A 57,671-nucleotide genomic window follows, 5' to 3' on the forward strand; every position below is an offset into this window, starting at 1 on the left:
CGCGCCCCAATGTCCGACAAAACACCCTCCACAACCCCCCGAACCGCACGGTCCGCGTCCAACCGCACATCAACCCCAGATCCTCGCTTCAGCCAGTTCGCCATATTCCACTCATCCTTCGCTGCCAGTCCGTGCGGCTCCGCCTGCCGCCAAACCGCCCGCTACGCGACGGCGCGCCCGCCGCATGACCGTGGAGCGGATAAAGCGCGAAAAGCCGTCGGGACGCGTGGGAGGCGACGAATAGATGAACGGAAAGGGCGGTTTTCGGCCCATGAGGAAGGATCGCGCCATGAATGCCGACGATATCTATACCCGCGTGCCGACCGACATGGAGGACTGGCTTGCCCGCCTCGACCTGCGGATGACGATCGGCGGACGGGATGCGCCGGCCGGGGCGACCGGTACCGTCGTCCACGCCTGTACCGAGCGCCCGATCGCCCGCTATCCCGACGCCGATGCGGGCCATGTCGATGCGGCGGTGCGGGTGGCCGCGGCGGCCTTCCCGGCCTGGGCGGCAACGCCGTGGGGCGAGCGCCGGGCCTGTCTCGAGCGCTTTGCCGACGCTCTGCGCACGCAGAGCGACACGCTGGCGCTGATCGTCGCGGCCGAGGCGGGGCGCCCGCTGCGCCGGGCGTGGGGCGAGGTCGCCTTTTCCGCCGACTATGTCCGTATGATCGCGGGCCAGCGCCTGCCGGACAAAGCCTATCGGCGTGCCGGACTCCATGCGGTGCTGAAGCACCGGCCGCTGGGAGTCGTCGGGGCGATCGCGCCTTGGAACGGGCCTGTGATCCTCGCGATCGCGAAGATCGCAAACGCGCTGATCGCGGGCGATACGCTGATCCTGCGGCCGTCGCCCTTCACGCCGCTGTCCGCGCTCTATCTGGGGCGGATGGCGCGCGACATCTTTCCCGCCGGCGTGCTCAACGTGATTACCGGCGATGCATCGGTCGGCGCGGCGATGACGACGCATCCGGGGATCGCCAAGATATCCTTCACCGGCTCGACCGCGACCGGCAAGCGCATCGCGGCCGCCGCTGCCCCGACGCTGAAGCGGCTGACGCTGGAATTGGGGGGCAATGATGCCGCCATCGTCCTGGCCGACGCCGATCCCGCGGCGGTTGCGGAGACCGTCTATCGCATATCGCTGGAGAATGCCGGGCAGTTCTGCGCCGCGATCAAGCGCCTCTATGTCCACGAGAGTCTGTACGACAGCGTGCGCGACGCGATCGTGCGCCGCGCCGGCGCGGCGGTCGCCGGCTCCTGCTTCCGCCCCGAAACGACAATGACGCCCGTGCAGAATCGGGCGCAGTTCGACCGCGTCTGGTCGCTGTTCGACGATGCGGTCGCCGGCGGGGGACGTGTCGCCGTCGGCGGTGAGCGTCACCGGGGCGAGGGACTGTTCATCCCGCCAACGCTGGTCGAAGGCGTCGGCGCGGGCGTGCGGCTGGTCGATGAGGAGCAGTTCGGCCCGGTGCTGCCGATCATCGCCTTTCGCGACGAGGCGGCGGCGATCGCACAGGCGAATTGCGGTCCCTACGGTCTCGGCGGCTCCATCTGGACGCGTGACGTCGATCGCGGGCTGGCGCTGGCCGAGCGGCTCGATGCCGGCACCGGCTGGGTCAACCAGCACGGCGCCTTCACCGCCGCACTGCCCATGCCCTTCGCCGGGGAGTCGGGGATCGGTATGGACTATGCCGAATATGGTGTGGCGGAGCACAGCCAGGCGATGCTGATCAACGCGCTGTTGCCATCCTCCGCAGACCAGCGCTGATCGAAAAAAAGCAGGCGGAGCCGAAGTTCCGCCTGCCGTTTGTCCGGAAAATCCGGATATTCGATCAGAAGGCGTAGTCGAGCCGCATGCCGAAGGTGCGGCGCTCGCCCGGATAGTTGCGCAGATAGGTCACGCCCGACGTGCGGCCGCCATCGCTGGTCGAGGGCGCCATCGTCGCGCGGTCGGCATATTTATAATCGAAGATATTCTTCATCCAGAACGACAGCTCGATCCCCTCGTGGATGAAGCCGATACGGGCGTTGGCGAGCTTGATCGAACCCTGGTCCTGCTGCTCGTTGCCCGACGTATATCTGCCGGACATATAATTATAATCGCCGCGGATATAGGCATCGACGCCCGCGAAGAGGTCGGGGATGTTGTATGCGGCCGACAGCGAATATTGATATTTTGAGGTGCGGGCGATCTGGTTGCCGCCGACCTCGTCGGTGCATCCCACGACGACGACGGTGCTGCCCGGATAATTGCCGCAGGCGGCGCTGAGGTCGCCGTCGATGAAGCCGTCCCGATATTTGGGATCGGAGATGCTGCCCGCCGCCGAGATCGAGAAATCGGGGGTGATGTAATAGGTCAGATCGCCCTCGATCCCCTTCACCCGCGCGTCGCCGAGGTTGGAGACCACCGACAACGGCGTTCCGGTGACGCCGCGCTGACCCTGTATCCCAGTCCAGTCGATGTAATAGACGTCGGCGTTGAAGCGCAGCTTGTTGTCGAGCACACGGCCCTTGAGGCCGACCTCATAGGTCCAGTTGGTTTCGAGGCCATAGGTGAACAGTTCCGGCTGCACCTGGAAGGCGTTCGAGTTGAACCCGCCGGTCTTGGCGCCCTTTGCGATCGACGCATAGGCCACGAGGTCCGGCTGAAGCTCGTAATTGGCGGTGAAGCGCGGCGTCCAGTAACTGAACGACTGATCGCCGACGATCCGCGTGCCGTTGTAGAACTCCGAAGCGCCGACGCCGTTGAACTTCTGCTTCTCGTGCGTCCAGCGCAATTCGGCAGTGACGTTGAACGCCGGGGTGATCTCATAGCCGAGCGATCCATAGATCGCCCGTCCTCGCGACACGATCCGCCCGCCGTTGGTCGAAAAGGCGATGGGTTCGGAATCGGGCTCGCCGACCGGCTGCGCCGACACCGCGGTGACGTTGGTGATATCGGAATTATAGCCGTAAAAGCCCAGCGAATAGGAGAAGGGCGAGCCGTCGTTCGACTGCAGGCGGATGTCGACCGCCTTGTCGGTGCTGTCGGGCGACAGGGCCGACACGAAGGTCTGGCGCGACCGCGTCCCCACCGTCGGCTGGTTGATCGCATCGGGATCCGACGTCGTGTCGACGAGCTGCGAATAGGCCGCCTTGGAATAGCTGGCGGTGGCGGACAGCGTCGCGAAGTCGAGGTCGTAGGCGATCGTGCCATAGGCCATCTTGTTGCTGCCGCGCAGGCCATAGCCGACATTTTCATCGACGTTGACCGACGCCACCGTTTCCAGCGGACCGCAATAGAGGGTGTTGAACGTCGTGCCGTTCCATACCGTTTCCGAACCGCAGTTGTTTTCGGTCGTCGGGCGCTGCCGCAACGGCACGGCGCGATTGCTGACCCGCGAATACATGCCGAACAGGTTGATCTGGAGCCGGTCGACCGGCTCGATGAGGAGGTTGATGCCATAGGCGTAATTGCCGTCATAGCCGCCGATATAGTTGCCGGTGCGATCGTTCTTGATCGTGCCGTCGAACTTGCCCCAGCCGCCGAAGATGCGCGCCGCGGCATGATCGCCGATCGGCACATTCACGCCGCCCTTGTAGATCTGGCGTCCGCGGTTGCCGATTTCGGCCGAAACCTTGCCGGACACTTCGCCCAGTTGGGGCTGGACCGTGATGTAATTGATCGCACCGGCGAAGGTGTTGCGGCCATAGAGCGCGGCCTGCGGCCCCTTGGCGACTTCGAGGCGATTGAGTTCGAGCATCCCGAACTCGAGCCCGGTGCGGTTGTTGAGATAGACGCCGTCGATGAAGACGCCGACATTGCCCTGCAGCGAGGTCTGGTCGATCTGCGAAACGCCGCGGATCGTCGGGGCGGCATAGGCGCCGTTGACGTCCTGAAAGGTCAGGCCCGGCGTCATCGCGGCGATATCGCGAAGGCCGGTGGCACCCGACCGGGTGATTTCTTCCGAACTGAAGGCGGAGATCGCGATCGGGACGTTGATCGGATTCTCTTCGCGTTTGCGCGCCGTGACGACGATGTCGCTGCCCGCCGACGCCCTGGTTTCGTCGCCGGCATCCTGGGCATAGGCGGGGCAGGCGGCCGTCCCCATCAACCCGAGAACGGACAACCCCGATATAAGCTTCGAACGATTTCTAGCCACTAGTCGACTCCCTAGATACTGTCGTTGAACGATGCGGCCTCCTGCGAAATGCGAAGCCAGGCTGCGCCGCTCTATGTCGGCTGCCTCGCGAGAGAGAGGGCAAGGCGGGAGCCGGTTCAATCGAGGAAAGCCATAGTTATCGCTAGGCGAGAAGCGGGTGCCGCCCGCCCCGGAATCCGGGCCTTTCGTCGGGACGCAATGGTCGCCTGCCGATTAAACGCCGGATCGCATTCGCGCCGGACCGGCCTGTCCGCTACGCCTGCCTTTCGTGCATTCCCGACAGAAAGTGGTGACACAGGATGCAGCTTCTTCCCTTCGTCGCACCCCGGACCGACGCCGGGCGCGCCCTTGTCGAGCGGCCCGGCGATTGCCGGCTGTTCATCGACGGCGAATGGCGGTCGCCGCTGGGTGGCGAGTGGATCGAAACGCTCGATCCCGCCACGGGGCGGCCGCTGGCCCGCATCGCGTCGGGATCGGCGGCGGATGTCGATACCGCCGTGGCGGCGGCGCGGCGCGCGCTGTCGGGACCGTGGGCAAGGATGGTGCCCGCCGAACGATCGGCGGTGCTCGCGCGCATCGCCGACCTGATCGAGGCCGAGATCGACGCGCTCGCCGAAATCGAGAGCCTCGACCAGGGCAAGCCGCTGGGGCTGGCGCGCTGGGCGGAGTTGCCCGGGGCGGCGGCCCAGTTCCGCTATTTCGCCGGTCTCGTCCACGGCATCGAGGGGGCGGTCGTCGCGCCGTCGGTCACCTATCAGCCCGAGGGGCGCGAAGTACACGCCTGGACGCTGCGCGAGCCGGTCGGCGTCGTCGGGGCGATCGTGCCGTGGAATTCCCCGCTGATCCTGACCGCGATGAAGGTCGCGCCGGCGCTGGCCGCAGGCTGTTCGATCGTCCTCAAGCCCGCCGAACTGACGTCGCTGTCGGCGCTGCGCCTGGCCGATATCGTCGCGCGCGCCGGTGTACCGAAAGGGGTGTTCAACGTCGTGACCGGTTATGGCGCGACCGCGGGGGCGGCCCTGGCGAGTCATCCGGGCGTCGACAAGATCGCCTTCACCGGATCGACCGCGACCGGCCGCGCCATCGTCCGTGCCTCGGCCGACAATCTGGCGCGCGTCACGCTGGAACTCGGCGGAAAGTCACCGGCCATCGTCCTGCCCGACGCCGAACTCGACCTTGCGATTCCGGGTATCGCGAACGGGATATTCGGAAACGGCGGACAGGTCTGCGTGGCCAATTCGCGCGTCTATGCGCATGAGGACATCTTCGACGCGCTCGTCGACGGTCTCGCCGCGCAGGCGGCCGGACTCGCCCTTGGGCACCAACTCAACCCCGACACCGCCATGAGGCCGCTGGTTTCGGCGGCGCAGGCCGAGCGGGTGGCGGGATTCGTCGACGAGGCGCGCCGCGACGGGGCCAGCATCGTCTGTGGCGGCGATCGCCTGGGCGAAACGGGCGCCTTCTTCGCGCCGACAATCGTGGCGGATATCGGGGGCAGTCACCGCATTTCGCAGGAAGAGGTTTTCGGCCCGGTGCTCGTCGTCCATCGCTATCGCGACCTCGACGCCGTGGTCGGGCAGGCGAACGACAGCCCCTACGGCCTCGCCGCGAGCGTCTGGACCCGATCCTTCTCCGACGCGCACCGCCTGTCGCGGCGGATCGAGGCGGGGACGGTGTGGATCAACACCCATTCGATGTTCGATCCCGCGCTGACCATCGGCGGGTTCAAGCAATCGGGCTATGGCCGCGACAGCGGCCGGCAGGCGCTCGACAATTACCTCGAATGGAAGACGATCTGTGCCGTCGTCTGATCGCACTGCGGGCGCGGCCGACCTGCTTGCGGGCAGGTGGGATTATATCGTCGTCGGGGCGGGGTCGGCGGGCTGCGTCCTCGCCAACCGGCTGAGCGAGGACGGCACGGCGACCGTCCTGCTGATCGAGGCGGGCGGTGCGGAAACCGACCCCGACGTCGCGATCCCGCAACGTTGGCCCTTCCTGGCCGGCGGGCGGCACGACTGGCAATACCGGTCGGTCGATCAGGCGGGACTCGGCGGACGCAGCATCGCGCAGCCGCGGGGCAGGGGACTCGGCGGGTCGAGCCTGATCAACGCCATGGGATTCCAGCGCGGATCGCGCGCGGTCTTCGACGACTGGGGTCGGATCACCGGCGACGCGGGGTGGAGTTGGCAGGGGCTGCTGCCCTTTTTCCGTCGGCTGGAGAATGCGTCTGGCGGCGCCGACGCCTGGCGCGGCAGCGGCGGCCCGCTCGACGTTCTCGCGCTGTCGTCGGCATCCGGTCGCAGCCCTTTCGCCGAAGCTGTGGTGGAAGCCGGCGTCGCGGCGGGACACGCGTATAACCCGGACTGGAACGGGGTGTCGGACGAAGGCACGGTCTGGACCCAACTGGTGATGGCCGAGGGGCGCCGGGTGACCGCGGCCAGCGCCTATCTGGACCCGGTGCGCGGCCGATCCAATCTGGGCGTGCTGACCGACGCGCAGGTCATGCGCGTGTCGATCGAAGCCCGGCGCGCGCGCCATATCCTCCTGCGTCACGGCGACGACGGCCATGTGCTGCGCGCGGAACGCGAGATCATCCTGGCGGCAGGCGCGATCGATTCACCGCGATTGCTGATGCTGTCGGGCATCGGCGATGCGCGCGCGTTGTCGGACATCGGCATCGCCCCGGTCGTCGACCTGCCGGACGTCGGAGACCATCTTGCCGACCATCCGCTGGTGCCCGCGATGCTGTTTGCGGCGCGGCGTCCGCTGCCCGGATCGCGGTTCAACCATTGCGAGAGCATGGTGATCGCCCGGTCGAGCCTGGCGCGGGGCAGGGCCGACCTGCAATTGATGGTCCTGTCGGTCCCGAACGTCGCGCCGCAGTTCGGCGCGCCGCCGCCGGACAGTTTTTCCGTGCTTCCCGGCCTGATCGATCCGCGCAGCCGCGGCTCGGTCAAGCTGACGGCGGCCGATCCCTTCGCTCCCGCCGCCATCGATCCCGGCTATCTGTCCGACCCGGCCGATGCCGCGATCCTGGCCGAGGGGTTCGCCATGGCGCGCCGCATCATGGCGCAGCCGGCGCTGCGCGATTGGGTCGGCGACGAACTGGCGCCGGGACCCCATATCTTCGGCGATGCGCTGATTCCGATCATCCGTCAGGCGGCGTCGCCCTTTTTCCACCCGGTCTCGACCTGCCGCATGGGGCGGGTGGATGCGACCGGCGCCGTGCTCGACCCGCGCTGCCGGGTTCGCGGCGTCGCGGGGCTTCGCGTCGTCGATGCCTCGATATTCCCGACCCTGCCCAATGCGATGACCAATGCCGCGGTCGTCGCCGCCGCCGAGCGGGCGTCCGACCTGATCCGCGAGGACGCGGCCTGACCCGTCCGTTTCAAAGGAGTGCCCGATGATGCGCCGCCTGTCCTTCGCCCTTTCGTTGCTGGCCCTCTCCGCCTGCGCGCTGCCGTCGCCGATGCGCGCCGAGCCGCCGTCGGCCGAACCCGCCCCCGCCGACGGCGCGGATGCGGTGCGCGACGCGCTCTGGCAAAAGGAGGTCGCGATCTACGAAGGGCGGAGCCGCGGCGATCTCAGCTATTATGTCGGCAATGCGTCGCCGGCCTTTCTGGCCTGGACCTCGGGCACGAAGGAACCTTTTCGCAAGGACGCGCTCGAAGCCGGCATGGCGACAATGAAGGGGCGCGGGCAGGAGGCGATCACCACCCGCTTCCTCGATTTCTCGCTCTCGGGCGACACGGCGATCCTCTATTATCGCAACCATCGCACGCGCCTTCCCGACGGGACCGCGGTCGATCAGACCTATGACAACATCCATGTCTGGCAATGGGCCGACGGAGTCTGGAAGGTGCTGGCCAGCATGTCGCGCCATGCCGAGGAATAGGCGGCGGGCACCGCCGGCCGGCATCAGATAGGCTTGATCCGCAGCTTCGTGTTCATCGAGGTGATCGGCTCGCAGCCATCCTTGCGGACGATCATCATGTCCTCGACATGCGTCGTGCCCCAGCCGAACTCATGATAGGGCATGTCGAGGGTGAAGACCATATTCTCCTCGAAGGCGAGGGGGTGTTCGCCCGGCATCTGAGGCCCCACCGAAACCGGGTGATCGGTATGTTCGAGGCCGATCGAATGCGGCGCGGCGATGACGAAGCCCGGAAAGCCCCGATCGTGCACGGCCTTGAGCGTCAGGTCGACGATCTCCTTGAAGCTCTTGCCCGGCCGGATCGCTTCATAGGCGATCTGGAGCGCCCGGCCGACCGCGTCGATCCGGCTCAGCATCTCGTCGGTCGGCTCGCCGAAATAGACCGACCGGCCGACGTCGCCGCGATATTGTTTGTACGATCCCACCGAATCGAGCTTCATCAACTCGTTCGGCTCGACGACGCCGGTTGCGAGGCCGCGGATATTGGCGATGATCCATTCCGACTGGCCGCCCTGCTGCGCCATGGCGACGGCGTGGATGCGGCCGATCTCGTCGAGCGGCATGCCGATCTCGAGCCGGTCGATCACCGTGTCGATTGCCTTTTCGCTCATCCGCCCGGCGATCCTCAGCAGCGCGATCTCGCTTTCGCTCTTCACCATGCGGATCTGCTTGAAGATATTGAGGGCGTCGCAGCCGGCGATGCCCTCCAGACCCAGCGTGTGCAGCCATCCGCAGACGCGCGGGTCGTCGAAGCCGATGCGCGCTTTTTCCAGCCCCGCGGTGCGCAGCGCGCCGGCCAGCGCGCGCGCGGCGGTCGCGTGCTCGGTCCCCGCGTGCATGGCATAGCGACCCAGCAATTGCCGGTCGCGCGGCGCCATTTCGACGCCCTCGCGAGTCGGATAGGGCATGATCGGGCCGGGCGCGGGTTCGTCGACCTCCTCGGTCGTGACCTCGAAATCGCGTTCGGGAATATTCCGGGGATCGATGCGCGTCAGATAGGTCGCGACGTTGGGCATCCAGGTCGGGGCATGCTCCAGATGATAGACCCCGCTGCCCGGCATGACGAGTGCCGCCGGCCGATCCTCGTCGCGGGGCAGCATCGCATAGAGCGTATAGTTGCGCGACATCAGGAACATCGGTCCATAATAGTCGGAGAGATAGTAGATATTTTCCGGAAACGCCGCGACAAGGGCGTCGAGGCCATGAGCGTCCATGATCCGGTTGGCGCGGTCGCGGTTGAGCAGCATCGACATCTCCGTTGGCAATGATCCCGGACGCAGTTGAATCCGTGGCGGGCATCAGATGCCATGCGGCGGCGCCCGGCAATCGCTCCGACCCCATTTTCTCGCAGGTCGATAGGATCGGCTTCGCCGCTTCCCCTTCGCCGGTCCGCCTGCATAACGAAAGGCTCTCGCCAATCGACGCAGGTGCATTCATGGATTCCAAGGCCGACATCGCCGTTCGCCCTCCCGAATTCGGCGAGACGGCCTTGCCCTATCCTCCCGCGCTGCGGGCGTGGGGCGTGCTGGCGCTCTTCTGTCTCGCCTCGATCATCTCGGTCATCGATCGCGGCATCCTGACTCTGGTGGTCGAGCCGGTGCGCGCCGACCTTGCGATCTCGGATCTGCAGATCAGCCTGTTGCAGGGGCTGTCCTTCGGACTTTTCTATGCCGTGATGGGCATCCCGCTCGGCCTGATGGCCGATCGGGTCTCGCGCAAGCGGCTGTTGATCTTCGGCATCGTCGTATGGAGCCTCGCCACCATGTATGGCGCGGAGGCTGCGTCGTTCGGCGAACTCTTCGCGGCGCGCCTGCTCGTGGGGCTGGGCGAGGCGGCGCTCGCCCCGTGCGCGGTGTCGACCATCGCCGACATGTTCCCGCCGGAACGGCGCGGGCGGCCGATCAGCGTCTATTTGCTGGGGCAGGCGATCGCACCGGGTATCGGCCTGTTCATCACCTCGCTCGTCCTCAGCGCTGCGCCGACCGGTGCGTTCGACGGCATCCCGATCCTGTCGAGCCTTGCCCCCTGGCGGATCGTCTTCTTCCTCTGCGGCGCGATCGGGCTTGTCGTCGCCGCGCTGCTGCTCCTCTATCGCGAGCCGCCGCGCCGGGATGTACGCCCCGCGCAGGGGGCGGGCAGCATTGGCGAGGCCTTCGTCTATCTTCGGCGCAACTGGGTGCTGTTCCTGCCCTTCTACGTCGGCTTCGCGGTCTTCACGATGCACACCTATGGGCTGGCTGGCTGGAACGCCACCTATCTGATCCGGACCTTCGGCGCGAGCGAGGTCGAGGTCGGGCGGTGGCTGGGCACCGGCGCAATGATCGCGGGCGGGGGCGGGGCGCTGCTCGCCGGCTGGGTCAACGACCGGATCGCCCGCCGCAGCGGCCCCGCGGGCAAATTGCGCCTGCTGATGGCGATCTGTCTCGTCGCGCTGCCCAGCACGCTGCTGGTGCTTGCCCCGACCTTCGGCGTCGGCCTGGCGATGGTCATCCTGTCGATCGCCGTCATGCCGATGGTTGGGACGACGATGGTGTCGACGATTACCGAACTGGTCCCGGGGACCATGCGCGGCGTGGCGGTTTCGTTGTTCGGGATGACGAACACCTTGCTCGGGGCGACGATGGGGCCGCTGCTGATCGCGGTGGCGACCCAGGAAATCTATCGCGACCCCGATTTGATCGGAGCCTCGATGACGACGGTTGGCTTACCCGTCATTGCCGGAGGTTTCCTGCTCTATTTTCTCGCGTCGCGGGGACTGCGACTGTGTTTGAAGCGCGACGCTGCCTTTGCAGCGGTCGCGCAGGGAGCCGCCGATTAGAGCGGCGAGCCTTAAATCCGACCCGTTCGCCCCCGCCTCCGCGGGGGCAGGCTCTGAGCTTGTCGAAGGGCCGTTCTTTCTTTCCGCGCCGCAAGAAGACGGACGGTGCTTCGACAAGCTCAGCACGAACGGAATGGCAGAATAGTGTCTGCCGCTTCTCTTCAGATCTCACCGCTTGCGAGGTGCGCGGCCGCCGAAGGTGACGAGGCTTTCCGTTCCGTTCGCACCGAGCGCCGCGACGCCCACGAAATTGTCATCGACGACCACGCCCTTGAGCAAGCCTTCCTGGGCCGATCCGCCGGCGACGTCGATGTGATCGGTCCATTGCTGCTCGTCGGCGCGGCGCCAATAGATGCGATAGCTGGCGGCCCCGGAAACGGGAGTCCATGTGACCGTCGTGTCCGATCCCAGCGCCCCGCGCAGCATCACGGCGGCCGGCGCGGCGGGCGCGCTGGCGAGACGGCGGATCGTGGCGGCGTTGATCGCCGCCACCTTGGCGAGATAGGGAAAATCCATCTTGTCGGGTGTGTCGCCGAAACCGGGGCGCAGCGCCTGATGCTGGGCGGGATAGTTTTCGATGGCTACAGAGAAACGCACGGCGGGATAGCCGAGTTCGAGGAAGGGGAAATGGTCGCCGCCGCGCCCGAAGCGGTCGGGGCGGCGCACCATCAGCACATCGAGACCGTTCGGCACCGTCTTCGCGATATTGCGAATAGCCTTGGCCAGGGCGCGTGAAGGGCCGTCGTCCTCTCCGCCGTTGTTGCGGCGCGCCATTTGTTCGGCGAGCGGTTCGGATTGCGCGATCCCTTCCGAAAACACGCGAACGCGATCCGCAACGCGCGTGCCGTCGGTGCCGACCGTGTTGCCGACGATGTCGTTGTTGAGGACCGCGGTCACCTGCCAGCCGCGCTCCTTGGCGGTTTCGGCCAGCAGCGTGCCGCCGAACAAGCCCTGTTCCTCGCCCGACAACGCCGCATAGACGATCGAAGCGGCGAATTTCTCCTTGGACAAGATGCGCGCCACTTCCAGCACCAGGGCGGTGCCCGACCCGTCGTCGTTGGCACCGGGCGCGTCCGCCGTCGCGTCCATCACGTCGTTGACGCGGGTATCGATGTGCCCCATCACGATCACCACGCGATTGGGATCGCTGCCCGGCTGGATACCCAGGACATCGACCACATTGACGCCGTTTGGCGCCCGATCGTTGGTGAAGACGCGCTCCACCGTGGACACCTGGATACAGCCGCCGCACCCGGCGCTTGTCTTGTTCAGTTCACTGGCGAACCAGCGCCGTGCGGCACCGATGCCGCGCGTCGGATGATCGGGGTCGGAAAGCGTGTGCCGCGTTCCGAAGCTGACGAGCTTTTCGACATCGGCCTGAAGGCGCGCCGGATCGGGGGTCTGCTGCGCGAAAACGGTCGCGGGCAAGGCTAGAGCGGCAAGAGCGAGAGATGAATAGCGCATGGGTTTCAGCCTGTCCTATCGATGATGGTGATGAAATGGAAAAAGGCGGTGTCCGGCGACGTTTGCGGACGCCCCCCCGGCGTCGATCGGTCTATGGACCATCTCCTCTTTGTCCGACGGCGCGTCCCGCGTCGGGGGAAATATGTATCCCGCCCTGTGTATCCGTCCGCACGGCCACCGGAAGCGTCATTTCCAGCGCTTCCAGGAATCCGGCCCGATTGTCGGTGCGGAACATGCCGTTGATCCTGAGGTCGGCCACCGCCGGATCGACGGTGATCTTGCGCGAGGAATAGTGGTTCATGTCCTCGATGGCGCTTGCCAGCCGCTCGTTGTCGAAGAAAACCCGCCCGTCGGCCCACCCCAATATCTTGTCGGTGTCGACGATCCGCAGTTTCGGCGAGGCGGCGCCGGCTGCCGCCACCAACTGCTGGCGCGGTTTCAATATCTGCTGCGCCGGCCCGGCTCCGGAGCGGACGGGCCGCACGGCCACCACCCCTTCGGCCAGCGTAACGCGCAATTCGGTCGGGGATACGTCAACGTCGAACAGCGTCCCCAGCGCGGTAATGGTCCGGTCGCCGGCCTTGACGACGAAGGGCCGCTGCGGGTCTTTCGCGACGTCGAACAGGGCGCGCCCCGCGAGCAGGGTGATGTCCCGTCGCTCGCCGCCGATCCGCGCCAGCATCCGGGTGTCCGAATCGAGCGTGACCACGGACCCGTCGGCCAACGTCACCTTGGCGCGCTCGTCCGGCGAGGTGACATAAACCTTGCCGCCCTGCAAAAGCGCGGCAACCTCGATGCTGCGTTCTGGCCGCAGTCCGGCCAGCATCAGCAAGAGGCAGGCGGCGAGTCCGGCGGAAACGGCCAGGATCAGGCGTCGTCGCCGGCTTGCGCGGATGCTGCCGCGTGCTTCGTCCCGCAGCGCGCTCAGCTCGGGCAACCGGGCATTCGCCCGCAACAACGACAAGGCCGCCTGCAGGCGATCATGGGCCGCCTCATGCTCGGCATCCTGCTTCAGCCAGGCCTGAAACGCCGCACGGTCGCGCGAACTCGCCCGCGCGCCGCGGAGGCGTGCATCCCATGCCGCCGCCGCCTCGTCCGCTTTCCGACGTTCGCTCATCGCTCTTTCCGAAGGCGCTGGAGGAGGTGGGTGTTGGCGCGGGCCATATGCTTCTCGACTGTGCTGAGCGATACGCCCATGCGACGGGCGATCTCGACCTGTGCGACGCCGTCGAAATGATAGTGGCTGAAGACAATGCGCACCATTTCGGGCAGTTCGTAAAGGGCCGCGATCAGAATCTGGAGCATTTCCCGGCTTTGCAGGATGCGCTCGGGTGAAAAACTCGCCTCGTCCACGATATCGAAGCCGTCGGGAACGGCCGTCATGATACTGCGAACGCTGGCGCGTCGCGCCCTGTCCCGCAGGACATTGGCCGCGACCTGGAAAACATAACCCTGGATATGGGCGATCGCGGCCAAATCCTGTCCGGCCAGGCGGCTGAACACATCCTGCACCAGATCGTCCGCATCCTCGCCGGGTTCCAGCCGACGCCGGAAGAATCGCAGCAGCGGGGCGCGGTATCGCGCGGCGACGTCTTCGAGTCCCGGATGCCGTGCGGCAACTGGCATGCGTGTTTCCTCCCTTCCACCCGATAGGACGCAGCGGTACGGCGATCCCGTAAAAGATTCCCTGCAGCCCCGGCCGCCCCGATTTCGAGCCTTATGGGCATAGCGGGATCTCGCAGCCCGATGTCCGCCAATTTTCCATGAGTTGGGAAGACATGTTTCGCCCCCGACAGATTAACTTTTCGGCATTTGTGACATTTTTTTTCCGGGATCGGGTCCGACGTGCGTCTCAACAGGCATAAGAAACGCGCAGCAAGGTCAGGGGAAATCATGCGTAACAGGGGACGGCTTTCGCTTTATGGTTGTGGCTCGGCGGCTTTGGCGCTCTGGCTGGCGGCGGCGCCGGTGGCGGCCGCCCAGTCGGTCCGAAGTTTCGATATTCCCGCGGGCGACCTCGGTCGTGCGTTGAACAGCTTCGCTCGCCAGGCGAACCAGGAACTCATCTTCTCCAGCGCACTGGTGGCGGGGAAACGGACGAAGGGCGTGCGGGGCGGTTTGGAGCCGCGCGCGGCACTGGATATCCTGCTGGAGGGAAGCGGCCTGCGCGTCGAGGGCGGCTCGGTCCTGACGTTGCGGCCGAGCGGCGGAGCGGAAGCCTCGGCCGTCCGACGCCAGACCGCGAGCGCCGTGCGTCCGGTGGCGCGCGCGGCCTATGTCCAGGACTCCGCGCCCGAGCCGGTTGTCGCCGCCGCGCCGGAAGAGCGCGCGCCGCAGCCCGCGTCCGAAATCATCGTCACCGGTTCGCGCATCACCCGCGACGGTTATGAAGCGCCGACGCCGACGACCGTCCTGTCGATGGAGGATATCCAGGATCGGGCGCCGACGAACATAGCCGATTATGTCAATCAATTGCCGTCGATGGGGATCGGCAATTCGCCGCGCACGACATTGATGTTCGCCAATGCCACCGGCGGCGCGAACCAGATGAGCGCGCGCGGCCTGGGCGTGACCCGCACGCTGACGCTGCTGGATGGCCGCCGCGTCGTCGGGTCCGGCATGTCCCCCGCCGTCGACGTCAACCTGCTGCCGCAGAATCTGGTGCAGCGGGTCGATGTGGTGACCGGCGGGGCTTCGGCCGCCTATGGCTCCGATGCCGTCGCCGGTGTCGTCAACTTCATTCTCGACACCAAGTTCACCGGTGTGAAGGGCTCGCTGAACTTCAGTCAGACCGACCGGTCCGACGGCCGGGTCGTTTCGGGCGATCTCGCCTATGGTACTCCCTTTGCCGACGGCCGCGGCCATATCCTGCTCAGCGGTTCCTATTTCAAGGGGCGGGGAATCGATTCGCCGCTCAGCCGCGACTGGTATCGTCCGGGCTATCGCCTGATGACGAACCCGGACTGGACCGCGACGAACGGCGAGCCAGGACAGATCGTGCGCTATGACGCCGGCTATAACAGCACGCCGGGCGGCGTGATCGCGTCGGGGCCGCTCAAGGGCATGCAGTTCCTGCCGGACGGCCAGGTCGGCCAGTTCGTCTTTGGCCCGATCCAGCAGGGTCAGATGCAGGCAGGCGGCTCGGTCGAGGATACCGCCTATCGCTGGCCGCTGTTGCCCGACGACAAGCATTGGAGCACCTATGGTCGGCTGAGCTATGATCTGACCGACAATGTCACCGCCATCGTCGAGGCGGGCTATGCGGGGTCGGACACGCACAACTGGTCGGCGGCCTATAACCGTCAGGGCGCTTCGGCGATCATCGTGTCGCGCGAAAATCCGTATCTGCCGCTGGCTACGCAACAAGCGATGGACGATGCCGGGGTCACCGAATTCGCCATGAACCGGCTCTTCTACGACATGGTCAACAACCCCGGCGGCCACGCCGGCGAAGCCGGCTACCATAGGCGCCAGGACCGGTTCCTGGTGGCGCTCGAAGGACGCTTTCTCGACAGCGGACAATGGCGTGCCTATTATCAGCGCGGCCATAGCGACGTCTGGTATACGCGCGACAACAATCTGATTCCCGCGCGCTTCAATCAGGCCATCGACGTGATCGCCAATCCCGCGACCGGCGGCGTATCGGGAGTCGCGGCGGGGGCGCCGATCTGTCGCTCGACGCTTGCCGATCCGGGCAATGGCTGCGTGCCGATGAACATCTTTGGCGAGGGCGCGCTCGGCGCCGCATCCATCGCATGGGTCACGGGTCTCAGCGATGGATATCGCACGCGTCAGGATCTCGACTTTCGGCAGGATGTCTGGTCGATCGACGCCCAATATGAACCCTTCTCGACCTGGGCGGGCCCGGTCTCGATCGCGGCGGGCTTCGAATATCGCAAGGAATCCTTCTCGTCGACCGCGGACGAACTGTCGCTGGCGTCGCGGTGGAACGTGGGCAATTTCAAGGGCGGCACCGGCAAATATAATGTGAAGGAGTTCTTTGGCGAGGTCCTGGTGCCGTTGCTCCGGGATTCGGCGCTGGGCCGGAGCCTGGACCTCAACGCGGCGGTGCGGCGGACCGATTATTCCACGAGCGGGCCCGTGACGACGTGGAAGGCGGGCCTGACCTGGGATATCACCGACGACCTGCGCCTGCGCGGGACCCGTTCGCGCGACATCCGCGCGCCCAATCTCAACGATCTGTATGCGCCCGGAAGCCAGTTCGTGAACGCCTATTTCGACCGGACCCAGCCCGGCAGTCCACAGGTCTCCAATCGCACCATCAGCGGCGGCAATCCGAACCTGACCCCGGAAATCGCCGATACCTGGACAGCCGGGGGCATCTACAGCCCGCATTGGCTCCCTGGTTTCAGCCTGTCGGTGGACTGGTACAAGATCGACATCCGGGATGCGATCGTGGGGGTCGGCGCGCAGACGATCATCGATCAATGCTATGGCTATAATCGGCCGCAGAACCCCGCGGCATGTACCTCGATCGTGCTGGCGCCGGGGGCGACCAACCTGGTCGATGCCACCATCTACACCGGCGGCATCAACGCCCAGGAGGTTGCGGTGGAAGGCATCGACTATGAGGCAAGCTATCGCGCGAAGCTCGATGAGATCAGCGGTTCGCTGCCCGGGGCGATCAACCTCCGGCTGCTGGTCTCGCAGCGGCTGAAGGACGAAACCAATCTGCCGGGCGATACGACGCCGCCCACCCTGGGCACGACGAGCAGCCTGAAGTGGAAGGCCATGCTGACCGGCACCTATGCCGTCGGCCCGAGCCGCACGACGCTGACGGTACGCTATCTGGGGCCGGGCAAGGTCACGAACTATCCGATGACGAGCCAGCAGGGTCTGGCCGACGACGTCAATCATGTGGATTCGACGTGGTATTTCGACCTTTCCGAGAATTACGACCTCAGCATCGCCGGCGCCAAGGTAACGCTGTTCGGCGTCGTGGAAAATCTGTTCGATCGTACTCCCGAGCCGATTCCGGGCGGATATATCGGCTTCGGCACGAACAACCCCTATGATCTGCTGGGGCGCACCTATCGCATGGGGCTACGCTTCAAATTCTGAGATTCGGGCCCGGCCGGCTTTTCAACGCGGCCTGCCGGGCCGTTCGGGAACGCGGAAGCCGTCATCACGGATTCGGTGACCGGTACATCCGCGTGGATTGACAAGGGCGTCCGATCGTTCACGACGCTCCTCAGGAGGATTTCGCCATGCAACGACTGGCTTCGTCGATTTATGCCGTGATTTTTGCGGCCATGGCTGTGTCGCCTGCTGCGGCGCAGGACAGCGCGAAATACAGCACGGAAGCGCTGGAGCAGGGGATTGCCGAGCATGCGGTATCGCGCCTGGCGGTGATGGTGCCGATGCGCGACGGGGTCCGTCTGTCGACCAATATCTTCACGCCGCGCAATGCCAGGGGACCGCTGCCCACCATCCTGTGGAAGACGCCGTACAACGAGCACAAGCTGCGCGGGTCGACGCTGCGCTATGCCTATGAGGCGGTGAAGCGCGGCTATGTGTTCATCGTGCAGAATGAACGCGGCCGCTATTTCTCCGAAGGCCAGTATGAAATTCTCGGCCTGCCGCAGACCGACGGTTACGACACACTGAGCTGGATCGCCCAGCAGAACTGGTCGAACGGCAAGGTCGGCACGCTGGGCTGTTCGTCGTCGGCCGAATGGCAACTGGCGCTCGCGGGCATGAACCATCCCGCCCACGCAGCCATGGTGCCGATGTCGGCGGGTGCCGGCATCGGCAAGGTCGGCCGCTTTCAGGAGCAAGGCAACTGGTACACCGGCGGCGTGCCGCGCAACCTGTTCTTCGTGTGGCTCTATGGCGTCGACAATCCGCTACGCGCCCAGCTTCCGCATGACCTCGATGAAAAGACGCGCGCACGCGTCGCGCAGTATAATGACCTCAACGCCAGCAAGCCCAAGGTCGACTGGAACAGACAGATCAAGCATCTGCCGGTCGATCGGATGCTGTCGAGCCTCGGCGAACCCCCGGCGACTTTCGAGCAGTTCATCCATCGCACGCCGGCCGACCGGGGCTGGTGGCAGGGCGGACTTTATCACGAGGATATGGGCTGGGGGGTGCCGGCGCTATGGTTCAACACATGGTATGACGTGTCGATCGGGCCCAATCTCGAACTGTTCAACCATGCCCGCAAGGTGGGCAACACGGCCGAGGTACGCGACAATCAATATACGATAATCGCGCCCGTCGTGCATTGCGCCTATCAGCGGCTGGGCCCAGACACGGTGGTCGGCGAGCGACCGATGGGCGACACCAGCTTCGACGTCGATGGCGCGGTCTTCGGCTGGTTCGACCGCTGGCTGAAAGGAAATACCGAGGCGTTTCCGGCATCCACGCCCAAGGTGCGCTATTACGCGATGGGCGAGAACAAGTGGAAGGCGAGCGCGTCCTGGCCGCCCGCAAGTGTCAAAATGCAGCGCCTCTATCTACGCAGCGACGGCCGGGCGAACAGCCTGTGGGGCAACGGCCGGCTCGACGCGGCGGCGCCCGGCAAAGAGCCCGTCGACCGCTTCCGCTACGACCCCCTGAACCCGGTGCCCACCGTGGGCGGCGGCGATTGCTGCAACGGCGGCATCGTCGTGCCGGGCGCGTTCGACCAGCGAAGCGTGGAAGCACGCGACGACGTGCTCGTCTACACCAGCGAGCCGCTCGAGAAGGCGATGGAGGTCAGCGGGTTCATCGACACGGTTCTGAAGGTCTCGTCGAGCGCGAGGGATACGGATTTCGCGGTCAAGATCGTCGATGTCGCGCCCGACGGCACGGCCTGGATCATCGGCGATACCATTTTGCGCGCGCGCTATCGCGACGGTTTCGACAAACCGGTCATGATGGCGCCGGACAAGGTCTATACCCTCAAGCCGACGCCGATCGCGACCAGCATCACCTTCGGCGTCGGGCATCGCATCCGGGTCGAGGTCACCTCGTCCAACTTCCCGAAGTTCGTCCGCAATCTCAACACCGGCGGACCGAATGAGAGCGAAAGCAAGGGCCAAGTGGCGGATAATGTCATCCACCACGACCAGGAGAATCTCTCCTATATCGACCTCCCCGTCGTCCCGTGACCTAATCGTCGACGACAAGGCAATGCAACTGCGGGTCTGGCTCCCGAGGCTATAGCAGTTCGAATACGTCGTAGCGCACCGCGCCGCCGATGCTGGCGCCGAGCCCGACGGCGACGATGTCGTTGAGCCAGCGATAGCGTTCGTCGCCGGTCTCGAACATCGGCGCGGTGCGGAAATAGATTTCGGCTTTTTCCGCGTCGGTTTTCGGGCCGCCGTTCCGGGCGTGCTTGTGCGCGACGCTCAGCGGCCGCAGCACGCCGCGATAGGAGACATAGATCAGCGCGCCGTCGTGCGTTTCCATCGTGATCCGCGCGTCGAGGCGGAGCGTGTCGTTGTCGTCGATCGTCGCCCAGTCGCCGCCGCTGGGCATCACGCGCCCGCGCAGGCGCTCGCCCTCGACCTCGCCGCCGGTCAGCGCGGCGATCATGCGGCGCCCGAAATGCGCCTTGCCGATCTGCTGCTGCGGTTCGGTGAACGCCGCGCGATAGGAACAGAGATAGCGGAAACTGGGCTCGATCATCCTGGGTCTCCCGTGAACCGAAAATCAGATCTTGAACGCGATGGTCGCGCCATAGGTGCGCGGCGGCGCATAGGGCGTCAGCGTCTGGCGATAGGGGCCGAAATAGGTGACATAGGTCGGTGTCAGCTCGTCGGTCAGATTCTTGCCCCACAGCGACAGCTCCCAGCGGTCGGCCGGCCCCGAGAGCGACAGGCGCGCGTCGAGGTTTTCGTGGGCGGGCCAGAGCTGCTGGGGGATGTTCGACGCCTCGAAATAGGCGTCGCCGGACCAACTGTAATCGACCCGCAGCTTGGCCGAAAGATCGCCGAGCGGCGCCTCGTACTGGCCGCCGATGTTGAACTTGTTCTTCGGCGAGCGGGGGAGCTGGTTGCCCGTGTAATCCTGACCAGGGATCGCATATTCCGTGAACTTCGTATCGAGATACGCGTAGCTGCCGTCGAGCTGGAAGCCCGCGAACGGGCGCACCACCGCTTCGACCTCGACGCCCTTGATTCGCGCCTTCGCCGCATTGCTGACGACGACGCAGCACAGCGGGACGAGTTGCGAGATCTGGAGGTCCGAATAGTCGGTGCGGAAGGCTGCGATGTTGAGCCGCAGGCGGCGGTCGAACCAGTCGGTCTTCGCGCCGACCTCGTAGCTCCAGGCGAATTCGGGGTCATAGGGCGTCGAGGCGCCCTCCGCGGTGCCCGAGAGCCCCTGGAAGCCGCCGCTCTTGTAACCCCGCGCGATCGAGCCATAGAGCAGCACGTCGTCGGTCGCCTTCCAGTTGAGCGCGAAGCGCGGGGTGAAGGCCTTCCAGCTCTTCTTGCCGGTGACGTCATAGCCGTCGAGCGATCCCAGCGGCGGCGGCAGGCCCGGGCCGTCGTCGGCCTTGTAGCCCGCGAAGCGGCCGCTCTTGCGTTCCCAGGTCATGCGCGCGCCGACCGTTGCGACCAGCGACGGCACGATCTCGACATCGACCTGGCCGAAGACGGCGAAGCTGCGCGCGTTGACCGACTGTGGATAGATTCCGGTTCCCGAGCCCGCCGGGGTGGGGAAATCCTGAATCTGCCCCTCGATGCGGTCGTTGTTCTCCTTGAGGAAATAGACGCCGGTCTGGCCTTTCAGTCGGCCGTCCCAGGCGTCGAAGGCAAGGCGCAGTTCCTGGCTGAACTGGCTGTTGTTCTCCTGGCCGAAGCTCGTCGATTCGATCTGCGCGGGCGGGTCGATCGGGTTGCTGAAGAAGGGGGTGACGAAATTGAACTTCACCTTGCGCAGCGCGGTGAGCGAGGTCAGCGTGCCAAAGGGCAGGTCCAGATTCACCTCGCCCGAATAGGTCTGGATCGTCCGCTTCACCTCGCCGTCGATATAGGCGTTCACGACGCGCGGGTCGGGGTTGATGCCGGCGCAATGGATACCGTCCTGAAAGCTGGTGTCGCAACTATTGTGGCGCGGATTACCCTTTTGATCCTGATGCGAAACGTCGGCGCGCAGGATGATGTCGAGCGTATCGGTCGGCACGAAGCGCAGTGCGACGCGGCCGGTGGTCAGGTTGAGGTCGTTGACGTCGTTGCCCGTCGTCTCATTATATTCGAAACCGTCGCGCTGCTTGTGCGACAGGCCCGCCGACAGATAGATTTTGTCGGTCAGCGCCATATTGCCGCGCGCGATCACGCCGATGCGGTCGTAATTGCCGTAGGTGCCCTCGAAAGTGAAGCTTTCCTCGTCGGTTGGCTTGCGGCTGACGAACTGGACGAGGCCGCCGATCGCATTCTTGCCGAACAGCGTACCCTGCGGCCCGCGCAGCACCTCGACCCGCTCGAGATCGAGAACGTCGAGATCGGGGGTGCCGCCGCGCCCGGCATAGACACCGTCGACGAAGACGACGACCGAGGGGTCGCCGCCGGCATTCTGGCTGATGCCCGGCGCGCTGCCGATGCCGCGCATCGAGAAGTTGGTGTTGACCGGATCGACCGCGCTGATGGCAAGACCGGGGGTGCGGGTCGCGATGTCCTGCACGGTTTCGATATTATTGTCGCGAAGCTGTTCGGCGCCGAAGGCGGTGACCGAGATCGGGACGTCCTGGAGCCGCTGTTCCTGACGCTGTGCAGTGACGATGATGTCGCCGCTCGCGCCGTCGTCGGTCTGCTGCGCCGCGACCGCCGCGGGCATCGCGGCGGCGGCGACGCCGGCCAACAAGAGGACAGACTGCTTCTTTCCGGAATATCTCATCTCGCGTCTCCCATCCATTTGCTTTTCGCGCGTTTCGAACCGGCTTGACTCGGTCGCGAAATTACTTAGTTTTCTAAGTAATTAATTCTATATAACAGGCTGGCGCGCGGTGCAAGAGCGAGCCGCTTTCGGGAGGAGGGAATCGATGGCGACACAGACCGCGAAGGACGCATCTCACGGCGGGCCGGTCCTCGACGCGGACGACCCGTCGGCTGGTTGGCCGCGTCCCGCCTATGGCTGGTACGTCGTCGGCGTCCTGCTGCTCGCCTATACGCTGTCGTTCGTCGATCGTATGATTCTGAGCCTGCTGGTGGCGCCGATCCGTACTGCGCTCGACATTTCGGATACCGAGGTCAGCCTGCTGATCGGGCTGGCCTTCGCGCTCTTCTATACCCTGCTCGGCCTCCCGATCGCCTGGATCGCCGATCGCTGGAACCGGCGAAACCTGATCCTCGCCGGGATCGCATTGTGGAGCGCAATGACCGCCGGGTGCGGCTTTGCCGGAAGCTATGCGACACTGTTCCTTGCCCGCATGGGCGTGGGGGTCGGCGAAGCGGCACTCTCACCCGCCGCCTATTCGATGCTCAGCGACGTCTTTCCGCGGAACCGTCTCGCGCGGGCCATGGCGGTCTATTCGATCGGCGTGCCGCTCGGTGCCGGCATCGCGATGATCCTCGGTTCCTTCGTCGTCCAGGCGGTGCTGGCGGCGCCGGCGATCGACCTGCCGCTGATCGGGCCTGTCGAGGCATGGCGGACGATCTTTCTGTGGGTCGCGGCGCCGGGCCTGATCGTCTGCCTTTTGTTGCTGACGATTCGCGAGCCGCTGCGCCGTGGCGCCCAAAGTGCGGGCGCGGGCGGCGATGCGGCCCGGGCGCCCGGCTTTCTGGCCCATCTGGCCGAGCAACGGGTCGCACTCGGCACCCTGTTCGCGGGCATGTCGCTGATCGGGCTGGTCATGTATGGCGTGATCGCATGGGTGCCGACCTTTTTCGCGCGCACCTATGGCATGGAGGTTTCGCAGGCCGGGCTGTGGTTCGGTGTTATCATGGCGATCGGCGGCGCGGCGGGACTGGTCATGGGCGGAACGCTGGCCGACCGGATGTTCGGCAAGGGCGTCGCCGACGCGCATCTGCGCGTGATGCGCCTGTCGATCCTGCTCGGCGGGCCGCCGCTGCTCGCCGCGATGCTGATGCCGAGCGCGCCGCTCGCCTTCGTCATGCTGGCGCTCGCCTTTCCCATGCTGACGATGCACGGCGTCGGCACGGTGGCGCTGCAACTCATCACGCCGAACGAATATCGCGCCCGCGTCACCGCGCTCTATTTCTTTGTCGTCAACCTGACCGGGCTTGGCTTCGGCCCGATGCTCATGGCCCTGCTCACCGATCATTTCTTTCACGATGATGGCGCGCTGCGCTATTCGATGGCTCTGGTGACGGGGGTGGCGCTGCCGCTCGCGGCGGTCGCCCTGACCGTAGGCCTGTCGGCCTTCGCCCGCGATCTTGCTAAGATGTCGAACGACGGCGCTTGAATGCATCCCGCATCCCTGCAATGCCGGTTCGACGTCCGTCCTTGCCATCGCTCTTGCCATGCGGAAGTCGGGCAGGCGGCAATCGGCCACAGGGGGTTCGTCTTCACGCTGACCGCAGCAAGCGCGTGACGGCTATTATTGGATCACGGGCCGGGTGTGAACGACGTCATCAATGTCTCGGGCCACCGATGGGCGCCTCCGAGGTCGAGAGGGCGCCGGTGCGCCGCGAGATCGGCGCGATCGCCAGGTCATTGGGGTGCACTGCCCGATGCCGGGCAAGGCCGCTTGCGCAAGCAATGGAGCCCGTGGGCTTCCATGGGCGTTGCCGCAGCACCGGTCTGTCCGCTGATACCGTCGTCTGACGGAGGAAATAGCCCGGCGATGGACGACATGGCGTCGCTGCCGGCAAGCGGATTCGCAATCATCGCGAATGCGTCACGCGCCAGGGTGCTGGCGATCGATACCGCCGGCATGGGCTCGACCCGCAGGATCGTCAACACGCCAGGCACGAACCGGAGCGCATAATTGGCCGATGCCGCCAGCGTCCCCTGCACGATCGCATAAGAGCCGGGAATGCTGGATCGGGTTGCACTCGTCGCCGGCGCGCCGGACAGGCTATCGCCGTTGACCAGTCCCAGCCCGCCGATCCTGTACGTCAGCGCCGGATTGGCGTCGCCATAGAGGCGGCTCAGCGTGTCCGCCGTCACCGTCAGCGCGCGCGGTGTGATCGAGAGCGCGGTCGCATTGGCCGCACCCTGCACGAAGCTGAAGCGATAATTGCCGCTATCGCCGGCCAGCCCGCGGCCGGTCACCGCATAGACGCCGATATCGGAGGTTGCATCGGCGGCGCTGGTCCACGACGCCGCGCCGTTGGTCACCGATTCCAGCAAATCGCCGTTCTTCAGCCCGACGGCGTGCACCATGCCGGTCAACAGCGGGGCGTCGCCATAGAGGCTCGACACCGGCGTCGCTCCATAGGTCACGATCAGATCGGCGGGCGTGACGGTCAGGTCCGCGGCCTGATAGGTGAGTGCATAGTTGGACGTCGCCGAGAGGCTGCCCTGCGCGATCGCATAGGCGCCGACGTCGCTGGCGGTCGTTGCGGCGGTCGCCAGCGCGCCGGTCAGCGTGTCGCCGTTGACCAGTCCCAGCCCACCGACGCGGTAGGTCAGCGCAGGATTGGCGTCGCCATAGATGCGGCTCAGCACGTCCGCCGTCACCGTCAGTGCGCGTGGCGTGATCGAGAGCGCGGTCGCATTGGTCGCATCCTGCACGAAGCTGAAGCGGTAATTGCCGCTATCGCCGGCAAGCCCGCTGCCGGCCACCGCATAGCTGCCGATATCGGAGGTCGGGCCGCCAGGGCTGGTCCACGCCGCGGCGCCGTTGGTCACCGCTGCTAGTGTATCGCCGTTCTTCAATCCCACGGCGCGCACCGTCCCGGTCAGCGAGGGCATATTGCCATAGATGCTCGTCGCAGGCGCCGCCGCATAGGTCACCGTCAAGGCAGCGGGATCGATGATGAGGGTCGCGCCCGTGTAGCTGAGGGCATAATTGGCCGTGGCCGCGAGGTTGCCCTGCGTGATTGCATAGGCACCGACATCGCTGGCGGCCGTCGCACTGGTTGCGAGCGCGCCGGTCAGGGTGTCGCCGTTGACCAGCCCCAGTCCGCCGAGATTATACGTCAGCGCCGGGTTGGCGTCGCCATAGATGCGGCTCAGCGCATCGGCGGTCACCGTCAGCGCGCGTGGCGTGATCGAGAGCGCGGTCGCATTGGCCGCACCCTGCACGAAGCTGAAGCGGTAGTTGCCGCTGTCGCCGGCAAGCCCGCTGCCGGTCACCGCATAGACGCCGACATGGGAGGTTGCATCGGCGGCGCTGGTCCACGCCGCCGTGCCGTCGGTCACCGATTCCAGCAAATCGCCGTTCTTCAGCCCGACGGCGTTCACTATGCCGGTCAGCAGCGGGGCGTCGCCATAGAGGCTCGACACCGGCGTTGCCCCATAGGTCACGATCAGATCGGCGGGCGTGACGGTCAGGTTCGCGCCCCGATAAGTCAGCGCATAATTGGATGACGCCGCCAAGCTCCCCTGCGTGATCGCGTAGGCGCCGATATTGCTGGCGGCCGTCGCATTCGTCGCCAGATCGCCCGACAGTGCATCCCCGTTGACGAGCATTCCCTCGGTGATCGCGAAGGTGAGCGCCGGATTCGTGTCGCCATAGATGCGGCTCAGCGCATCGGCTGTTACCGTCAGCGCGCGCGGGGCGATGGTGAGCGCGGTCGCATTGGCCGCATCCTGCGCGAAGCTGAAGCGGTAATTGCCGCTGTCGCCGGCCAGCCCGCTGCCGGCCACCGCATAGGCGCCGACGTCGGAGGTCGCATCGGCGGCGCTGGTCCAGATGGCCGCGCCGCTGGTCACCGACTCCAGACCATCGCCATTCTTCAGCCCTGCCGCGCTTACCGTGCCGGTCAGCGACGGCGTGTCGCCATAGATACTCGACACCGGTGCCGCCGCATAGGTCACGGTCAGGTCGGCAGGCGTGACGGTCAGGTTTGCGCCCTGATAGGTGAGCGCATAATTGTCCGATGCCGTCAGGCTGCCCAACGCGATTGCGTAAGGTCCGACAATGCTGGTGGGCGTGGCGTCGGTCGTCAGCTCGCCGGTCAGCGTATCGCCCTCGATCAGCTCGGCGGCCGTGTAGGTCAGGTCCGGGTTGTCGTCGCCATAGATGCGGGTCTGAGCAACGGCGCTAACCGTCAGCGCGCGCCGGTTGATGGTGAGCGTGCCGTCGATGTAGGCGATGGCGTAATTGCCCGACGTCAATCCGCTCACCGCGATCGTATATTCGCCCGCATTGACGGCGCCCAGCGCGTTTCCGCCGTAGATCGGGCTGCCGCCCAGCACCGATTCATTCTCGCTATTCACGAACCCGTCATAGGTGACGCCATTGCCGGTGAAGGCGGCGCCGTCATAGACGCGGGTCAGGTCGTTCGCTGTGACGGTGAGCGGCGCGGGCGTGACGGTCAGCGTCGCCGGCAGATAGACGAAGCGATAGGCGGGATTGCTGGCCCGCGCGCCGCTCGCGGTCAGCGGATAGTCGTCGGCATCGCCGGCCGCCGAGGCGCCGGCGATGGTCGCGGGCGCGGTCAGAAAATCGCTCGCGCGCAGCCCGTAATATTGCGCGATCGGGGTTTGCGCGGGCGTGCCATAGACGGTGGCGGCGTCGTTGGGCGCGACCGCGACGACGCGGCTCAGCGCGTAAAGCTCGGGATAATAGGCCGCCGCCGATCCGCCATTCTGCCCGGCCTGATTGGGCGGCGACCAGACCGAAGTGAAATTCCAGTCGTCATAGGTGTCGGCGAAATTCGACAGATCCTGCATTTCGGCGGTGGTGAGGCCCTTCGCGCCGAAGGGAACGGCGCCGCCGCCCCGGCCCTGCACTTGCCCGGTCGTCGTCATATCCCAATAGCTCTGGGTGATGCTGCCGAAGTTCTGATACCCCACCAGCCCGCCAACAGACGAGTTGCCGCTGACGCTGCCGACGGCATAGCTCTGGGCGATGCTGCCGTCGCTCTGCCCCCCCCACCAGTCCACCGACAGAACCGTCGCCGCTGACGCTGCCGGCCGCATAGCTCTGGGCGATGCTGCCATGGGACGAAAATCCTATCAGCCCGCCGACAAAACCGCGGCCGCTGACGTTGCTGGTGGAATAACTCTGGTCGATACTGCCGAGTTGCTGATACCCCACCAGCCCGCCGACATCACTGTGGCCGATAACGCTGCCGCCAGTCAGGCCGATCCGGCTGATCGTGCCGCCGCCCTGAAAGCCGAACAGGCCGACATAATAGGCCAAGGGTCGGTTGATGACCAACCCGGCGATGGCATATCCCCGGCCGTCGAACTGGCCGGCGAAGCCTTTGCTGCTGTTGAGCACGCCGTCAAAGCCATCGCGACCGTTGGTCCCCAGCGGCACGAAGCCGGCCTCCGACCACATACCCGGATATTTGCCGCCCGCCGCGGCGAGGTCGGCGGTCAGGTCGATGTCGTTCGCCAGCACATAGTTGCCGTTCAGATCGCCGGCGTTGATCAGTTGCAACTGGTGGGCGTTGCGGATCACCGCCGGTCCGCCACCGGCGGGCGCGGTCGGCACTTCCCAGGCGAGGAACGGCCGCGTGCCGACCCCCGCCCACACCCAGCCAGCCGCTCCGGCGCTCGTCACCGGCCCCGCCGCGAAGGTGAAACCCGCATAAGCGCTCTTGGCAAAGGCGTAGTTGGCAGCGCCGCTCTGCGCCGGATCGCTGGTTACCGCCGACGTGCCGGGGGCATTGGGGAAATTGACGCCCGCCGTTGATTGCCCGGTCGTATAGCTATCCCAATAGCTGTCGGTGATGCTGCCGCCGTGGTGACCCTCAAACCCTACCAGCCCGCCTCCGCTGCCGATAGCGGCGCTGACGCTGCCGGAAGCATAGCTTTGGGTGATATTGCCGGCGAACCGATATCCCACCAGCCCGCCGACGGAGGAGCGGCCGCTGACGCTGCCGGTGGCATAGCTTTGAGTGATGCTGCCGCCGCTCTGCCCCACCAGCCCGCCGATATGGCTCTCGCCGCCGCTGACACTGCCGGTGGCATAGCTCTGGGCGATGCTGCCGCCGCTTTGATATCCCACCAGCCCGCCGACGGAGTTGCGACCGTTGACGCTCCCGCCCACCAGGCCGACGCGCCTGATCGAGCCGCCGCCCTGCCAGCCGAACAGGCCGACAATAGAGGCCGTGGGCCGATCGATGGCGAGCCCGGCAATGACATGTCCCCCGCCATCAAAATTTCCGGTGAAGCCGTAGTTGGCGTCGAGTATGTTGCCATTCCCGTCGGTCCCCAGCGGCACGAAGCCCGCTTCCGACCACATACCCGGATATTTGCCGCCCACCGCGGCGAGGTCGGCGGTCAGGTCGATGTCGTTCGCCAGCACATAATTGCCGCCTAGGTCGCCGGCGTTGATCAGTTGCAACTGGTGGGCGTTGCGGATGACCGCCGGCCCGCCGCCGGTGGGCGCGGTCGGCACTTCCCAGGCGAGGAACGGCCGCGTGTCGGCCCCCGCCCACACCCAGCCATCCGCGCCCGCACTCGTCACCGGCCCCGCCGCGAAGGTGAAACCCGCATAAGCGCTCTTGGCAAAGGCATAGTTGGCGGCGGCGCTTTGCGCTGGATCGCTGGTCACCGCCGATACATTGGTCACGGTGCCTCTTTGACGTCCAAGCCCGGCCAATTGGCCCGTCGTATAGCTGTCCCAATAGCTGTCGGTGATGCTGCTGGTAACAAAGACCGGGGCCCCAGGACCCGTATTCTGATACCCTACCAGCCCGCCGACATCGCTAGTGCCGCTGACGCTGCCGGTCGCATAGCTCTGGGCGATGCTGCCGGATAATTGAGAGCCCACCAGCCCGCCGACATTGTCAGCGCCGCTGACGCTGCCGGTCGCATAGCTCTGGGCGATGCTGCCGCTGAACTGAAACCCCGCGAGCCCGCCGACTTGGAAATCGCCGCTGACGCTGCCGGTCGCATAGCTCTGGGCGATGCTGCCGCTGCCCTGCCGCCCTATCAGCCCACCGACATCGAAATAGCCGCTGACGCTGCCGCCCACCAGGCCGACGCGCCTGATCGAGCCGCTGCTCTGATAGCCGAACAGGCCGACATAATAGGCCGCGGGCCGGTTAATGACCAGCCCGTCAATGACATGCCCCTGACCGTCGAAATTGCCGGTGAAGCCGGTGTTGCCATTGAGCAGGTTGCCATTGAGCAGGTTGCCATCCCCATCGGTCCCCAGCGGCACGAACCCTGCGCCGCCGTTCCAGGTGGCGGTTCCGGCGGCGTCGATGTCGGCGCCCAGCGCGAAGCTGCCGGTCAGGAAGCCGTTGATCCCCTGCACGCCATAGATGTCGGTGAGCAGATAGGGGTCGGCGACGGCGCCCGTGCCGCCGGCGGCGCGCAGGAAGGTCGCGCCGCCATCGGTCGCGATGCTGAAATCGCCCGCGGCGAAGGCGGGGAGCGCCGCGCCGACCTGCGACCAGTCGCCGGCGGCGAGGCGGAAGCGCGCGACCGACAGCGTGGCGCTGTCGGTGATCGCGCCCCCGGCATCGAGCGTCAGCCCACCCGCCGGGGCGTCGATCGCGCCATTCAGCGCAATGTCGCTGGCGGCCTGCAGCGTCAGCGTCGCGCTCGACGTCCAGTGTAGCGGCGTGGCGAGCGCGGCGAGCGTGATGTCGCCCGCCTGCGCGCCCGCCGATCCCGCCGCGCCGGTCGAGACGGTGACGTTGGCGAGCGCGAGCGCGTTCGTCAGCGTCGCGACGTTGATGACGCTGTCGGCGCCGGTTGGGGTGAAGCCATCGGGATTGCTGTCGGCCCCGCTGGAGATGGTGATGTTATAGGGATCGAGCAGCAGCGTGCCGAACGCGCTGCCGGTCAGGTCGGCGGTGCCGCGATAGTCGAGCCGTCCCGCCGACGACACTTCGGCTTCGCCGCCGCGCCCCCCTCCCGCGCCTCTGGCCGAGATCGCGCCCGCGAAGCGCGTCGCGTCGTCCGACCAGATGGTGACGTCGCCGCCGTCGCCGCTGCCGGTCGCGTCGGCGCGGACGGAGCTTGCGCTGTCGATGTCGATCGTCTGCGCGTGGGGGAGCGCACCCCGGCCCTGCCGATCGCCGCCGATGCGGACGTCACCGCCGCCGCCCGCGCCCGACACGTCGATCGTCGCCCCGGCCAGGCGGATGTCATCGCCGGTCAGCGTCACCGCGCCGTCGGTGCCGCCGACCCCACGCGCCTCGATCACACCGGTCAGGTTGACGATGTGCCGCGCGGCGTCGACCGCGCTCGCCGCCGACAGGATCACGCTGCCGCCGTCGGCGCTGATCCGCCCGGACATCGCGATCCCGCCCGCGTCCGCCGCCGGCAGCGCGACCTGCAAGAAGCCGTCGCCCGCGAGGTCGAGCGTCGCGCGCGCGCCTGCGCCGAGCGCCACCCGGCCCAGCGGCGCGTGGATCAGCCCGCTGTTGTCAACCTCGCCGCCGATCAGCGCGGCATAGCCGCCGCGCACGATCGCGATCGTCCCGGCATTGGCGACGCGCCCGCCGCGCCCGGTGACGACGATGTCGCCCCGCATGAAATCATCGTCGCCGATGTCGAGCGTCGAGGCGACGAACCCCGCCGCGCGGACGGTGCCGGTCGATGTGATCTGGATGCCGTTGGGGTTGATCAGAAACACCTGCCCATTGGCGTTCAGCGACCCGGCGATGGTCGAGGTCGTCTCGCCCGTCACGCGGTTGAGCAGGACCGAGCGTGCGTCGGGCTGGCGGATGTCGACGCGATTGCCGTCGCCGATCGAAAAGCTCTGCCAGTTGACGATCGCGCGGTCACTCGCCTGGGTGATCGTCATCGCGCCGTCCGCCGGGGCGCCGATCGTCGCGCCGCCGCGCACGACGCTGCCGCCGGTCGGCAGCGCCTGTGCCTGCGCCGCGGCGGGGATCAGCGCGCTCGAGGCGAGCAGGAGGGGAGTCAGGTGACGGACGGCGGGACGGATCATGGCGATACCCCTTGCGATCAGAAGCGCGTGACGACGATGATGTTGAGGCGGTCGCTGTCACCCGCCCCCTCGATATGCGCGCGGCCCCATTCGAGGCCGATCGAGGCGCCCGGCGAGCCGTCCTGCGCGGCCCCGGCAAGCCGCAGCCCGGCGCCGAACGCGGTCGCCCCGGTGCTGCGCCGCTCGAGCGCGGTGGGCCGTTCGTAGCGTACCCGGCCCGCCGCCCCGAACAGATAGGGCGCGATGCTCAATCGCAGGCCGGGCAGCGCGACCGGCCGCACGATCTCGCCCCGCAGAACATAGCCCATGTCGCCCTGCAGCCGGCTCGACGGCAGCGGGGATAGGCCGTCGACCGCCGCGATGCCGATCTGCTCGGCGTTGACCAGCGGCTTGCCGAACGCGGTCTGCGCGCGGGCGTTGATCGCGATCTGCACGCCGGCGCCGACCGGCTGGACCAGCGCCGCCTCGACCGCCAGCTTGCGAAAGCTCGCATCGGCGCCCTGGCGCGACAGCGGAAGCAGGGGCGTTGCGTCGGCGCGCGAGCGCGCGCCCAGCCCGTCGATCCCGAACGAGGCCTCGACCCGTGCCGACAGCGAGCCGCCGCCCCGCGTCGCTGCGACCAGCGTGCCGTCGACGCGCGCGACGCGCAGCTTGTCGAACGACAGTGGCAGCGGCAGCGGGTCGATCACCGACACGCGCTCGCGCTGGGCGTCGAAGGACAGGCCGCCGCTCAACGTCAGCGAGCGCGTTCGCACGAATGGATAGGCGATCCGCGCGCTGACCCGGTTGAACCGGCTGCCGGTTCCCAGCAGGAAGCCGCGGTGGCGCGGCGCGGTGCGCGCGTCGACCCCTTCCAGGTTGAGCGTTAGCCCGTCGGTGCCGATCGGCAGGATCACGCCGCCGGCCAGCGCGCGGTTGCGCGGGGTCGGGTCGAGGATGCTCGTCTCGCGCCCGCCATTGGGAAAACCGCTCGCGCGCAGATAGATGGTCTCGCCGAGGCCAAGCGCGCTGTTGACGTCGAGCCCCAGCCCGACGGCATAGCGGCCGAGCGACGAAGGCAATGTGTTGTCGACCGTGGCGAAGCCGGTGACGACGCGGTGCCGCGCTTCGATCACCAGCACCGTCCCGCCGCGCTTTTCCCCCGGGGCCAGCGCCGACTGCAGTGTCATCCCCGGCGTGTCGGCGGCGAGCAGCAAGCGCCGCTCGATCATCGGCAGCGTTACATCGTCGCGTCCGATCAGCGGCGCGAGCAGCGCCGCTACGCGCTTTCGCACCAGCGGCGGCACCCGGTCGGTATCGACGCGCTCGATGAACCCCCGGACCACCACGAGCCGCAGCGTCGCGCCGTCGCGCAGTTCCTGCGCCGGCACCAGCACGCGGGTCAGCGTATGGCCGTCGCGTGCCGCCTGCGCCTCCATCGCGCGCGCGGCGGCGAAGATCTCCGCGACCTTGATCGGATGGCCGACGAGCGTGGCGCGCAGGGCCGCCACGGCCTGCAGATCGCGGTCCCCCTCGACGACGAGGTCGCCCAGCGTCACGGCAAGATCTTCGGCGCCCGGCGGGGCGGTCACTCCCGGCCCCTCGGGCAGGACGATCGGTCCGGCCGGGCGCACCGACGGCGGCGCATAGGTCGGCGGCGTCACCTGGCTCGCCGTCTGCGCCCATCCCGTCTGCGGCACCGCGACGAACAGCGCGGCGAGCGCGAGCGGCAGCGGCGTGCGGTCGCGCGACCGAAAGCGGCTGATGCCCGGGCAGCCGTCCGCCAGCCTGCTTCGGGTCGCCTGGCGGCCGCGTTGCTCGTCTTCGTCCATATCCCCCTCGTCCATCTCCAGCGGCGGAGGGCCTATCATGCGGTTCGCCGGGCCCGTTAGGCCGACCGTCTCATCCGTTGGGCCAAACGTCTCACGGCGGGTGGACGCAGCTGTTTTGTGCCGACGAGCGGGTGTAGTCGCCTTTTGGTTCGCGCATCGGCGCGCGGGCCAAGCGTCGATATGGCGATCGACCTCTTTCTTTTGCGGTTCGTTCCTATGGTCGCTATCGGTCGCCGGTCCGCACGCGCAGCACGGAACCGGCCATGACGTTCGATCAATATGCCATCGTCCTTATCCTCGTGGTGATGCTGATCGTCTATGCAACGGAGCGCTTCCGCGTCGAAATGGTCGCCATGGTGGGGCTCGCCGCCGCCGTGCTGCTCGGCGTCGTGCCTGTGGGCGGAGTCTTCGGCGGCTTTGCGAGCCCGGCGGTCATCACGGTGATCGAGGTGCTCGTCATCGTCGCGGCGCTGGCGCAGACCCAGGCGGTCGACCGCTTCGCGCGCGCGATCACCGATCGAACCGGCAGCGAGCGCGGGGTGCTCGCCATCCTCTGCGGCACCGCGGCTTTCGTCTCGGTGTTCATGAACAATATCGGGGCGCTCGCGCTGGTCTTCCCGGTGGCGCTCTCGGTCTGCGCGCGGCTGGATATCGCGCCGGCGCGCGTGCTGATGCCGCTGTCCTTCGCGACGCTGCTCGGCGGGCTGTGCTCGTTGACGGGAACCCCTGCCAACCTGATCGTCAACGGGTGGAAGATTTCGGAAACCGGCGCCGGCTTCGCCTATTTCGAGCTGGCATGGGTCGGCCTGCCGGTGGCGCTCGCCGGCCTTGCGTGGATCGTCCTCGCGGCGCCGCGGGTCTTTGCCAGGGCACGTCCCGCGCAACCGGGGCGGTTCGAGGCCGGTCCGACCGATTTCCTCGCCGAGCGCGCGGTGCCCGCCGCATCGCCGCTCGTCGGCCTGCACCTCGCCGATGCCGAGCGCGCGACTGGCCTCCACATCCACGGCGTCTTTCGACATGGCGCGCATGTGTTCGCGCGCCGCGCCGACATCATGGTCGCGGCCGACGATATCCTGCTCGTCGAGGGCGACGTCGCCGGGCTCGGGCGCATGGTCGCCGACGGCCGCCTCGCGGCGCCGGAAACCCCGCGCGATGCGGAGGAGGTCGAGGCGGTGGTGATGCCCGACAGCCTGCTGCTCGGATCGCGCGTCGGCGACGTCGCGGCCTTTGCCGAGCGGGCGGTCGCGGTGCGCGGGCTGGCGAGCCGCCGCCACCGCGTCGAGGGACGCTTCGACGATCTGAAGATCGGCATGGGCGATGTGCTGATCGTGGCGGGCGACTGCGATGCGTTGCGCGAGATCGTCGCCGAATGCGGGCTGCTCGCCCTCGGGCCGCGCCGCGCCGAGCGCGCGCAGCGCCCCGCCGCGCCGAGCCTGGTCATCTTCGCGGTCGGCGTCCTCGTCACCGCGCTCGATCTCGCGCCGCCCGAGCTGGCTTTCGGCGGCGTGGTGGTCGCGATGGCGATGGCGCGCGCGGTCGACCTGCGCACCGCGCTTCAGGACCTCAACTGGCCGATCATACTGCTGCTCGGCTGCATGATCCCGCTCGGCCTCGCGGTCGAGCAGACCGGCGCAGCGCGCGTCATCGCCGACCTGATCGCCGATCATATCCCGGTTTCCGGCCCCGCGGGCGTTGCCGCGCTGGTGCTGCTGCTCGCGGTGCTGATGACACCCTTCATCGACAATGTGTCGACCGCCGCGGTGCTCAGCCCGATCGCGGCGGGGCTTGCATCGCGCACCGGCGTGCCGATCGAGCCGCTGCTGATGGCGGTCGCGGTCGGCGCCTCGCTCGACTTCCTGACCCCCTTCGGCCACCACAACAATGCGGTGGTGATGGGCGCCGCGGGCTATCGCTTCGTCGATTTCCCGCGCCTCGGCGCGCCGCTGCTCGGCATATGCCTGATCGTCGCGATCGCGGTGCTGGCGGTGCTGCTCGTGTGAAACCCTATTCATTTCATAGGAAAAATGCTAGGAGGGCGCCATGATCTCGAACAAGGCCAAATATGCGTTTCGCGCCCTGCTCGCGGTGGCGGCAGCTCCCGCGGGCGAATCGCTGACCAGCGCCGAGATCGCCCGCCGCCACAGCATTCCGCACAAGTTCCTCGAACAGATATTGCTCGACCTGAAAAAGGCCGGAATCCTGGAGAGTCGGCGCGGCAAGAGCGGCGGCTATATCATGCTGCGCCCGGCCGATACGGTCAGCTTTGCCGAGGTGCTGCGGCTGTTCGATGGGCCGCTGGCGCCGCTGCCCTGCCTGTCGCGACAGTCCTATCGCCCGTGCGAGGATTGCATCAGCGAAGCGCAGTGCGAAATCCGCCGCGAATTCGCGCGCGCGCACGAAGCGAGCCGGCGGATACTGGAGGCGCGCACCATCGCCGACGCGCTCAATGGCCGGCCGTTCGAGGCGATTCCGGCCGAGCGAAGCCGCGCTGCGAGCTAGAAAAGATTTTTTGGGCTTGAAAACCTACTAGCTTGATAGAGATAATAGGGGAACGACAACCCGGCCCGAAGGCCGGCTAAGGAGTTCGCCCATGACCCAGCGCCGAAACGCCGCCATCGCGGCCCTCTCGCTCGCTTTTACTGCCCTTGCCGGCTGTTCGGCGGACGGAGATTCGAAGGGAGCGACCGTCGAACTGCTCAACGTCTCCTATGACCCGACGCGCGAGCTTTATACCGCGATCAACCCGAAATTTGCCGCCAAATGGAAAGCGGAGACGGGGCAGACGGTCAGGATCACGATGAGCCACGGCGGATCGGGCAAGCAGGCGAGGGCGGTGATCGACGGTCTTGACGCCGATGTCGCGACGCTCGCGCTCGCCTATGACGTCGACGAGATCGCGGCGCGCTCCGATGCGCTGACGACGCCCTGGCAGACGCGGCTCGCCAACAACAGCGCGCCCTATACCTCGACGATCGTCTTTCTCGTGCGCAGCGGCAATCCGAAGGGAATCCGGGACTGGGGCGACCTGGTGAAGCCGGGGGTGCAGGTCATCACCCCCAATCCCAAGACGAGCGGCGGCGCGCGCTGGAACTTCCTCGCCGCCTGGGCCTATGGCCGTCAGGCGTCGGGCAGCGATGCGGGCGCCGAGGATTATGTGCAGCGGTTGTTCGCCCACGTGCCGGTGCTCGACAGCGGCGCGCGCGGCGCGACGACCACCTTCGTCGAGCGCGGCATCGGCGACGTGCTGCTCGCCTGGGAGAATGAGGCCTTTCTCGCGCAGAAGGAGCTGGGGAAGGGCAGGTTCGACATCGTCGTCCCGTCGATCTCGATTCTTGCCGAGCCGACGGTCGCGGTGCTCGACGGCAATGCGAAGCGCCACGGCACGACCGAGGTGGCCGAGGCCTATCTCAAATATCTCTACACGCCCGAGGCGCAGGACATCATCGGGCGGAATCATTACCGCCCCAACAATCCCGCGGCGGCGGCGAAATATGCCACGCAGTTTCCCCAACTGAAGCTGGTGACCATCGACGAGGATTTCGGCGGCTGGCAGGCGGCGCAGAAGCGCTTCTTCGCCGACGGCGGGATATTCGACCGCATCTTCGCGAAAACGAAGCGATAACGCGGATGGCCACGCGCGCCCCCGGCAGACCACTGCATGGGCCCGATCCCGCCACCCCCGACCGAAGCGTCGGGGCGGCATCGGTCATCCCCGGTTTCGGCCTGACGATGGGGCTGACGATCGCCTGGCTGTCGCTGATCGTACTTATCCCGCTGAGCAGCATCTTCCTGCGCGCCGCCGGCATGGGGTGGGCCGATTTCGTCGCTGCCGGTTTCTCGCCGCGCGCCATCGCGGCCTATAAGGTCAGCTTCGGCACGGCGCTGATCGCCGCGCTCGTCAATGCGCTGTTCGGCCTGCTCACCGCCTGGGTGCTGGTGCGTTATGATTTTCCGGGGCGCCGCATCGTCGGGGCGCTGGTCGATCTGCCTTTCGCGCTGCCGGCCGCGGTCGCGGGCATCGCGCTCACCGCCATCTATGCCGGCAACGGCTGGGTCGGGCAATATCTCGAGCCGCTGGGGTTCAAGGTCGCCTATACCCCGGTCGGCATCACCGTCGCGCTGATCTTCATCGGCCTGCCGTTCGTCGTCCGCTCGGTCGAGCCGGTGCTCGCCGACCTGAGCGCCGAGGTCGAGGAAGCGGCGCTGTCGCTCGGGGCGCGGCCGTGGCAGGTCTTCGCGCGGGTCATCCTGCCGGCGATCCTGCCCGCGCTGCTCACCGGCTTCGCGCTCGCCTTCGCGCGCGGGGTCGGCGAATATGGCTCGGTGATCTTCATCGCGGGCAACATGCCCTTTACGTCGGAGATCGCGCCGCTGCTGATCGTCACCCAGCTCGAACAATATGATTATGCCGCGGCGACGGCGATCGCGGCGGTGATGCTGATCGCCTCCTTCGCGCTGCTGCTGGCGATCAACCTGGTTCAGGCGTGGAGCCGGCGGCGGGTGGACGGATGACGGCCCGTCCCGCAACCTCCGGCGCCGCCCGCTTCGCGCTGATCGCGCTGGCCATCGGCTTTCTCGCGCTTTTCCTGCTGCTGCCGCTGGTCGCCGTGTTCGCTGAGGCACTGGCCAAAGGCTTCGGTGCCTATGCCGCCGCGATCGCCGAGCCCGACGCGCTGGCGGCGATCCGGCTGACGCTGCTCGTCGCGGCGATCGCGGTGCCGCTCAACATCGTCTTCGGCATCGCCGCCGCCTGGGCGATCGCCAAGTTCGACTTTCCGGGAAAGACTGTCCTGACCAGCTTCATCGACCTGCCCTTTTCGGTGTCGCCGGTGGTCGCGGGGCTGATCTATGTCTTGCTGTTCGGGGCGCACGGCTGGTTCGGACCATGGCTGCGCGTGCACGATATCCAGATCATCTTCGCGGTGCCGGGGATCGTGCTGGCGACCGTCTTCGTCACCTTTCCCTTCGTCGCGCGCGAGTTGATCCCGCTGATGAGCGAGCAGGGACGCGATGACGAGGAGGCGGCGCTGTCGCTCGGCGCCTCGGGCTTCCAGACCTTTTGGCGCGTCACCCTGCCCAATATCCGCTGGGGGCTGCTCTATGGCGTGCTGCTCTGCAATGCGCGCGCGATGGGGGAGTTCGGCGCAGTGTCGGTCGTTTCCGGCCATTTGCGCGGACAGACCAACACCATGCCGCTGCATGTCGAGATCCTCTACAATGAATATAATTTCGTCGCCGCCTTCGCGGTCGCGTCGCTGCTCGCACTCCTTGCGCTGGTGACGCTCATTCTCAAATCCATCGTCGAATGGCGTTTCGACTATCAGCGCGGGGGCGCGGGACATTGATAACGGTAAACGGCCTGTCGAAGCGCTTCGGCGCCTTTCCCGCGCTGAAGGGCATCGACCTCGACGTGCGCGACGGCGAATTTCTCGCGCTGCTCGGCCCGTCGGGGTCGGGCAAGACGACGCTGCTGCGCATCATCGCGGGGCTGGAATTTCCCGACGCCGGCCGCGTCGAATTCAACGGCGAGGACGTCACCGGCCTCAAGGTCGCCGACCGCAAGGTGGGCTTCGTCTTTCAGCATTATGCGCTGTTCAAGCATATGACGGTCGCCGATAACGTCGCCTTCGGCCTCAGCGTGCGCCGTCGCGGGCAGCGGCCGCCCAAAGCGCAGATTCGCGCGCGCGCCGAGGAGTTGCTGGAATTGGTCCAGCTCGGCGGCCTCGGCCATCGCTATCCGGCGCAGCTTTCGGGCGGGCAGCGGCAGCGCGTCGCGCTCGCCCGTGCGCTGGCGGTCGAGCCGCAACTACTACTTCTCGATGAACCTTTCGGCGCGCTCGACGCCAAGGTGCGCAAGGATCTGCGCCGCTGGCTGCGCCAGCTTCACGGCCGCATGGGGCTGACCTCGATCTTCGTGACCCACGACCAGGAGGAGGCGCTCGAGCTTGCCGACCGCGTCGTCGTGATGGACCGGGGCGCGATCGAGCAGGTCGGCACGCCCGAGGCGATCTACATGGCGCCCGAAAGCGCCTTCGTGTCGGATTTCGTCGGCGAATCGAACAGCCTGCCGGTCACCGTCACGGGCGGCCGCGCCCATCTGTTCGATCGCCCTATCGACGTCGCGCTGAACGGCGCCATCGACGGCGCGGCGCGGCTTGCCTTCCGCCCGCACGACGTGTCGGTCTGCGGCGAGCGGGTGGGCTGTCTGCCGTTGCTGGTGACCGGCGTCTATCGCAGCGGCGGCGAATGGCGGATCGAGGGCGAGGTGGCGGGGATCGACCGGACGATCGAGATCGACGTCAGCGCCGCGCACCCCGCCCCCGATATCGGCACCCGCCTCGGCGTGCGGATCGAGCGCGCCAGATTGTTCCAGACAGGAGAGCAGCCATGACGAACGATGATGTCATCGCCGACGTGCCGACCGAAAAGCGCCGGCAGATCGAGGAAAGTCTCGCGAAGATTCGCGAGGGGCTGTTGGGCCTCAGCTTCGGGTCGGTGGTGGTCACCGTCCACAATGATCGCGTGGTCCAGATCGAGGTCACCGAAAAGACGCGACTGCGGTCGACCTAGAGTGTCGCGCCGGCCTTCGCTCCCACGAAAAAGGGCGGCGATCCTTACCGGATGCCGCCCTTGATTTCGTCTTGCCGACAGCGCCTCAGGCGTCTTCCAGTTCCTCGTCGGTCATCACCGGGCCTGAATCCTGACCCTTGGCGTCGATGTCGCGGTCGACGAATTCGATGATCGCGATCGGCGCCGCGTCCGAGGCGCGGATGCCCGCCTTGATGACGCGGGTGTAGCCGCCATTGCGGTCCTTGTAGCGCTCGGCGAGCACGTCGAACAGCTTGACGAGCTGCGCGTCATCCATCAGCCGGCTCTGCGCGAGGCGGCGGTTGGCGAGGCCGCCGCGCTTGGCGAGCGTGACCAGCTTTTCGACATAGGGCCGCAGTTCCTTCGCCTTGGCGACGGTCGTCGTGATCTGCTCATGCTTGATGAGCGAGGCCGACATGTTGCGGAACATCGCGGTGCGATGCGCGCTGGTACGCTGCAGCTTCCGGCCACCCGATTTATGACGCATGTTCGTTTCCTTCGTTCGTTAAGGGCCCGTGTGAGGTAGCCCAGACCAGGCCCGCTTCAGGGGGAGCCCTTTGCCCGTTCCGCCCTCTCCCCTTCAGGGGAGAGGATATGAAGGCTTGGCAACTTGTTGCCTAGCCGGAGTTGGTGGAGAGGGGGAAGCGGTCTTCCCCTCTCCAAGCTTCGCTAGCTCCTTGCAGGAGCAAGCTGGGCTATCCTCTCCCCTGAAGGGGAGAGGGCTTTCAGCCCAGCAGTTCCTGTTCGAGCTTCTTGGCCATTTCCTCGATATTCTCCGGCGGCCAGCCGGGGATGTCCATGCCGAGGCGCAGGCCCATCGACGACAGCACTTCCTTGATTTCGTTCAGCGACTTGCGGCCGAAGTTCGGGGTGCGGAGCATCTCGGCCTCGGTCTTCTGGACCAGATCGCCGATGTAGATGATGTTGTCGTTCTTGAGGCAGTTCGCCGAGCGGACCGACAGTTCGAGCTCGTCGACCTTCTTGAGAAGGAAGCGGTTGAGCTGATTGACGTCCGATTCCTCGCTCGCCGCCGACGGAGCCGCCATGCCGATCAGGCCGCTGTCGTTCATCGCCTCTTCGAAGTGGACGAAGACCTGGAGCTGGTCCTGAAGGATGCGCGCGGCATAGGCGACGGCGTCCTCGGGGGTCACGGTGCCGTCGGTCTCGACCGTCAGGCTGAGCTTGTCATAGTCGAGTTCCTGCCCGATGCGGGCATTGTCGACCTTGTAGGCGACCTGGCGCACCGGCGAATAGAGCGAGTCGACCGGGATCAGGCCGATCGGCGCGTCGGCAGGGCGGTTGGCGGTGGCGGGGACATAGCCCTTGCCGGTGTCGGCGACGAGTTCCATGTTCAGCGTCGCGCCATCGTCGAGATGACAGATGACCAGTGCCGGGTTCATGACCTTGATGTCGCCCGAGACCATGATGTCGCCGGCGGTGACGGTCGCGGGACCGGTCGCCGAAAGCTGAAGCCGCTTCGGGCCTTCGCCTTCCATCTTGAGCGCGATCTGCTTGATGTTGAGGACGATGTCGGTCACGTCCTCGCGCACGCCGGCGAGGCTGGAGAATTCGTGGAGGACATTCTCGATCTTGATCGAGGTGATCGCCGCACCCTGGAGCGACGAGAGCAGCACGCGGCGCAGCGCGTTGCCCAGCGTCAGGCCGAAACCGCGCTCGAGCGGTTCGGCGACGAAGGTCGCCTTGCGCTTGCCGTCGCTGCCGGCCTTGATTTCCAGGTTGCTGGGCTTTTTCAATTCCTGCCAGTTCCGGATATTGACAGTCATGGACTTCCCTTTGCTTTTGGCGGGACGGGCGGGGGCGGGGTCCGGCCGGTCCGGCGTTAGGAGATGGTCGGGCGACGCCTCCGCGGCAGGGCGCGCCCCGAAGCGGGCGTCAGACGCGGCGGCGCTTGGCCGGGCGGACACCATTGTGCGGGATCGGCGTCACGTCGCGGATCGACGTGATGTGGAACCCGACCGCCTGCAGCGCGCGCAGCGCCGATTCACGGCCGGCGCCGGGGCCCTTGACCTCGACCTCGAGGGTGCGGACGCCATGCTCAGCGGCTTTCTTGCCGGCGTCTTCGGCACAGACCTGCGCGGCATAGGGGGTCGACTTGCGGCTGCCCTTGAAGCCCATCATGCCGGCGCTCGACCAGGCGATGGCGTTGCCCTGCGCGTCGGTGATGGTGATCATCGTGTTGTTGAAGGTCGCGTTGACGTGGGCGACGCCCGACGAGATATTCTTGCGTTCGCGCCGACGGAGGCGCTGCGGTTCACGAGCCATGATGCTATCCTAACCTAAATCCTGAAAGCTGGCCGGCGGCGATGATGATGGGCGCGCCGGCAGCGAAACAAGGAAGCGCGCCCCGGAGGACGCGCTCGAACCTTACTTCTTCTTGCCGGCGATCGGCTTCGCCTTGCCCTTGCGGGTGCGCGCATTGGTGTGCGTGCGCTGGCCGCGGACGGGAAGGCCTTTGCGATGGCGCAGGCCGCGATAGCAGGCGAGGTCCATCAACCGCTTGATGTTCATCGCCGTGTTGCGGCGCAGGTCGCCCTCGACCGTGTGGTCGGCGTCGAGCGTTTCGCGAATCTGCAGGATTTCGGCGTCCGAAAGATCCTGGATGCGGCGGCTGTGGTCGATGCCCAGCTTGTCGGCGATGTCGACGGCGGTCTTGCGGCCGATGCCGTGGATGTAGGTGAGCGCGATGATCACGCGCTTGTTGGTGGGCAGGTTGACGCCCGCGATACGTGCCATGTGATTCTTTCTCCTGCTCCACAGGGCCGCTGGCAAACGAACCCTATCTCAAAGCGTCTGTTTTCCAACGCAAAAAACGGACCACGAATACGCTTGCCGCGATTCGCCGTCCGGTCAGCCTGTCGGAATGGGGTGCAGCTAAGGAGAGTCGCGCCGAATGTCAAGCGATCCGCCGGCTTTTGCGGCGGGTCGAAGGGGGCGGGCGGCCGTTAAGGCGACAAAGGAGGGCCGTTCGGTCCGCAGCCGTCGCCTTTGGCACTCCAAGCGGATTATGGGAGCGCGCGATTTCAACGCTGGCACGGTCGGATCATTCAGGGAAGCGGAATCTCACGAGGCCAGCGCCACCGCGCGGTCGTGGAGGCGGGCGACGACGGCGGCGTGGATGCCGGGGGCGCAGGCGATGACACCGAAGGCCTGGGCGCGCGGCGTGTTGAAGGCGAGCGGCGCGCCGAACGCGTCGGTGACGGTTGCGCCGGCCTCGGCCGCGATCAGCGCCGCGGCGGCGACGTCCCACTCAAAGCCCCAGCGCAGCGTCGCGACCAGATCGGCGCGGTCGTCGGCGACGAGCGCGATGCGCAGCGCGATGCTGTTGGGCTTGGTCACCATCACCAGGTCGCGGTCGATCCGCGGCAGGCTGTCGGCGGGGACGCGCGCGCCGTCGAAGCGCGTGCGGCGGCTCGCGCGCAATGCCTCGCCATTGAGCGTCGCGCCCCGGCCGCGCTGCGCGACCCACAGCTCGTCGAGCGCGGGGGCATAGAGGACGCCGAGTTCGGGCGCGCCGTCGACGACGAGCGCCACCGACACCGCCCAGCCGGGCCGGCCGCGGATGAAGTCGCGCGTGCCGTCGATCGGATCGACGCACCACATGGCGCGGCGGCTCAGGCGATCGGCATTGTCGGCGGTCTCTTCCGACAGCCATCCCGCTTCGGGCACCATCGCGCCGAGCACCGCCTTCAGGCGCGCATCGACCGCAAGATCGACGTCGCTGACCGGATTGTCGTGCGACTTGTGCCAGACGTCGATCGCCTGCCCCTCGCCGCGCCAGCGCGCCATCGCCATGTCCCCCACCTCGCGCGTCGCGGCGATCACCGCTTCGAGGTTCCGGGCCGGCACGATTCCGGCCCTTAGCTGCTCGCGACGGTCATGCCGTCGATGCGCAGGGTCGGGACGTTGATGCCATGCCGAAATTCGAGGTCGTCGGCGGGCATGAGGGCGCGGAACATGGCGATCAGATTGCCGGCGACGGTGAATTCGGCGACCGGCTCGGCGAGTTGGCCGTCGCGGATCATGAAGCCCGAGGCGCCGCGGCTATAGTCGCCGGTCACCGGGTTGACGCCTTGGCCGATCAACTCGGTGATGTAGATGCCGGTTCCGATATCGGCCATCAGCGCCGCCGGCGTCGCGGTACCGGGCGCGAGGTGAAGGTTGCTCGCGCTGACGCCTGAGGCGCCGCCGCCGCGGCTGGCATGACCGGTCGGCGTCAGGCCGAGCTGGCGCGCCGAGGCGGTGTCGAGCAGCCAGCCCGTCAGCCGGCCCCCCGCCACGATGTCGCGTGCTGCGGTCGGCAGGCCTTCGCCGTCGAAGGCCCGGCTGCGCAGGCCGCGCGGGCGGTACGGTTCGTCGCGGATCAGGATGGTACTGTCGAAGAGCTGTTCTTCTTCCTTGCCGAGCAAGAAGCTGGTTCGCCGCGCTATCGCGGGGCCGCCGATCGCGCCGAGCAGGTGACCGAGCAGGCTGGAACCGACGCGCGGGTCGAAGACGAGGGGCAGCTTGCCGACCGGCGCCTTGCCGGGGGCGAGGCGTTTGACCGCACGGGCGCCGGCGCGCGTGCCGATGGCCTGAGCGCTTTCGAGGTCGGGCCGGTGATGCGCGCTGTGCCAGGCATAGTCGCGCTGCATGCCAGCGCCTTCGCCGGCGATCACGCTCGCCGACAGGCTGTGGCCGCTCGATCCATAGCCACCGGCGAAGCCGTGGCTGGTGGCGAGGGCGAAACGGGTACGGCTATGGCTCGCGGTGCCGCCTTCGCTGTTGGTGACGCCCGCGACGCCGCGCGCTGCATCCTCGGCCGCCAGCGCGGCGGCGCGCAATGCTTCGGGGTCGGCTTCGCTGCCGTCGTCGAGGTCGAGGTCGGGCACCGGGCCGCGGAACAGCAGCTCTTCGGGCGCGAGGCCGGCATAAGGGTCCTCGGGCGCCTCGCGCGCCATCGCGACGCAGCGCGCGACCAGCTTCGCCAGTTCGCCCGCGTCCATGTCGGCGGTCGAGACGCTCGCGCTGCGCTGTCCGACGAAGACGCGCAAGGCGATATCCTGGCCTTCGGATCGTTCGACATCCTCGAGCGCGCCAAGGCGCATCGCGACGGAGGTCGAGGCGCTGCAATAATAGAGGGCGTCGGCGGCGTCGGCGCCCGCCTTGGTCGCGGCGGCGCACAGCATCTGCGCTCGGTCGAGAGCTTCGGAAACGGTCAGCATCGCCGCGCCCTATACCGGGCGGGGCAAGCCGTCAAAATCTTATGATTGGCAGATGGTAACGCCGTCTGGATTTGGAAGGGACCATTCCCTGTATCGTCGCTCCGGATCAAGCCCGGGGTGACGAAGAAAGTAAAATCACGCTCCAGCTTTCAAACGGAGTCGCCACCGAGCGCCAGGAAGGTTTGACCTCGGCGAAAAGGATCGGCTTTGATCGGAAGCTGGGGATCAGCCCGCGATCGCGGCGAGGGCGTCGGTCGCGGCCATCGCGCCGCTGACCCACAGGAAGGGCAGCGCGAGCGCGGCGAGCCACAGCCGCCGCACGTCGCGGCGGAAGCGGGCGTGGAGGCCCCAGCTTGCCAGCGCCTGACGGCTGAGATGGTACCAGCGGCGTTCGGTAATCCGCGCCGCGGGCACGCCGAGCGCGAGCAGGATGACCAGCGCGACGATGATAAGGGCCGATGGCGCGCCGGCCGCGATCGCGCTCGACACGAGCCAGACCTGCAAGGCGGCGAAGACGAGTAGCGCTGCGGCGGCGTGGAAAGTCATCCGGCGTCCCAGACTTCGTGCCGCGGGCACGCTGGGAGTCGAGCGCCCGATCAGGCGCGGTCCGAATGTCGATGCCATAGTTCAGCCTCCTCGGCTGGCGACCCAGAGAAACCCAGGTTTTCAGCCGCATACCCCCGAGTCAAGCCAGATTGCCCCCGATTCGTTAATTTTCCGCGTCAATTGACCGCAGATTCGCAACAAAAATGCGCCGATCGCTTCGAAAGAGGCGCCCAATCCGCCGCCGGCGTGCTCGAAACGCGACGAATGGGATCATCGCAGCGGTTGCTCCGCTCCGAGTCGCAGCACCGATTCGCGGCGCTGCGCGGCTTGCGGGCTTGACGGCGATCGGGCCCGCGGCGTAGCGGCCCGGAAGGGCTTCTCGCGGGCGGAGGGATGATGCGCCGGCCGAAATTGCTGGATACGATGCGCGACTATAGCTGGCCGCTGTTCCGCGCCGATGCGCTGGCCGGCGTCAGCGTGGCGCTGGTCGCGCTACCGCTGTGTATCGCGATCGCCATCGCATCGGGCAGCACGCCCTTCGTCGGGCTGGTGACCGCGATCATCGGCGGCTTCGTCATCTCGGCGACAAGCGGCAGCCGGGTGCAGATCGGCGGACCGACGGGCGCCTTCATCGTTGTCGTCTATGGCGTGATCCAGGATCACGGGATGGATGGGCTGATCCTGGCGACGGCGATGGCGGGCATCATTCTGGTCATCGCGGGCGCCTTTCGCGCCGGTCGGCTGATCGCGCTCGTGCCCGAGCCGGTGATCGACGGCTTCACCATCGGCATCGCGACGATCATTGCGGCGAGCCAGCTTCAGGACGCGCTCGGCCTGTCTGCCGGCAAGGTGCCGGCGGACATGATCCCCAAGATCGAGGCGCTGTGGGCGGCCCGCGACACACTAAGCTTCGTGGCGCTGGGCATCACGGCGGCGACGGTCGCGGTGATCCTGCTGCTCCGCCGCTGGCGCCCGCGCTGGCCGGTGCTGGTGATCGCGGTCGCCGCGGCCTCGCTGGCGAGCGGCTGGTTCCACCTGCCGGTCGACACGGTCGCGTCGCGCTTCGGCGCGCTGCCCAGCGGCCTGCCCGCGCCGCACTGGCCCGAAATCACGCAGGCCCGCCTGATCGAGATGCTGCCCTCGGCCTTCGTCATTGCCTTTCTTGCCGGGGTCGAATCGCTGCTCTCCGCCATCGTCGCCGACCGCATGTTCGGCGGCCAGCACCGGCCGAGCGCCGAGCTGCTGGCGCAGGGCTATGCCAATATCGTCGCCCCGCTGTTCGGCGGCCTGCCGGTGACCGGGGCGATTGCGCGCACCGCGACCAATGTGCGCGCGGGCGGCCGTACGCCGATCGCGGGCATGGTCCATGCGCTCGTCATCCTGGCCGTGCTGCTCGTCGCCGGTGACCTCGCCGGCGCGCTCGTGCTGCCGGCGCTGGCGGCGGTGCTGCTCGTCACCGCGCTCAACATGGCCGAGCCCGAGAAATGGCGCGAGCATCTGGCGCTGTCGTGGGACGACCGGCTGCTGCTGATCCTGACGCTGACGCTGACCGTCTTCGCCGATCTGACGATCGCGATCGGCGCCGGCGTCGCGCTCGGCCTGGTGCTGCGCTGGTGGAAGGGCAGGGTGGCGACGCTCTGGACGCCGCGCGACGGTTAGAGCGGCAAGCCATAAGTCGGCATCACCCATTCTTCCGTTCGTGCTGAGCTTGTCGAAGCGCTGTCCTTCTTTTTGCGGCGCTGAAAGAAAGAACGGCCTTTCGACAAGCTCAGAGCCTGCCCCCGCGAAGGCGGGGGGCGAACGGGTCAGATGCAGGGCTCGATGCTCTAATAGCCCAGCGTCAAATCCACCTGCGGCGCGACGGGTTCGCCGCGGTGCCAGCAGCTCAAGTTTTCGAGAAAACGAGATGCGGCGCGCACGAACATCTTGTCCTGCGCGCGGCCCGACAGATGCATGGTGACATGCGCGTTGTCGAGGCTCCACAACGGGTCGTCGGCGGGCAGCGGTTCGGGTGTCGTCACGTCGAGGAAAGCGGCGGCGATCCGCTTGGCGTCGAGCGCGGCAACCAGTGCCGCCTGATCGACGACGCTGCCGCGCGCGATGTTGATGAGGGTCGCCGAAGACTTCATGGCCGCCAGTTCGTCGGCGCCGATCATCGCGTCGGTCTCGGGTGTCGCCGGCACCGCCAGGATCACCCAGTCGAACTCGCCGAGCCGCGCGCGCCACTGATCGGGGGCCAGGTTGTTCGGTCCCGGCGAGCGGCGGACGACGGTAACATCGACTGCGAACCCCTTCAGCCGCTCCTCGATCAGCTTGCCGATCGCGCCATAGCCGAGCAGCAGCGCCTTCGAACCGAACAGCTCGGCCTTGCCCGGCGAATCGTGGAGCCACTCGCGCCGTTCCTGCGCGCGCACCACCTCGCGATAGCCCTTGGCGACCGTCAGCATCCCCATCACGACATATTCGGCAATGGTGATCGCGTTGATCCCGGCGCCGTTGGTGACGACCGTGCCGCGCTCGGCGAGCAGGTCGAGCGGCATGCCGTCGACCCCGGCATAGATGGAATTGAGCCATTTCATCCGCGTCGCGGCGGTGATCGCGGCGGCCATGTCGGCCTTGTCGTACATGTCGAACCAGCCGATCTCGGCTTCGGGCGCGAGCGCCATAGCCTCCTCCTTCGACTGGAAGAAGCGCGGCTCGACCCAGTCGGGCAGGCGATCCTCGACGAGCGGGCGGATGAGGCCGGACAGGACGGTGACGGTTTTGGTCATCTATTCTCCCCTCCCGCTTGCGGGATGGGCCGGGGGTGGGCCTGTCCATACGCGGCGGGTGTGCCATTCATGCCCACCCCTAACCCCTCCCGCAAGCGGGAGAGGATTTAATTATCCAGCCGCCAGTCCCAGCCCAGCGGGTCGCCGTCCATCACCTCGACCCCTGCTGCGATCAGTTCGTCGCGCAGCGCGTCGGAGGCGGCGAAGTCCTTTGCGGCGCGGGCGTCCTTGCGGCGGGCGAGGGTGGCTTCGATTGCGTCTTCGGCGATCATCGCGGTCGCGGGGCGGATGCGCAATGCCTCGCGCGATAGCGTCAGGAGTTGAAGCCCCAACACCGCGTCCATCGTTTCGAGCACGGCGCGCTTCTGGCCGGCGTCGATCTTCTTCATCGCCGCCGCCTCTTCAACCAGCGTCAGCGCCACGGCGGTGTTCAGGTCGTCGGATACGGCGGCATCGAATTTGGCGAGCAGGTCGGTCAGGCGCCGGTCGGCGATTGCGGCCGCCGCGGCGTCGCGCACCGGTGACGCCGCCATCACCAGCCGCTTGAGCCGGGTGAGCGCGGCGCCGAGGCCATCCCACGAAAACTCCAGTTCCGACCGGTAATGCGCCTGCAGGCACATCAGCCGATAGGCGAGCGGGTGATAGCCGCGGTCGACGAGCAATTGCAGGCGCAGGAATTCGCCCGCCGACTTCGACATCTTGCCGCCGCGGTCGATCAGGAAATTATTGTGCATCCACAGCCTGGCGCCCGAGTGCTCGGCGCAGTCGAGGCCCCCGCAGCCGCGATACGCCTGGTTCTGCGCGATCTCGTTCGGATGGTGGATCTCGCGATGGTCGATGCCGCCGGTGTGGATATCGAAAGGCATGCCGAGTTCGGCCTCGCCCATCACCGAGCATTCGAGGTGCCAGCCCGGCGCGCCGCGGCCCCAAGGCGAATCCCATTCCATCTGCCGCGTCTCGCCCGGCGGGGTCTTGCGCCAGATCGCGAAATCGGCGGCGTGGCGCTTGCCCTCGACCTCGTCGATCCGGCCTTCGCCCTCGTCGGTCACCGCGCGCGCGAGGCGACCATAGTCGGCGACGGTCGAGACGTCGAAATAGAGGCCGCTGTCCAGTTCGTAGCAATGGGCATCGGCGATTCGCTCCGCGAACGCGATCATCCGCGGCACATAGTCGGTCGCGACCGTCCATTTCGCGGGATCGCGGACGCCGAGCCATGCCAGGTCGCGCTTGAACTCGGCGGTATAGAAGGCCGCGATGTCCCACGCCGACTTGCCCTGCGATGCCGCCGCCTTCTCCATCTTGTCATCGCCGGCATCGGCGTCCGACGTCAGGTGACCGACGTCGGTGATGTTGATGATGTGGCGCAGATCATAGCCCTTGAACGACAGGGTGCGGCCCAGCGTGTCGGCGAAGACATAGGCGCGCATATTGCCGATATGCTGGTAATTATAGACGGTCGGCCCGCAGCTATAGACGCGCGCTTCGCCTGCATGGACGGGCACGAACGGCTCGAGGCGGCGCGTCAGGCTGTTGAACAGCGTCAGCGGTGCGCCGGGGACGGAAGCAGGGGCGTCGGTCATCCTCGCGCCCATGCCTTGCGCCGGGGTTTGCCGTCAACCGAAACGCGCCTATTCGCCCGGCGGCGTCCACAGGTCGTCGTTGCCCGCGCCGGTCACCGGATCGTCGAGCAGCGGCTCGCCGGTCATCGGGTCGACCCCGCGCATCGTGATCAGCGCCGTCATCAGCGCGACGCCGTCGCCCTGGTCGCCGTCGGGATCGGTTTCTTCCTCGATCACGTCCTGGACCGGAAAATCCAGTTCGGGATTGGCGAGAAAGGCGCAGGCGCCGCTGTTCAGGATTACGCAGCCGTTGAAGGTCGACCGCATGTCGAAGCCGCCTGCCGTCGGCACCGCGCCGTTGATCCGCAGCAGCGGGATGGCGTCGAGGCCGGTGACCTGGCCGTTCGGGCCGAGATGCACGCCGTTGAGGACGATCCGCGTCGTCGGCCCTTCAGTGGCCACGTCGAGCCCGCCGGCGCCGAAGCTGAGTCCGCGGCGTTGCCCGTAATCAGTACCGGTGCCGCTGTTCTGGACATAGAAGCCGCCGGTAACGCCGGCGGCAATGCCACCGGCATAGAGGGCGCCGTCGTCGCTGACGATCCCGTCATTCTGCGCCAGCCGGCTTTCGATCGCGTCGATCCCGCCCGCGGCGGCGACGTCGGCGATCGCGTCGAGCGTCGCGACGATCACGTCATCGGAGCGCAGGTTGAGCTGCCCCGCGGGCGTATCGGTATCGCCCGTGAGGCGCACCGACCCTTCGCCCAGCACGACTTCCAGCGCATCGCCGGCCGCCAGGGTCAGCGCATTGCCGTCGCCGAGCCCGGTCAGCGCCGCCGCGCCGACGACGCGCATCTTGCCGGGGGTGCTGATCGTCAGCGATCCGGTGGCGCCGAGGTTGGAACTCGCTCCGCCGCCGGTCATGGTGAAATCATCGACGATGACATCGGGCGCCGCGCTACTGCCGAGGCTGGCGATCGGTACGAAGAGGGCGCCGGGCGCCGAGGCGACGAAGGCACCATCTTCGGACGCGCGCTGCGGCGCGACGACCGTTACCTGATCGCCGAACAGGCGCGCCATCTCGTCGGCGTCGAGGTGATAGCCGTCGCGGTCGCCGGTGCCGCCGATATAGGTCGTCCGATTATCGGCTGCATTGCGTATCGCGAGCGTTTCGGTGACGCCTGCGGCGCCGACGCGCGCGTCGGACCCGATCGCAATATCGCTCGAGGCAAGGGAGATCGCGGTGCCGGTCACCGCGCCGTCGATGAAGATCGAACCGGCCGCGCTGGCGTCGAGGCTGCCCGCCGCCGCAACATCGCCCAGCGTCAGGAAGCCGGTCGTGGTCAGCCTCGCGTCGGCGGCGGTCAGGTCGCCGACCGCGAGCCGCTCGCCCGTGCCGGTGAAATCGGCAAGACCGGCGACGTCGGCCTGGGTCACGGTGAGTTCGCCGCTGACGTCGAGCACAGCGTCGCCGACATCGGTGGTCAGCGTCGCGAAATGGACGACGCCGCTGCCGCCGATCGCGATGCTGTCGCCTGCTGCGTTGATTGCGCCCTGCGAGGCGAGATTGGCGATAGTGATCGCGCCGTCGCTGCTGGCGAGGCTGGTGCGGCCCTGGCTGACCAGCGTGTCGACGCTGATTCCGTCGGTTCCGGCGAGGCTCAGCAGGCCGTCGCCCTGCATGGTGGCTTGCGCAATCGCGATCGCGCCGCCAGCGGTCAGCGCGATATCGCCATCGGCGGTGATCGTGCCGCCGTCGATATCGCCGTCGGCCGCGATCGTGACGTTGCGCGCGGCTGTCGGCGCGACGAGATAGACCGAACCGGCATCGAGGATGATATCGCGCGTCGCGGCGAGGGGGCCGGTCGCCGTGAGCGCGCCGGTCGCGCTCGCCCGGACATCGTTGCCGGCGGTCACGTCCGACAGGGCCGCGGTAGTGCCCGCGAGCAGCACCGCATCCCCGCCCGCGCTTGCGTTCGTCACCGACGCCGCCCCGCCTGCATCGACGTTCAGCCCGCCCGCCGCCACGCTGTCGGTCAGCGCGACGTTGCCGGCGGCGGCGATCCGGATATCGCCCGCGGTGGGCGCGAGGCTGCCCGAATCGATATAGCCGCCGCGCGCATTCGCCGATGCGGCGAGGTCGGCGTCCGAGGTCAGGGTGATATCGCCGCCCGCATCGAAAGCGCCGCCGATGTCGCCGGTTGCGGTAACGTCGATATTTCCGTCGAGTTGGGCGGTGCCGATGGTCGCGCCGCCGTTGGCTGCGGCGACCGTCAGCGACATGTCGCCCGTGACGCCGTCCACTGCGACGCTGCCGCCGGTCAGCGCGATCGAGCCGCCCGCGGCGATGGCGGTGCCGGCGATTGCGCCGCTGGCCTGCAGGTCGACACCGGCGCCGGCATTGAGCGCGTCGAAGGCGATTGACTGCGCCGAAGCCTGGATCGCGCCGCCCGCGGTCGCGGTGCCGAGATCAACATCATTGTCCGCGGTGACGAGGATGTTGCCGTCGGCGGCCAGTGTGCCGCCGTTGGCAGTGAAGCCCGTGACATCGGCGGTGAAATCGTCCGCCGCCTCGACCTGGCCGACGCCGAGGGTGCCGGCGAGCGTGACGCCGACGTTGCTGCCGACGTCATCGCCGCCGGCATTCTCATCGCTTGCCCGCATCGAGGCGACCGTCATGTCGCCGCTGCCGCCGATGGCGATGTCGTCGCCCGCGACCAGCCGGTTCAGCGTGCCGCCCGCCGTGGTGTCGATCAGGATGTCGCGGCCCGAAGTCAAAGTGCCGGTGGCGACGACGGAACCGGTCGAGGCGTCGAGTCGCAGGACGCCGCCGTTCGCGGTGACGTTGCCGACGGTTACGCTGCTGCCCTGAATCTGGACATCGCCGCCGGTCTGGATATCGCCGGTCAGGTTTGCCGCACCGGTCGCGCCGACGAAGAAACTGCCGGCCGTGTCGATGGTGCCGGTGCCCGTGATGCCGCCGTTGGTCGCGACGAGGGCGAGATCGCCACCCGTCGCATCGAGGCTGCCGACGGTGATCGACGTGCCCTCGGCGCGAAGGCCGAGGGCCGTCTCGACATCGCCAAGGGCTACGGCGCCGCCCGCCGTGATATCTCCGAAATTGCCGAGCGTCAGATCGCCCGTGGCGATGCCGCCGCTGGCGGTCAGGGTCGCCTGGCCGGCGGCGCTGACATTGCCCGTCGCGATGTCGCCGCCCGTGGCGGTGATGGTCAACTCCTGTCCCGCCGCGATCGCCTGCGCCGAAACCGCGCTTCCTTCGATTGCGGTGTCATTCGCCGAGGCGATGGGTCCGGTAAAGGCGACCGCCCCGCCGGCCGTCGCGACGATGTTGCTGCCGTCGCCGTCGTCGTCGAGCCCGGTGCCCGAACTGGTGGCCGCGCCGGCGATCAGCGTGCCGCCGGCACCGAGGTGGAGGTCGTCGCCGGCGTTGAGGTCGGCGACGGCGATATTGGTCGCGGCGTCGAGCGTCGCGTCGCGCCCCGCGGTCATCGCGCCGGTCGCGCCGATCGCACCGGTCGTGGCGGTCAGGTCGATGTCGGTCCCGGCGGTGATTGCACCGAGCGACAGGTCGCTGCCGCCGATATTGGTCGCGAGGCCCGATTGCAGCAGCCCGGTTCCGGTGACCGCGCCGCCTGCGACGACGGTCAGATTGTCGAACGCCGCGACGTCGCTTGCGGCGATCGTGGCGGGGCTGGAGAGCGCGATGTTCGACAGATCGGGCGCGCTGGTGACGATCTGGAGGACGGGGATTGGGTTCGAGCAGCAGGCCGCATAGACGAGGCTGCGGCCGTCGGCACCAGTGCCGGTCGTCGCGGCGTTATCGACGGACATCGTACCGGTTGAACTGACGGTCAGGTCGTCGCCGGCGCTGACGCCGGAAAGGGTAGTGGTCGTCCCGGCGAGCACGAACATGTCCTCGCCGGCGCCGCTGCCGATCACCGTGGTCGCACCGCCGCTGCGCACCGCGAACATCGTCGCGGCGCTGCTGTCCCTCAGCGTCGCATCGCCGTCCGCGTCGGCGAAGACAAGGCCTTCGGACAGGAAGCCGTTGCCATCGACATAGCCGCCGGCCGCATCGGCCTCGGCATTGATGTCGCCATCGGCGCCGAGGCGCACATTGCCGCCGGCGCGATAGGTGCCGGCAAGATTGGCGCCGGCCGAAACGCCGATGTCTCCATCGGCCTCGACCAGGCCGACCGAAGCGTTGCCGCTATTGGCAGTGATCGAGGCCGATCCGGTCGTCGCGATCGTTCCCGTGACATCGACACGGCCCCCGTTCAGCGCAACCGCGTCGCCGGAGGTGATGTCGCCTCCGGCGATGCCGTCGGTCGCGCCGAATCCGTCGGCGCGCAGCGATACGGTCGTTCCGGCATCGATCGCGTGGAAATCGATCGTCTGCCCGACGACGAAGACGAAGCCGCCTGCGGTTGAATTGCCGAGATCGACCGCGCCCGGCGCATTGATGGTGATATCGCCGCCGGTGATGATCGAATTGAGCCCGGTCGCGAAGCTGCCGACCGTGGCGGTGAAATCATCGTCCGCCTCGGCATGTTCGACCGTGGCGGCGCCGCTGCTATTCAGCGCGATATCGGCGCCGTGGAGGCGATCGACGCCGATGCCGCCGGCAGTGGAGGTCAGCGACAGGGGGCCGCCGGCGTCGATCAGGCTGCCGGCGCCGCCGCTGATACCGTTCGCCGCGGTCGCGTCGAGCGCGCCGTCGGCGTGGATCGTCGGCGCGGTGCCGCTGCGCGCATCATGGCGGATGTCGATCTCGTCGCCCGCGCCGATCGTCAGGTCCGCGCCGGCGCCGACACTGCCTGCGCCCTGGCCCTCGACGCCGACCGAGCCGTCGGTGGTCAGCGTCATCGCCCCGCCGGTCGCGATGCTGCCGCCCGCCGCGTTCAGAAAGATACCGCTCGCCGCGGCGGCGACATCGCCGTTCGTGGGATCGGCGGTGCCCAGCGCCTCGGCGTCGAGGCTGGCGAGGGTGAGATTGCCGCCGGAGCGCAGCTCGACGCGGCCGGCATTGTCGCCGTTCGCCCGGATGACCGTGTTGCCGAAGGTGAGGGCGCCGCCGCCCGTCGTCTCGACGATCACGCGTCCCCCGGTCGTTTCGCCCAGGGTTGCACCGCCGCCCGCGACGCCATCGACGACGATCTCGACCGGGTGGCCGTCGGACCCGATCGTGCCGCCGTCTACGACCAGATGGACCGTGCCGCCGTTGCCAGCACCACCGCCGCCGCTGTCGTTGCCCATCCCGCCACTGCCGCGGACGTTCTCGCCGAACGATACGGGATCGACGAAATCGACGCCGACCAGCGTCGCCGTCGCTCCATCGGCGGCCACGATCTCGATCGTGCCGCCGCTGCCATCGCCGCCATTGGCGCCATCGCCGCCCGTCCCCGTGGCGGCGAAATTGGACTCGGAAAGGGTGATGGCGGTGCCGCCAGCCTCGATACGCGACGTGCCGCCGACGGCGTTGCCGCCGTCGCCGCGCCCGCCAGAGGTGTCGAAGCCGGCGTCGCCGCCGCGCGCGGATGCATCGCTTTGGGCGCCGATCGGTCCCATATCGAATCCAGTCGTCAAAAGCTGGGCGATGCCGCCGCTGCCGTCGCCGCCGTCGCCGCCGACCATTCCGCCGCCGCCAAGACCGCCGGTGCCGGTGGCGCCGGCCGAAACCGTGCCCGACAAGGTGATGTCGGTGGCGAAATCGATCGTCGCGGTGCCGCCCGTGCCGACGCCGCCGACGCCGCCGACGCCGATGCCGGTCGCCGCGCCCGAACTGTTCGAATAGGTGCCCCCGTTGCCGCCGATACCCGCGGCCGTTGCGGACAGGTCGCCGGTGTTGAGCGTGCCCGACACGATATGAATCGCCGCCTGCCCGCCGCTGCCGTTGCCGCCCGCGCCGCCGTCGGCGGCGAAGGTGCCGAAAGAGCCGAGATCGCCGCCATTGGCGCCCTGGCCGGTGGCGTCCGCGGTCAGCGATTCGACGGTGACCACCGCGGTGCCGTCGAGATTGATCGTCGCGGTGCCGCCGACGCCATCGCCCCCGGCACCGGGGGGTACCGGATTGGCAGGATCTGCGTCGTCGCCCATCGTTGCGGCACCGCCGAGGCCGGTCGCCGACGCGGTGGTGGCGATGCTGGCCAGCGTGCCCCCGTTGAGGTTGATCGTCGCGCTGCCGCCGATGCCGGTTCCGGAGACCGTGCCGGCCTGACCGCCCTCGCCATTGGCGGAGACGGTCAGCAGATCGACATCGGCCGTGCCGCCGCTCTGCGTGAACGTCGCGGTGCCGCCGGTTCCGGTGCCGCTGCCCGGACCGACGCCGCCGCCGCCCGTCCCATTGGCGACAAGGTCGATCCGTCCCGCGGTGAGCGAGCCGCCCTGGATGTCGAGCGTCGCGCTGCCGCCTTCGCCATTCCCCGCGCCGCCGCCGCTCCCCATGCCTGGCAGCATTTCGAAGGCTGTCGCCGTGGCGCCGTCGACGCCGACGGTGAGTGTGTCGATCTGGATCGTACTGCCGTTCGTGGGGTCCGCGACGGTGCGGATCAGCACGCTGCCGCCGCGGCCGAGCGGGACGGTGTCGCCGCTGACGCCGGTATCTCCGCCGGATGTGCCGTCCGCCGACAGCTCGGCCAGCGCGGCGAAATTGATCGTTCCCGCATCGGCGATTAACTGGATCGTGCCACCGGTCGCGTCCGCCCCCCCCCCGCTGGCACCGCTTTGCGCGTCGGTCGAAAAGCTGCTGGACGCCGTGATGCTCGTCGCCTGGATCAGGCCGCCGTTTGACGCCAGCAGGTCGATCGTGCCGCCCTGGGCCGTCCCGCCCGCGCCGGTAACGTCTGTCACCATACCGGTGGCGAAGACGGAATAGCTGTCGGCCGCGATCGTCCCGCCATCGGCAATTAGGTCGATATTGCCTCCGGTTCCGCTGCCGGCTCCCAGCGGAAGGTCGCTGCCGCCCGACGAAAGGCTGCCGCCGCTGGCGTCGGCCGAAAGCTGATTGAGGATGGTGACCTGTCCGCCGCCCGTCGCGCGCAGCGTGATATCGCCCCCGGTCCCACTGCCGGTGATCTCGCTGACCGCTGGAAAGGCATAGGCAGAGAGTATGGCGCTGCTTTCGATCTGCAACAGCGATCCGCCCGCGACGCCGATGTCGATCGTGCCGCCCCGCGCATCGCCCGTCCGGCCGGTCGTCCCGCTCGGCGATACGGCAAAGCCGCTGGTGGCGACGGCTGAGGCGAAAAACTGATCGGCTTCGACGGTCGTGCCGCCATCGACCCCGATCGCGACGGTGCCGCCGGCCGCGTCGCCGCCGCGCGCGTTTTCGCCGCCGCCGGTGCTGGCGCCTGCGCCGCCGCCGTTGCCGGACGCGGAAAGATTCAGGAATCCGGGCAGGATCGACGATGTCTGATCGGCATCGACTTGCAACTCCGCGGTGCCGCCGGTGCCGTCGCCGCCCAGTGCCGAGACGAGGGAGCCATTGTTGCCGCCGCCCGTTCCGCCCGCGTCCACGATCGTGGCGCCCGTGGTATAGGAAATGGCATTGCCCGATATCGCGACGCTGGCCGTTCCGCCCTGGCCGTCGCCTGACGCGACATTGCCCGTCCCGCCTGTTCCGATCGCGTCGATATTCAGGGACCCGCTCACATCCAGCGCCGCACCGTCCCGAATGCCGATCGTAGCGGTGCCGCCGGTGCCGGCGCCGCCCTGATCGACCGCGGCGGTCGTGCCGCCGCCCGCATCGAACAGGCCGCCGCCGGTGCCGTTCGCCCGGACGGCGACGTCGCCCGCCTGCAGGGTGCTGCTGACGCCGGTGACATCGATACTGGCCATGCCGCCGGTGCCCGCG

36 protein-coding genes (1 of these 36 running past the window's edge) are annotated in these 57,671 nt (G+C 67.5%); 16 read left to right on the plus strand and 20 right to left on the minus strand.

Going from position 1 to position 57,671, the window contains the following annotated elements; translation table 11 throughout:
* Nucleotides 1-289 precede the first annotated feature (289 nt).
* Entirely contained in the window at nt 290-1,771 is a 1,482-nt protein-coding gene (locus tag FHR21_RS11445) for an aldehyde dehydrogenase family protein (RefSeq protein ID WP_184098376.1), read from the plus strand.
* 64 nt (nt 1,772-1,835) lie between these two features.
* Here the strand turns inward: FHR21_RS11445 and FHR21_RS11450 are convergent, their stop codons facing one another.
* A complete protein-coding gene (locus FHR21_RS11450) occupies nt 1,836-4,094 on the minus strand; it encodes a TonB-dependent receptor (protein WP_184098378.1) in 2,259 nt (752 codons plus the stop codon).
* Between the two features lie 350 nt (nt 4,095-4,444).
* Between FHR21_RS11450 and FHR21_RS11455 the strand changes: the two genes are divergently transcribed.
* The 3 genes from FHR21_RS11455 to FHR21_RS11465 are packed head-to-tail and all read left to right on the plus strand — an operon-like array spanning nt 4,445 to nt 8,040.
* A complete protein-coding gene (locus FHR21_RS11455) occupies nt 4,445-5,956 on the plus strand; it encodes an aldehyde dehydrogenase family protein (RefSeq protein WP_184098380.1) in 1,512 nt (503 codons plus the stop codon).
* Nucleotides 5,943-7,523: a GMC family oxidoreductase N-terminal domain-containing protein gene (locus FHR21_RS11460; protein ID WP_184098382.1), complete on the plus strand. Its 1,581-nt coding sequence runs from the start codon at nt 5,943-5,945 to the stop codon at nt 7,521-7,523. The genes FHR21_RS11455 and FHR21_RS11460 overlap by 14 nt, the downstream gene beginning before the upstream one ends.
* 25 nt (nt 7,524-7,548) lie before the next feature.
* Nucleotides 7,549-8,040, plus strand: coding sequence for a nuclear transport factor 2 family protein (locus FHR21_RS11465; RefSeq protein ID WP_184098384.1), 492 nt, complete (start codon nt 7,549-7,551; stop codon nt 8,038-8,040).
* A 23-nt stretch (nt 8,041-8,063) separates the two neighbouring features.
* Here FHR21_RS11465 and FHR21_RS11470 read toward each other — a convergent pair whose 3' ends face one another.
* Nucleotides 8,064-9,326 (minus strand): M24 family metallopeptidase, encoded by a 1,263-nt coding sequence (locus FHR21_RS11470; RefSeq protein ID WP_184098386.1) that lies wholly within the window; start codon nt 9,324-9,326, stop codon nt 8,064-8,066.
* 188 nt (nt 9,327-9,514) lie between these two features.
* Here FHR21_RS11470 and FHR21_RS11475 point away from each other — a divergent pair, with 188 nt between their 5' ends.
* Entirely contained in the window at nt 9,515-10,897 is a 1,383-nt protein-coding gene (locus tag FHR21_RS11475) for an MFS transporter (RefSeq protein ID WP_184098388.1), read from the plus strand.
* 168 nt (nt 10,898-11,065) lie between these two features.
* Here the strand turns inward: FHR21_RS11475 and FHR21_RS11480 are convergent, their stop codons facing one another.
* The 3 genes from FHR21_RS11480 to FHR21_RS11490 form a co-directional block, all read right to left on the minus strand.
* A complete protein-coding gene (locus FHR21_RS11480; protein ID WP_184098390.1) occupies nt 11,066-12,361 on the minus strand; it encodes a M20/M25/M40 family metallo-hydrolase in 1,296 nt (431 codons plus the stop codon).
* A 91-nt stretch (nt 12,362-12,452) separates the two neighbouring features.
* Nucleotides 12,453-13,478 carry a FecR family protein gene (locus tag FHR21_RS11485; RefSeq protein ID WP_184098392.1) on the minus strand — a complete coding sequence of 342 codons (1,026 nt, stop codon included), beginning with the start codon at nt 13,476-13,478 and terminating at the stop codon, nt 12,453-12,455.
* A complete protein-coding gene (locus FHR21_RS11490; protein ID WP_184098394.1) occupies nt 13,475-13,987 on the minus strand; it encodes an RNA polymerase sigma factor in 513 nt (170 codons plus the stop codon). The genes FHR21_RS11485 and FHR21_RS11490 overlap by 4 nt, the downstream gene beginning before the upstream one ends.
* A 267-nt stretch (nt 13,988-14,254) precedes the next feature.
* Here FHR21_RS11490 and FHR21_RS11495 point away from each other — a divergent pair, with 267 nt between their 5' ends.
* Both FHR21_RS11495 and FHR21_RS11500 read left to right on the plus strand, forming a co-directional pair.
* Nucleotides 14,255-17,443 (plus strand): TonB-dependent receptor, encoded by a 3,189-nt coding sequence (locus FHR21_RS11495; protein ID WP_184098396.1) that lies wholly within the window; start codon nt 14,255-14,257, stop codon nt 17,441-17,443.
* Nucleotides 17,444-17,634: 191 nt separating this feature from the next.
* Entirely contained in the window at nt 17,635-19,476 is a 1,842-nt protein-coding gene (locus FHR21_RS11500; RefSeq protein ID WP_221235141.1) for a CocE/NonD family hydrolase, read from the plus strand.
* 49 nt (nt 19,477-19,525) lie between these two features.
* Here the strand turns inward: FHR21_RS11500 and FHR21_RS11505 are convergent, their stop codons facing one another.
* Both FHR21_RS11505 and FHR21_RS11510 read right to left on the minus strand, forming a co-directional pair.
* A complete protein-coding gene (locus FHR21_RS11505) occupies nt 19,526-19,996 on the minus strand; it encodes a DUF3237 domain-containing protein (protein ID WP_184098400.1) in 471 nt (156 codons plus the stop codon).
* A gap of 24 nt (nt 19,997-20,020) precedes the next feature.
* Nucleotides 20,021-22,207 carry a TonB-dependent receptor gene (locus FHR21_RS11510; protein ID WP_184098402.1) on the minus strand — a complete coding sequence of 729 codons (2,187 nt, stop codon included), beginning with the start codon at nt 22,205-22,207 and terminating at the stop codon, nt 20,021-20,023.
* A gap of 145 nt (nt 22,208-22,352) precedes the next feature.
* Between FHR21_RS11510 and FHR21_RS11515 the strand changes: the two genes are divergently transcribed.
* Nucleotides 22,353-23,735, plus strand: coding sequence for a spinster family MFS transporter (locus FHR21_RS11515; protein ID WP_184098404.1), 1,383 nt, complete (start codon nt 22,353-22,355; stop codon nt 23,733-23,735).
* A 248-nt stretch (nt 23,736-23,983) separates the two neighbouring features.
* On the opposite strand, the gene FHR21_RS20855 is transcribed toward FHR21_RS11515, so the two are convergent.
* From FHR21_RS20855 to FHR21_RS11545, 3 genes are read right to left on the minus strand one after another with little or no spacing between them, the layout of a single operon-like run.
* Nucleotides 23,984-27,193, minus strand: a complete 3,210-nt coding sequence (locus FHR21_RS20855; RefSeq protein ID WP_338113141.1) for an MBG domain-containing protein — start codon at nt 27,191-27,193, stop codon at nt 23,984-23,986.
* Nucleotides 27,081-31,304: a beta strand repeat-containing protein gene (locus FHR21_RS11540; RefSeq protein ID WP_184098406.1), complete on the minus strand. Its 4,224-nt coding sequence runs from the start codon at nt 31,302-31,304 to the stop codon at nt 27,081-27,083. Before FHR21_RS11540 ends, FHR21_RS20855 begins: the two co-directional genes overlap by 113 nt.
* 17 nt (nt 31,305-31,321) lie before the next feature.
* Nucleotides 31,322-33,154: a ShlB/FhaC/HecB family hemolysin secretion/activation protein gene (locus FHR21_RS11545; RefSeq protein WP_184098408.1), complete on the minus strand. Its 1,833-nt coding sequence runs from the start codon at nt 33,152-33,154 to the stop codon at nt 31,322-31,324.
* A 224-nt stretch (nt 33,155-33,378) separates the two neighbouring features.
* Between FHR21_RS11545 and FHR21_RS11550 the strand changes: the two genes are divergently transcribed.
* From FHR21_RS11550 to FHR21_RS11580, 7 genes are all read left to right on the plus strand, one after another.
* Nucleotides 33,379-35,115 carry an SLC13 family permease gene (locus FHR21_RS11550; protein ID WP_184098410.1) on the plus strand — a complete coding sequence of 579 codons (1,737 nt, stop codon included), beginning with the start codon at nt 33,379-33,381 and terminating at the stop codon, nt 35,113-35,115.
* Nucleotides 35,116-35,155: 40 nt separating this feature from the next.
* The gene (locus FHR21_RS11555) at nt 35,156-35,614 is read left to right on the plus strand and encodes an RrF2 family transcriptional regulator (protein ID WP_184098412.1); all 459 of its coding nucleotides are present in this window, start codon (nt 35,156-35,158) and stop codon (nt 35,612-35,614) included.
* Nucleotides 35,615-35,705: 91 nt separating this feature from the next.
* On the plus strand, nt 35,706-36,737 hold the full coding sequence (locus tag FHR21_RS11560) for a sulfate ABC transporter substrate-binding protein (RefSeq protein WP_184098414.1): 1,032 nt from the start codon (nt 35,706-35,708) through the stop codon (nt 36,735-36,737).
* Between the two features lie 5 nt (nt 36,738-36,742).
* A complete protein-coding gene (gene cysT / locus FHR21_RS11565) occupies nt 36,743-37,627 on the plus strand; it encodes a sulfate ABC transporter permease subunit CysT (RefSeq protein WP_184098416.1) in 885 nt (294 codons plus the stop codon).
* Nucleotides 37,624-38,460, plus strand: coding sequence for a sulfate ABC transporter permease subunit CysW (cysW, locus tag FHR21_RS11570; RefSeq protein ID WP_184098418.1), 837 nt, complete (start codon nt 37,624-37,626; stop codon nt 38,458-38,460). The genes cysT and cysW overlap by 4 nt, the downstream gene beginning before the upstream one ends.
* Nucleotides 38,457-39,506, plus strand: coding sequence for a sulfate/molybdate ABC transporter ATP-binding protein (locus tag FHR21_RS11575; RefSeq protein WP_246427182.1), 1,050 nt, complete (start codon nt 38,457-38,459; stop codon nt 39,504-39,506). Before cysW ends, FHR21_RS11575 begins: the two co-directional genes overlap by 4 nt.
* Nucleotides 39,503-39,685, plus strand: coding sequence for a YezD family protein (locus FHR21_RS11580; protein ID WP_184098422.1), 183 nt, complete (start codon nt 39,503-39,505; stop codon nt 39,683-39,685). The genes FHR21_RS11575 and FHR21_RS11580 overlap by 4 nt, the downstream gene beginning before the upstream one ends.
* Before the next feature lie 85 nt (nt 39,686-39,770).
* Here FHR21_RS11580 and rplQ read toward each other — a convergent pair whose 3' ends face one another.
* The 7 genes from rplQ to FHR21_RS11615 form a co-directional block, all read right to left on the minus strand.
* Nucleotides 39,771-40,190, minus strand: coding sequence for a 50S ribosomal protein L17 (gene rplQ / locus FHR21_RS11585; protein ID WP_184098424.1), 420 nt, complete (start codon nt 40,188-40,190; stop codon nt 39,771-39,773).
* Between the two features lie 238 nt (nt 40,191-40,428).
* Nucleotides 40,429-41,487 (minus strand): DNA-directed RNA polymerase subunit alpha, encoded by a 1,059-nt coding sequence (locus FHR21_RS11590; protein WP_184098426.1) that lies wholly within the window; start codon nt 41,485-41,487, stop codon nt 40,429-40,431.
* Nucleotides 41,488-41,596: 109 nt separating this feature from the next.
* A complete protein-coding gene (rpsK, locus tag FHR21_RS11595) occupies nt 41,597-41,986 on the minus strand; it encodes a 30S ribosomal protein S11 (RefSeq protein ID WP_003040416.1) in 390 nt (129 codons plus the stop codon).
* Nucleotides 41,987-42,088: 102 nt separating this feature from the next.
* On the minus strand, nt 42,089-42,457 hold the full coding sequence (gene rpsM / locus FHR21_RS11600; RefSeq protein WP_184098428.1) for a 30S ribosomal protein S13: 369 nt from the start codon (nt 42,455-42,457) through the stop codon (nt 42,089-42,091).
* Nucleotides 42,458-42,784: 327 nt separating this feature from the next.
* Complete coding sequence (locus tag FHR21_RS11605; protein WP_184098430.1) at nt 42,785-43,570, minus strand: inositol monophosphatase family protein; 786 nt, start codon at nt 43,568-43,570, stop codon at nt 42,785-42,787.
* Between the two features lie 11 nt (nt 43,571-43,581).
* Entirely contained in the window at nt 43,582-44,925 is a 1,344-nt protein-coding gene (locus FHR21_RS11610; protein ID WP_184098432.1) for a TldD/PmbA family protein, read from the minus strand.
* 225 nt (nt 44,926-45,150) lie between these two features.
* Nucleotides 45,151-45,549 (minus strand): hypothetical protein, encoded by a 399-nt coding sequence (locus FHR21_RS11615; protein WP_184098434.1) that lies wholly within the window; start codon nt 45,547-45,549, stop codon nt 45,151-45,153.
* Between the two features lie 318 nt (nt 45,550-45,867).
* Here FHR21_RS11615 and FHR21_RS11620 point away from each other — a divergent pair, with 318 nt between their 5' ends.
* Nucleotides 45,868-47,130 (plus strand): SulP family inorganic anion transporter, encoded by a 1,263-nt coding sequence (locus FHR21_RS11620; RefSeq protein ID WP_184098436.1) that lies wholly within the window; start codon nt 45,868-45,870, stop codon nt 47,128-47,130.
* 167 nt (nt 47,131-47,297) lie between these two features.
* Here the strand turns inward: FHR21_RS11620 and FHR21_RS11625 are convergent, their stop codons facing one another.
* The 3 genes from FHR21_RS11625 to FHR21_RS11635 all read right to left on the minus strand — a co-directional run.
* On the minus strand, nt 47,298-48,242 hold the full coding sequence (locus FHR21_RS11625) for a D-2-hydroxyacid dehydrogenase (protein WP_184098438.1): 945 nt from the start codon (nt 48,240-48,242) through the stop codon (nt 47,298-47,300).
* 107 nt (nt 48,243-48,349) lie between these two features.
* The gene (gene cysS / locus FHR21_RS11630) at nt 48,350-49,822 is read right to left on the minus strand and encodes a cysteine--tRNA ligase (protein WP_184098440.1); all 1,473 of its coding nucleotides are present in this window, start codon (nt 49,820-49,822) and stop codon (nt 48,350-48,352) included.
* Between the two features lie 48 nt (nt 49,823-49,870).
* Nucleotides 49,871-57,671, minus strand: the 3' portion of a protein-coding gene (locus tag FHR21_RS11635; protein ID WP_184098442.1) for a beta strand repeat-containing protein. The gene runs 1,532 nt beyond the window's last position; the window shows 7,801 of its 9,333 coding nt (coding positions 1,533-9,333); its start codon lies off the right edge, out of view — the gene reads right to left on this strand; it ends in the stop codon at nt 49,871-49,873.

The sequence above is a fragment of the Sphingopyxis panaciterrulae genome (assembly GCF_014199295.1).
GTDB classification, from domain to species: Bacteria; Pseudomonadota; Alphaproteobacteria; order Sphingomonadales; family Sphingomonadaceae; genus Sphingopyxis; species Sphingopyxis panaciterrulae.

Bases quoted from the DNA above. Each gene is read 5' to 3' on its own strand.
- FHR21_RS11445 (WP_184098376.1), top strand. From the start codon at position 290: ATGAATGCCGACGATATCTATACCCGCGTGCCGACCGACATGGAGGAC.
- FHR21_RS11450 (WP_184098378.1), bottom strand. From the start codon at position 4,094: ATGGGGACGGCCGCCTGCCCCGCCTATGCCCAGGATGCCGGCGACGAA.
- FHR21_RS11455 (WP_184098380.1), top strand. From the start codon at position 4,445: ATGCAGCTTCTTCCCTTCGTCGCACCCCGGACCGACGCCGGGCGCGCC.
- FHR21_RS11465 (WP_184098384.1), top strand. From the start codon at position 7,549: ATGATGCGCCGCCTGTCCTTCGCCCTTTCGTTGCTGGCCCTCTCCGCC.
- FHR21_RS11470 (WP_184098386.1), bottom strand. From the start codon at position 9,326: ATGCTGCTCAACCGCGACCGCGCCAACCGGATCATGGACGCTCATGGC.
- FHR21_RS11475 (WP_184098388.1), top strand. From the start codon at position 9,515: ATGGATTCCAAGGCCGACATCGCCGTTCGCCCTCCCGAATTCGGCGAG.
- FHR21_RS11480 (WP_184098390.1), bottom strand. From the start codon at position 12,361: ATGCGCTATTCATCTCTCGCTCTTGCCGCTCTAGCCTTGCCCGCGACC.
- FHR21_RS11485 (WP_184098392.1), bottom strand. From the start codon at position 13,478: ATGAGCGAACGTCGGAAAGCGGACGAGGCGGCGGCGGCATGGGATGCA.
- FHR21_RS11490 (WP_184098394.1), bottom strand. From the start codon at position 13,987: ATGCCAGTTGCCGCACGGCATCCGGGACTCGAAGACGTCGCCGCGCGA.
- FHR21_RS11495 (WP_184098396.1), top strand. From the start codon at position 14,255: ATGCGTAACAGGGGACGGCTTTCGCTTTATGGTTGTGGCTCGGCGGCT.
- FHR21_RS11500 (WP_221235141.1), top strand. From the start codon at position 17,635: ATGGCTGTGTCGCCTGCTGCGGCGCAGGACAGCGCGAAATACAGCACG.
- FHR21_RS11505 (WP_184098400.1), bottom strand. From the start codon at position 19,996: ATGATCGAGCCCAGTTTCCGCTATCTCTGTTCCTATCGCGCGGCGTTC.
- FHR21_RS11510 (WP_184098402.1), bottom strand. From the start codon at position 22,207: ATGAGATATTCCGGAAAGAAGCAGTCTGTCCTCTTGTTGGCCGGCGTC.
- FHR21_RS11515 (WP_184098404.1), top strand. From the start codon at position 22,353: ATGGCGACACAGACCGCGAAGGACGCATCTCACGGCGGGCCGGTCCTC.
- FHR21_RS20855 (WP_338113141.1), bottom strand. From the start codon at position 27,193: ATGACGACGACCGGGCAAGTGCAGGGCCGGGGCGGCGGCGCCGTTCCC.
- FHR21_RS11540 (WP_184098406.1), bottom strand. From the start codon at position 31,304: ATGATCCGTCCCGCCGTCCGTCACCTGACTCCCCTCCTGCTCGCCTCG.
- FHR21_RS11545 (WP_184098408.1), bottom strand. From the start codon at position 33,154: ATGATAGGCCCTCCGCCGCTGGAGATGGACGAGGGGGATATGGACGAA.
- FHR21_RS11550 (WP_184098410.1), top strand. From the start codon at position 33,379: ATGACGTTCGATCAATATGCCATCGTCCTTATCCTCGTGGTGATGCTG.
- FHR21_RS11555 (WP_184098412.1), top strand. From the start codon at position 35,156: ATGATCTCGAACAAGGCCAAATATGCGTTTCGCGCCCTGCTCGCGGTG.
- FHR21_RS11560 (WP_184098414.1), top strand. From the start codon at position 35,706: ATGACCCAGCGCCGAAACGCCGCCATCGCGGCCCTCTCGCTCGCTTTT.
- cysT (WP_184098416.1), top strand. From the start codon at position 36,743: ATGGCCACGCGCGCCCCCGGCAGACCACTGCATGGGCCCGATCCCGCC.
- cysW (WP_184098418.1), top strand. From the start codon at position 37,624: ATGACGGCCCGTCCCGCAACCTCCGGCGCCGCCCGCTTCGCGCTGATC.
- FHR21_RS11580 (WP_184098422.1), top strand. From the start codon at position 39,503: ATGACGAACGATGATGTCATCGCCGACGTGCCGACCGAAAAGCGCCGG.
- rplQ (WP_184098424.1), bottom strand. From the start codon at position 40,190: ATGCGTCATAAATCGGGTGGCCGGAAGCTGCAGCGTACCAGCGCGCAT.
- FHR21_RS11590 (WP_184098426.1), bottom strand. From the start codon at position 41,487: ATGACTGTCAATATCCGGAACTGGCAGGAATTGAAAAAGCCCAGCAAC.
- rpsK (WP_003040416.1), bottom strand. From the start codon at position 41,986: ATGGCTCGTGAACCGCAGCGCCTCCGTCGGCGCGAACGCAAGAATATC.
- rpsM (WP_184098428.1), bottom strand. From the start codon at position 42,457: ATGGCACGTATCGCGGGCGTCAACCTGCCCACCAACAAGCGCGTGATC.
- FHR21_RS11610 (WP_184098432.1), bottom strand. From the start codon at position 44,925: ATGCTGACCGTTTCCGAAGCTCTCGACCGAGCGCAGATGCTGTGCGCC.
- FHR21_RS11615 (WP_184098434.1), bottom strand. From the start codon at position 45,549: ATGGCATCGACATTCGGACCGCGCCTGATCGGGCGCTCGACTCCCAGC.
- FHR21_RS11620 (WP_184098436.1), top strand. From the start codon at position 45,868: ATGCGCCGGCCGAAATTGCTGGATACGATGCGCGACTATAGCTGGCCG.
- FHR21_RS11625 (WP_184098438.1), bottom strand. From the start codon at position 48,242: ATGACCAAAACCGTCACCGTCCTGTCCGGCCTCATCCGCCCGCTCGTC.
- cysS (WP_184098440.1), bottom strand. From the start codon at position 49,822: ATGACCGACGCCCCTGCTTCCGTCCCCGGCGCACCGCTGACGCTGTTC.